We start from the raw sequence: 56,055 nt of genomic DNA, 5'->3' as shown, positions 1-56,055 counted from the left end.
CCCTTTTGTTGCATTTTGTTCATTACTTCACTTGCCAATTTTGTAGAATCTAACACCTAAAGCTCCATATATGAAATGTCTTAACCTTTGAGTTCATATACAATCTTAGCTTTTTTAAGATACGAGAGTTTTTTTGATATTTTGAATGTTTTTTGCCTTAAAAACCCTTATAAAATGCCTATAATCAGTGTTTTTAAAATTGTTGTTTGAGATTTAAATTATAGATTCTATATGAATATGAAATGACTATTTTTTCTTTAAAAATCTCCAAAAACCGCAGTCGGCAACCGCGAGGGGAGGATTTGTGAAGTAAGGACCCAATAATTTAGAGAAATAAGATAAAAGCATAAACAAGATAGACATATAGATAAAATAGAAGCATAAATAAGATAAACATATAAACAAGATAAAAGCATAAGAAGAGAATATGTTGATTTTAAATCAATGCATTAGCTTAAAACTTATAATAAAGACAAGATAAGAATCTTTGAAGGTTCTCCAATGATTGAGTTCATATTGCAAGCTAAATATTGTCTTAAACCTTATGAGATTCTATAAGGAGAGTAAGAGGATAGAATCTACAATTAAGAGAGCAGGTAAGCACAACTTACTTTCTTAAAAAACTACTTTTACTTTTTTATGTGGCTTTAGTTGTATGCCTTACGCTTAGGCTTATGGAGCGTGTGGCATTGATGTGTATTTGTCGGAAACATAAGCTCATTGCAAAAGTGATATTTGTCGGAAAGTGTTTTTACTTTTCTTACAAATTAATCGGAATTTTAACTTTGGATTCTTAGAAAATCTAGGGGGATTATATAGAGCAGATTAATCGGAAATTCAGTTTGATTATACGAGGGTCGTTGGGCTTAAAAATGTGATTTTGCAATAGTTGATTTTTGCGAGGGTGGCTTAATACGCTCTAATCACACCTCTAAGAATCCCTACTATTACAAGAGATTCTAAGTCTGTGCCTTTGACTTCAAAGCTTGGGTATTCTTTGTTGCTTGAGATAAAAGATATTGATTTGTTTTGTGGGTTTTTTTGAATCTGCTTGACATACAAGTCGCCTTGATAGTTAGCAATGACTATATCGCCATTTTTAGCCTCACTGCTTCGCTCTATGAGTGCAAAATCGCCATTTTGGATATATGGGTGCATAGAATCCCCTTGCACTTGTATCATATCAAGCTTTTTATGAGGCATTTTGATAGCACTTAAGAGATTGGTATCTATTTCTATGCTCTCTTCATTTTCGTTGATAATGCCATATCCAGCGGAAGCTTTAATATTGGGGTAGTAGGTGATTTTTTGGGTTTTTACATCGTTCTTGTATTTTTTACTTCTTTTTTCTAATAGTGTCAATATAAGCTTTTCGTGATAGTCTCGCACATCAGCTTCGCCTGTTTCTATACGAGATATTTGTCTTATATTAATACCTATCTCTTTACTCAATGTATCTTGAGTCATTCCTAATTTTTCTCTAATTTCTCTAAATTCTACACCTGTCATAAGTAACCTTTCTGCATTTTGTCTTAATTATATCTTATTTTTGTCATATTTTTTATGCCTAACCTTAAGCTTTAAATTAAGACTATTGTCTTATAATAAAGCCAAAGGAGTTTTTATGACATTTGCTAGTTTTGTAGCGTTTTTGGTATTTATGTTTGTTGCTGGTGGTTCGTTGGTGCTTGTATATGCTTGGTTTATCAGTGATTTTGTCTTTAAGAGGCTCTATCTTAAAACCTTGTTTCATAAATTCCTCGAAAATAGCATACAGACAAAGACACGCACCAAGAATACACAAACTCCATCCAAGGGCAAAGAGTATTTTAAAATCATCAAGGAGTAAAAAATGACATATACAAAACTGCGCTTAGTGCGTGAAATAAGCAAAGACTTAATAACTATGATAGAGGCTTATGAGAGAATAAATCCCAATCTAGCAACTCTTCTGAAAGAAAAAAGAGCTCATCATTGCTTAGAGAATCTATCTCCTTTGGAAGTTTGCCAAGAACAAAGCACAAATAATATTTCAGAGCAGGAAGTCCTTTTAAAACTTTATAGCCTTGAATCCTGCTTAAAATATCTCCACGATACACTAATAGAGTTTCGGTCGATTGACTCTTGATAGCCTCTAGGGCTTGTTTTTCTAATTCGAATTTAGACTTTTTCATATCTACACTCCTTACAAATCTCTTTCAAGATTCTAACATAAGTAAATATTATTTTTTATAGTCATTTGTCTTGACATATTAAGACTATTGTCTTATAATTTCTACAAAATCATCAAGGAGTAAAAAAATGACAAAGACAAAAGAAGCTTGGCAAAGCTATTGCAAAGAGAGAGAAATGGAATACAGGGCAGTGTTAGCAGAGTGGTTGCGTGATAGGCACAAAGTCGCACAAGGCTTTGTAATAAGGGCATACAACTATTGCTATGAAGTCATTGCAAACATTAGGGCTTATGGAGAAGGGGCTCAAGGTTTGGAGATAAATTGGCAAAAATGGACAAAGAAATGGTTAGCAAGGAAGTTTAGAGGCATAGCCACTAAAGCCATAACAAATGGAGGTAAGCAATGAGTTTATTTACATTAAATATGAAAAAGGTATCTCAAGATTTTGGGAGCTTGAGAAAGATGGCTGATAAGCTTAACATCAAGAAATCGACAATAGACCATATCCTCTATAATAGAAAGACTCTTAGCTTTCGCAAGGATAGTGTGCGAGAGGTAGTCAATGAGCTTATCTCTAAGGGCTATCTCCTCTATGCTGATGAAGTGGGTGAAGAGGCAAGAGCACAAACAAACCAAAAAGCGTGTGCGTTAGGAGGCAATAGCCCCTCATCACAAGTAAAAGATGTTGGAGCGTGTGTAAATTGTGGTGGAGGTATGCGATGAGAGCGTTATTTTTAATAGAGTCTGTGAAAATGGGGGCAAAGGCAGTTAATGCTATTAATGCTAGAGAATTACACGAGAGATTGCACTCTAAACAAGACTTTAGCACTTGGATAAAAAAACGCTTAGAAGTCTGTGGTGCAAGGGAAGGAGCGGATTATCTTTTGATTCCATTTGATGTGGCACAAAAGGAAGTCAAAGATTTGCAAGTCGCTCCACAAAAAAATGGAGCGAAAGTGAAAGGGCAAGAGCTTAGGCTTTTTGAGAGTTTGGCTCATCTGTATGGGTTTAAACAAGACAAAGTCGTGCATAATAAAAAAGAATACATTATTAGTCTAGAGATTGCAAAGCATATTGCTATGCTAGAAAAGAATGATATTGGCAGAGAGGTAAGGCAGTATTTTATCGACTATGAGCAAAGCCATAGTGATAATTCTATTATAGAAGTGCGCTCTCTCATTGAAATTGCTAAGAGGCAAACACAAGCCTTAGAGGGTATGCAAACAAATGTAGAGATTATCGCAAAGAAAGTGCATCTTTTAGAATCTACAAAGCGTTTAGAATCGTGGCAAGAGAGGGCAATAAGCGATGAAGTGAAATCAAAGGTGGCTTATTTTATCAAAGGGCGAGAGGTAGGGCAAAAGGTCGTATCTGCCTACTATCGTGCTATTTATAGGAAGCTAAAGAGTAAGTATTATGTGCCTCGATATAGTGAAATTCCAAGTGTGAAATTTGAGGAGGCTTTAAGCTTTGTGCGTGAATTGAGCAATGATGATTTAATTTCTTAAAGGAGTGAAAATGACTTATAAAAACTTAGGAGGTGAAAAATGAATCTTAACTATCATCAAAGCCTTATTATCGCATTGAGCCAAAGTATTGTTACGCGATATGGAGCGGTGCTTAGTGAAAGAGATTTGGGCGAGATATTTGGGCTAAGTGAGGTAACAATACGCAATAAATTTACTCAAGGTGCTAAGGATTTGCCTACATACACGCAATTAAAGGGTAAAAGAGTTGTTATGGCGCAGGATTTGGCAGAGTTTATGGTGCATAATGAGTTGAGGTTTTATAATCTATGAAAGAGGCAAAGAAAATACTCTCTTACCTCAAAAAATGCTATCCACAAGAAATAAGTGTGTTTGAGGATATGAATGCGCGGGATAGGAAAGGGTATGCGGGGTATGTTTTGCGTAAGATAGAGGATTTTATTTCACCTATGCAATGGCTAGAGAGGAAATATAGTGTGGGAATGAGCTTTAACCAAATCGCACATAAGCTTGGTATATCGCATAGTGAAGTTATACAGGCGTATGAGAGTGGTATGGCAAAAATAAAGGAGATATTGATGGATATTGATTATGTTGATTTTGTAAAAAACAAGAGGCAAGAGCACTTAGAAGTTGGATTTGAAGCAAAGCTTGAATGGCTTAATCCCAATCTTTTTGAATATCAAAGAGAAATTGTGAAAAGAGCGTGTAAAAAGGGGCGATATGCACTCTTTATGGATACTGGACTTGGCAAATCTATCACGCAAATAAACTTCGCTCATTGTGTGCATAGCTATACAAATGCCCCTGTGCTTCTCCTTGCCCCTTTGGCAGTGGTATTTCAAATGCTAAAAGAAGCGCAGAGATTTGGCTTTGCTCTTCACAAAGTAGAAAATGGAGTGTTGAAAAATGGGCTAAATATCACAAACTATGAGCAATTAGAAAATATGCAAGGTTTAGAAACACTCGCTGGGATTGTGCTTGATGAAAGCAGTATTTTAAAGAGTTTTACAGGTAGCACAAAGAGAGCTTTATGTGAAAAGTTTAAAAACACTCCCTATAAACTTGCTTGTTCAGCTACTCCTAGTCCAAATGACTACTTAGAGCTAGGCAATCATAGTGAATTTTTGGGTGTTATGCCTAGCTATGAGATGATTATGCGATTTTTTATCAATGATACAATGAATGCTGGGGGATATAGGCTTAAAAAACACGCAGAGAGGGTCTTTTGGGAGTGGGTGGCGAGTTGGGCAGAGTGTATAAGCTCTCCTGCGGATTTAGGTTATGATGCAAGTGCATTTATACTACCGCCTTTAAGGGAGATTATCCATCGTGTGCGTTTTGATAATGTGCAATATGATGCAAAAGATGCTTTATTTGCACTACCAAAATCTAATGCTACTACTTTGAGCAAAGATAAAAAATCATCACTTCCTTTTAGGATAGAAAAACTCAAAGAGATTTTAAGGCAAGAAAATAGCACACCTCATCTTATATGGGTAGATACAAACTTAGAAGCTAATGAGCTAAAAAAGGCACTGCTTGATGAGTTTAGTGGTATCGTAGAGGTAAGAGGGAATGATAGTGCGGAATATAAGGCAAGGAATCTCATCGCCTTTGCTAATGGTGAGATTCCTATTCTTATCACAAAAGCAAGTATAGCAGGTTTTGGACTAAATTTTCAAAATGCCTCAAATATGACATTCTTAGGATTGAACTATTCTTATGAAAGCTATTACCAAGCTATAAGGCGTATGTATCGCTTCGGGCAAAAGAGCGAAGTGATTGTGAATGTGATTTTAGCAGATAGTGAAGTGGAGATTTTAGGTATTTTGCATAAGAAAAAAGCTCAACACGACTTAATGAAGCAAGAAATGACTAAGGCTATTTGCAAAAGTAGAAGTGCCAAAGATTTAAAAGATTCTTGGAATACTACTCTTAGAATCCCCTCATTTTTACAATCTTATTCAAGGAGCTAAATATGAAGCGTTATGCAATGGTGCAAGGACATAAGGCAAGGTATAGCTTGAAGTATTATTTTGTATGGGAAGGACTTATATACCTCAAATACAATGATATAGAGAGATTTATTGATAATAATCTCAAGTGCAAATGTGTAGATATTGTTGCGTATTGACATTAAAATAAAAGGAGTGCGTATGGAATATATCAATGAAAAAGAAAAAATCGCAATCTATAATACTGATTGTGTAGAGTTAGCAAAGAGCTTACCTGAAAATAGTATTGATTTTAGCGTGTATTCTCCACCTTTTGCCAATCTTTATACTTACAGCGATAATGTAGCAGATATGGGGAATTGTGCTAATGATGAGGAATTTTTTGAGCAATATAAATACCTCATCAAAGAAAAATTTAGAATCACTCGCAATGGTAGGCTTACTGCCATTCATTGTAAAGACTTGCCAAAATATAAGAATCGTGATGGAGCTGGAGGGCTAGTCGATTTTGCAGGGGCAATTATCAAGGCGCACGAAGAATGTGGCTGGACATATCATTCACGCATTACCATTTGGAAAGACCCTGTTATAGAAATGCAAAGGACAAAGAATCAAGGGCTTTTGTATAAGCAAGTGTGTAAGGATTCGGCTTATTCTAGGCAGGGAATGGCAGATTATATTATCGTTATGCGTAAATGTGTGTATGAAGAGAATGTGCCTGTATGTAGGGAGAGCAAGGAGAGATTTTATGATTATATTGGAAGCTCTTATTTTGCCCCAAAGATAGATAAAACCTCACTTACTCGTGATGAGGAGGAGGCAAAGAGGCTTTATAGTATTGAAGTGTGGCAAAGATACGCCTCTCCTGTATGGTTTGATATAGCGCAATGCAATGTGTTAAATACTGCTTTAGCTAAAGATTCCAAAGATGAAAAGCATATTTGCCCTCTGCAACTTGATGTCATAGAGCGGTGCATTGAGCTATGGAGCAATGAAAGGGAGATAGTGTTCTCTCCTTTTATGGGTATAGGGAGTGAGGGCTATCAAGCAATTTTACAAAATAGAGGATTTGTGGGCAGTGAGCTTAAAGAGGGTTATTTCAATATCGCATTACAAAACATAAAAAAGGCAGTGGATACAAAGCGAAATTTATTTGATATGCCTTTTTAAGAGTGTAAATGTTTAATCTAGGATAAAAGAGTAAAAAGTGGGCAAAGAGTGTCAATATAGCACAGGGATAGATTCTTATCGCTTCTGTATTCCAAAGACTATGGCTTTGAAATTCTTAAAAAAGCTAGAGTTGTATGCAAAGCTAAGGGCTACTACACGCAATAAACAAGTGCAAAGCTATTGTAAAGATAAGTTTAAGAGCCAAAAGAGTGAGAGTAGTAAATATCCCTTTAAGGTGCGTTATATCAATCTTAAAAGAGGAGTAAAGTCTTTGAGTAATACGATTTTATTCCTAGAAAATAGCAAAGAACTTCACGCCATAGCAAGGCAAAATAAAAAGAGGCTTGATTACTATGTGATGATAGTTTTTGCAGGACTTCATCAGCCGAGTAAGGATATAGAATCGAGTGTCTTTAAGATTTTAGCGCAGTTTGTAAGGAGATTTAAGACATATAGCTTTGATTTGGCTTATGATTTTGATAGTGCAATGAATATAGATTATAAGCTTAAGGATTGGTTTGGAAGTAATAGCTTAAAGTGGAGCGGAGGTAAGATTATAAGTGTAGGTAAAAGTCTCTATGGCAATGCTATCATTGATAAATCCAAATACTTTAATCTTAGTAGAATCTTGCTCTATGATAAGTATCACAAACAAAAGTATTATCACAAAGAAAAGATTCCTGATAAATTCTCACAATGGAAGCGGTTAGAGCTTACCTTTGAGCTAAGGGGTAAGTTTTTGCAAGTCATTGAAAATGAGAGTATTAATGAAGCCATAGAAGTGCTTGATGATATGGCAAAGAGCATTGGCGCGGTGGGGCTAATTGGCGTAGATATAGATATTTTAGCCAAACAAATCCAAATGCTAAGAGATTTAAGACATAGATATGTCTTTAAGGCGTGGATTAAAGAAGCAAGTTGAAAATGAAAGGAGTGGCTTAATGAGATTTTTTGTCGAAGTAAATCTAGATGATGAATATCCTTACCATATTGTAAATTTTAAAAGCGGTAAGCAGTTTTGTGCAAGTAGAGATATGTATTTTGTAAAAGGTATATGCGAAATGCTCAATTATAACACAGCAAAAACAAAAAAAGATTACATCATTATCTTAGTTGCTGGTGGATTCTTGCATATAGAGTTTTTGAAGCCTTCAAATATCAAAAAGGTTAGAAAAGAGTGGCTTAAGCAAAAATATAATCAAGCATTACAAAAGATAGAGGAGGTAGAGAATGGCATTCATTGAGAAAAAACTCTCCATTCATCTCAAAAAAGAATGGTTTGATGCTATTAAAAATGGCTCAAAATTATACGAAATAAGACCTTGCACTCCTTATTGGGCAAAGAGATTAAGTAAAGAATATGATATTATAGTATTTGCTTTGGGGTATCCTAAGAAAGGAGATTGGGAAAAGATTATTCATAAAACATTTGAGAGTAGCAGCAAGGTGTCTAAGCAAGAGATTTTTAAGTTGATAACAAGTGAGGAGAAAGTGTTTATTCAAAAAGTATTCCCTGATACACAGCACTTCTACTTGATAGCCTTTAGATGAAAGATTTTTTGTAAGCGGATTAAGGCATTTTGGGTAGAATCCATATCATAAAGGAGAGAAAATGAGTGAAAAAAGTGAGAATCTTATCAAAAAAACCTGCAAGGAGCTAGGGCTTACTTATAGAGAGCTTGGGGAGTGCATAGGGTATAGCGAGAGTGCGATTAATAATGCCTCAAGACAAGAGAATCTTAGCGAACCACTAAAAAAAGCCATAGAACTTTACCTTGAAAATTTAAAACTTAAAGAACAATTACAAGACTTCTATACACTTAAAGCAATTCTTACCAAATAACACTTTAAAAGTGTTATTTTCTTATCAAAAAACATAAATAAAACGCAAAAAATCTTGATTTTATACTTTTAATGTGTTATAATTATACCATCAAACACAAATAAAGTGTTTGAAATCCAAAGAAGGGAGATACACAAATGAAATGGTTAGATTTGTTGATTAAGTTCCTACGCTTAGTCGCCATTATCCTTTGGATTATGAAAATCCTAAGTGGATAAGGTTAAGGCGGGGTAACCCGCCAATCTACCATATTTGTGTATTCCTAATATTACCATAAAGGAGTAAAAAATGCTAGAAAATTTATTATTTGGTGTAATTATTGTTTGGCTATGTGCCTTAAGTTATAAAGTTTTTAAAATAGATAAAAAGGATTAAAAATGAGCACTACACATCAGTTAAAAGACTTACAAGAGCTTGGCATAGATTCTAGGTTTCTTATCGATGAGCTGACAAATTTTCAACAACGAAATGAGGAGATTCATTTCTTACTCTCTTTAGTAATCAATGAATATGAAGAGAATATGCCTGAAGATAGCTTTAGCTATGTCCCTCATCTTGAGGGCATAGCCACGCTTTTAGATGCACAGAGGTTTATTATGCGTAGCTTTCAAAAATACATAGAGAGTGGCGATATAAAGGATATGCAAAGCTTATAAGATATTTTTGGAAAAAATAATGATATAATTTTAGAAAATTTCTAAAAGGGAAACAATGGACAAGGTAAAAAAAGTTTGTGCAGAGCTAGGCATCACGCAAAATGAATTGGCAGAAATGATGGGGTTGCATTACACGGCTTTTTCAAAATGGAAAGAGAAAATCCCTAAGAATGCTGAAGTTTGCCTTGACTTAATCCTCGAAAATCACCGCTTAAGAGCACAAATGAGCGAAATAAAAAAAGCTCTTTTAACGCTCAAAAATTTAGAAAATTTCTAAAAAACTTCATTAATTTTTTATAATATTTCTATATAATCCTTGACTTTATTAGAAAATTTCTATATAATATGTGTATATTTTTAGAAAGGAGGTCAAGATATGGAAACCCTTACCGCACTCATTAGCTTGGTAACCGCTTTAATCCAGCTTTTGCTAGTCCTATGGGACGCAAAAAAGAAGCGAAAATAAGGATTGGGGGGTTTAAGCCCCCACCATAAAATGACCGACTGAATTTTAGCACAAAGGAGTTAAGAAATGATTGATTTAGTGCAAAGCTTGATTGTTTTAGTGTTGGTGTTGCAAGTGGTGCGATTGAGCCTTAAAATTAAAGATTTAGAATCTAAGGAGGATTAAATGGAATTGTAAATATTAGTGAATTTAATACGCTTTAAAAGTATTTTTGTAGTATAATATTGGTTTTAAGGAGATATTTTGGAAAATATAATTAAGCAGATTTGTAAAACTTACAATCTTACCTATAGGGAGCTAGGCGAGAGTTTAGGCTATGGTGAAGAAGCTATCTCTAAAGCCGCACGAACTGATAAAATCTCTACTCCTATGGCTAAAGCGTGTGAAATGTTTTTACATATCAAAGAGTTAGAATCCAAAATTTCAATCCTTGATGAACTCTCTATCATACTACAAAAACTCACATTAAAAGCGTAAAAAATACGCTAATTTTTATACAAAAATAGTATTAAATTAGTTTAAATACTTGACTTATTAGGATAATATTTGTTATAATTCTTTTGTAGGCAGTAAATAATACGGCTTATGAAAGGAGACAAGATGAAAACTTTAGATTTTATGATTAAGCTCGCAGTTTTAATCTACATCATCTCTAAGATAATCCAAACTTGGATAACCTAAGAGTAAGGGGCGAAAGCCCCCTATCGTTTTCATCTTGACGCTATTTTACCATAAAAGGAGTAAAAATGAGTGAGATTTTAGAGGTCTTGGAAGTGGTATTGTTGGCATATATTGCCATTATGGTTACAAAGCAAAGAAAGGAGGATTAAATGGAATTACAAATGTTTCATCAAAATGGCTTTGAAATTAGAGGTGGGCTTCTCAAAGATGAGCCTTATTTTGTCGCTATGGATATTGCTAAGGCATTGGAATATAGCGAAACTGCTATGATGTTGCGTAGGCTTGATGATGACGAGATTATGGAACTATCTGCCGATTTGGCAGGTGGTTTCTCAAAACACGCTTCAAGCATTAAAATTATCAACGAAAGCGGTTTATACAATGCGATTTTAGGTAGTAAAAAGCCCCAAGCTAAAGCTTTCAAAAAGTGGGTAACCTCTGAAGTCCTGCCAAGTATCCGCAAAAATGGGAGTTATGGAAGCACAAATACAGATTTACTCGCGGAACATAATCTCTTGGAATCTTGTGCGATTATGGCAGATTTTGCGCAAAATGCACATTTTTTAGCAAAAGTGCTTAGGAAGCTTGCACAAAAATATGAGGCAAATGCGCAGTTTGCAGAATCTCGCCTTAAATCAGCTCTCAAACATCGTCCCGATGTTTTGAAAAAAGCAAGGAATATAAGCAAAGATAATGAATCAAGTCGGATAGAGTTGAAGTTTTTCTTGCATTGAATAGTGCGGGGCTACTCCCATAGCTTCTCTACCCATTCACGCCCACTATTAGGGAGGAGGTGGGCGTATCGCATTGTCATTTGTATGTCTTTGTGATTTAAGAGCTTTTGGATTATTTGAATCGGCGTGCCTTTGATAGCGAGATGTGAGGCAAAAGTGTGTCTTGTGGTATGAATCACCACCCTATGTTTTCTATCCTTAGGGTCTAATTCTTTGTTAAAAAGTTCATTAAGTATCGTTTGCATAGCTCTAGTGATGGTGCGTTCTGGAGTTTTGAAAATAATATTTTCTGTATGCTCTTGCAACACTCGCTTCGCTAAAGGTGTAAGAAATGCTGTGTATTTAGAGTTATTCTTAAAATCTTGTATTTTAATAGTGTCATTCTTAAAGTCAATATCTTCTAACTTGATATTGAGAATGCTATTAAGCCTTGCTCCTGTGCTAAAAGCAAGGACAAAGAAATAATATACTTCTTTATTCTTATGCTCTTTTGCCACATGTAAAAGTTTTTCTATCTCATCTTTATACAAAAATCGCTCTCTTGCATTATCGAGCTTTAGCTTTTTGATGAGTTTTAGTGGATTTTGCATAGGGATTTTGTATTCTGTTATGGCAAATTCCATAATGGAGTGTAATCGTTCAAGGAGCTTATTGATTGTTTTATTGCTTTTGCCCTCAAGAGATAGCATAAAATCAGTAATATGCTTTGTTTGGATATTTTGCGGGGCAAATGCACCAAAAAATGGAGTGATGTGCAAAAGGCATTGTCCTTTGTAATCTATAAAAGTTTGATGTTTTAGTCTTATTTTTTGGATTTCAAGATAGCGTGTGATGATAGATTCTAAAGTAAGATTTGTGGGCGTGTGTGGCTCATTGATAATGTCCATTCTTTTTAAGTGTGCCTTTTTCTCACTCCAGCCACTAGCCTTTGTGCCAACCTTACGCTCAAATCTATTGCCATTTGTATCAGTCCATCGCACATAGTAAGCAATATCACCATTATTAAGCTCTTTGCTTCTTACTCCTTCATATTTTTGACTTGTTTTAAGTGTAGCATTGCGCTTATGATTTGTTTTATGTATCCCCATTTTACTTTTTTGAGTGCTATTTTCTATTGCTATTGTAGAGTTTCTCATAGTTTTTCTATCCCCAATCTATCCCCACTAAAAAAATATTTTGCGGTATTTTTTAGATTTTCTACAAGATTATGTGTGATTATTGCTTATAATCAAAAGAAGCGTATAATACCATAAAATAGAGTATTTAGAGATTATTTTATAATATAAAATATTGTAAGTGATAATTTAAGGTTTGAAAGTTAAATCTATGGCAGAGAGGAAGGGATTCGAACCCTCGAAAGCTTGCACTTTACACGCGTTCCAGGCGTGCTCCTTCAACCACTCGGACACCTCTCTATATTTGATGAATTATGCAAATACGGAGAGGGGATATTATCTAAAACTTGCTTAAAGATTGCTCCATCAATACCAAGTTGCGCAATTTTGGGAAGTTGGGTGGTTAATTTCACTACACAGAGTAATTTACAATCAAGCAAATAATGGTCTATAACACGCTGGAATGCCTTTGCCTTGCTTTGTACGGCTTTAGCGATAATGAGATATCGCGGGGAAAGCGCAGCATAGAGGAGCAACTCCTCAAGATTGCGAATCATCACCGCATAAGGCACTTGATTGTTATGGCAATGTGCGGCGATGTCAAAGCCTAGTGGAGGTTTAATAGCAGCACTATCAAACCACACAATGCACGATTGATGCGTATGGGCAATCTCTTGTAAGGCACTAATTTTCACAAAAGGCGTGTAGGCAATGGCAGAATGTCCTATGATAATCATTGCTTAGCCCCCTTTTCTAGGCATTTTTTAGAGCAAAAATATAACCCATCAGCAAGGAAAGATTCTCTCACAGAGGCATAAACCCCACAATGGGTGCATTGGCACATTTCTTCAATATCATCTTGTGTCTTTTTGGGCTTTTTAGCACTTTTACCACTCCCTTTTAGCAGAGGGCGAACCATCATAAAGGCAAATAATGCTAAAGCAAAAAGTATGATAAGAAATTTCATCAGAATCCTCCTTTAATCTTAAATAATCTTATAGTTTTACAAATCGCGGCTGTGCTTGTAATAATAAATGCGATTTTCCCGCACGAAGCACTCCTCTACGCTCATACTTGGCATTTCTTGGCGGAATCGCGAGCCCTTATAAAGCAAAAAATATCCATCACTTTTAAGGAACTTGCGACAAAGGGCAATAAGCGTCTTAGCGTCCATAAGGGCGCGAGAAGTGATGAGCGATAAATTATTCACTTCAGCAATAGGCACATCTTGAATCGATGTCGCCCTCACCTGCACATTTCCTAAGCCCAATTCAAGCGCGATATTTTGCAAAAAACAAGCCCGTTTTTGTCGCGGCTCTACGAGGATAAAATACACCTCCGGCTTGGCAATGGCTAAAGGAATAGCAGGAAATCCACCTCCCGAGCCCACATCCATACAACTTTTAAACTCATCAACAAATTTTAGCGGATAGAGGGAATCAAAAATATTTTCCGCCACAGATTCCATACTGCTAGCACCCGTAAGATTGTGAATCTTATTCCATTTAAGGAGTTCCTCGCCAAAGATATTAAATTGCTTGTAGCACACATCGGGCAGCATAATGTGCTGCTTAATGAGTCTCTCTTGTAAATGTATCATAGGATGAACATTCCATCGCCATAGGAGTAGAATTTATAGCCATTTTGCAAGGCGATTTGATAGAGTTCTAGGCATTTTTCCCTCCCTACCATCGCGCTTACAAGCATAAGTAAAGTGCTTTTAGGGAGATGAAAATTTGTAAGTAAATAATTCACTCGCTGAAATTCCACACTTGGATATAAAAATATATTACATTCCCCGCTTAATTGTCTGTATCGCATATAATGCTCCACACAACGAGCCGCTGTCGTGCCAATACACAGCACTTTGTGCGCTTTTTGAATCTTATTAGCACTCTCTTGTGTGAGTGAGTAAGATTCTGTATGTATATGATGATGGCGAATGTCCGCACTCTCCACACCCATAAATGTCCCCGCGCCAATGTGAAGCGTGATAAAGCACATTGCAAAACGTAGGCGCATAGATTCTAAGCTCTTTTCACTAAAATGCAAAGAAGCCGTAGGCGCAGCAACAGAGCCTAAATGAGTGGCAAACACACTTTGATAAAAAAGCCCATCATTAGGAGAATCATTGCGTTTGATATAAGGTGGAAGCGGGATATGCCCGTATTTTTGGAGCATAGCAAGCACTTGAGTGGGGCTTAAAGATTCATTATTCTGTGTGAATTGCACCACTCGCATCCCATTTTCACAGCATTGCAGCACGTGAGCGATGATAGGCGAAGTAAGAATAGAATCTATAAGCACAAGCTTATCTCCATTTTTCACACGACCTTTAATTTGTGTGAGGCAAAGTGCGGAGGGTTGTGTAGATTCTAAAAATTTGTGAAAAAAGATTTCATATTGCTTGGAGGTTTGCGTATGGGAATTATGCTTATAGGCATAGATTCTTGCCTTAAGCACCTTTGTGTCATTTAACACAAGTAGTGTCTCTTGTGGCACAAAATCACAAAAATGATAAAAATCACTATGGGTAATGCGCCCACTCTGCCTTTCATACACGAGGAGTTTAGCACTCTCTCTAGGATTAGCAGGGCTTTGGGCTATCGCACTTTGGGGCAAAATATAATCATAACTTGAAAGCATAAAGTCTGTATTGAAATCATAATGGCTCATTAAGATTACTCTTTGCTAGGGGGTTGATTTGATTCTTCATCTTCTTCTACAATGATGGTGGCAGGATTGACCCATTTAAGCACAAGGATAGAAATACCATAAAGCCCTGTGAGAGGAATGGCTAAGAGAATCTGTGAAATCACATCAGGCGGGGCAATAATGGCAGCAATGATGAAAATCAACACAACAGCATATTTGAAAAAGCCCTTTAAACTCTCATCAGTAATTAGCCCAACTTTACCCAAGAAAAAGCATAACACAGGCAGCTCAAAGGCAATGCCAAAGCCAATAACCAAGCGGATAAAAAAGGTAAAATAATTTTCCGCTGTGATATAGGCTTCAAACTGATCATTACCAAATAACAGAACATTTTTGATAATAAAGGGCAGCACTCCATAATAGGAGAAAGCCACACCAATAGCAAACATCATCGTGCCAAAAAACACAAAGGGGACAACCACCTTTTTTTCGTGTTTATACAAGCCCGGCGCGACAAAAATCCACGTCTGCCAAAAAATTACAGGCATAGCAAGGACAAGTGCAGCAAAAAGCGCAGACTTCATAGCGATAAAAATGCCCTCTATCATACCCGAAGCAATAAATTTCCCCCGAACCTCACTTCCTAGCACATCGACCAAAGGCGCTTTGATAAAGGCAAAAATAATTTCCCAAAAGCCAAAGCACACAATAAAAGCGGCAAAAAACACACAAACGCTAATGATAAGCCGCTTGCGTAAATCTTGTATATGGGGCTTTAAATCTTCTAGCATTATACTTCCTTATGTATGCTACTATGTGGTGGTGAATTGTCTTTATTTGAGCTATCTAGTGTGGAAGCTAGATTCTGCGTAGATGGAGCGATATTTTGAGAATCTTGGACTACTTCAGCGGGGCTTTGAGGGGTGGTATAGCTGATTTCTGTATTGAGTGTTTGTAGTGTGCCTTGCAAGGCATTTGCCTCTTCATTAATGGTTTTCTTAGCCTCATCTAATGGTTTGAGGGTATCTACACTGATTTGGCGTAATTCATCAAGCTGCATATCTTTGGTGAGTTTATCAACTTCCTCTGTGAGCGTATTTTTGTATTTGAGGGCTTCTTGCTTGATTTCTGAAAGTTGAATTTCTTTGTCAAAGCTTTCCTTTGCTTCTACCATTGTTTTGCGCACAGCACGAAAGAATTTGACAATATCAACAATGGTTTGTGGTAGTTTCTCAGGTCCTAGGGCAATCACTGCCACAATCAAAATCACTAAAAGTTCAAAAATGCCAATACCAAACATAAAATCATATCCTTAAGAATTGAACCCATAACATAATCTCTACACTATTATACCAAGATGGAAAGAATCCTATACGCCCTTGCATTGCCATTTTCTGCAAAGCTTTCCTTAAAGCGAATTTTTAGGACAACTATACAAGAATTATTACAACTAATGTTTTACAAGAACTTTCCCGCACTTGTTTGTCTATCGACCAAGTATGTTTTTAAGTTTAAATCGTATTGTTTCTTTAAATGAAGTATGTCCTCGAATGGGATAGAAATACAGAATCCATATAACGTGTAAGGGGCTGGAATAATGCCCAAAAAGGCCGCAGCAAAGACATATTTAGACCTAAACGCCTTGTTTGCTTAAAGACACAAATGAGATTCTCAAATAACACGCCTAAATAAGCATTTGCATTTTAGCTATTTTTTTTGCACTTTGTCAATCTTTTTTGCAAATCTCACCTTTTAAGTGTGTTGGGGTTATTTCAACCCCTTATTTTGCTTAAATAAACATTGTTCTTACCTCTGTTTGATGATTATACGCTCTTTTAGGGTGAGACATACCACCACAAATGCTCGATCAAGATTTGTGTTATTGCTTTATTTCTTTATCATCGCGATACATTACTTCTCGTATAACTTTGCCTTGCTCATCAAACTCTTTAGCAATACCTTCTTTTTTGCCATCTTTATATTGCAAACTATGCCAAGGCAACCCTGATGTATCATATATTTTCATCTCTCCATCTTGCAAGCCATCAACAAAATTCATCTCACTTTTTAGATTTCCATTTGTTATATCAAAAAGTCGGCATAATCCGTGCAAAACTCCTGCACTATAATGAGCTTCATAAATCAGCACTCCTTTTTGAGAAAAAATTTGATATAGCCCTTCTTTTTTACCATCAACATAAAATGCTATCTGTGCTACACCCCCATCAAGATAATAAAGCGTCTCCTTGCCGTGTTTGATTTTTGTCCCCGGTTTGTAGGTGATAACCGCCCTATAAGCGCGTCCATCTTCTTCCACCTCTTCATTGCTTTGCTCTCCACTGATTTCTTCAAGTATATTTTGTGTATAAGGGGTGTCTTTAGAACCTAGTGTATCTTCTGCATTTTGCTGTGACATATCTTTTTGACGTATTGCAGGAGCAATACGAGGAGTTACCTTATTAGGAACCGCACGCGATGAGGAAGATACTCTAGGCTTGGTAGTTTTGGTTTTAGACGTATGCGAGTTGGCAGGATATGCTACTTGTGGCTGAACTTCATTGCCTTGTGCAATACTAGGCTCTTGCTCCATACAACCATATAAAACACAAAGTGCTATACTTCCTACAATAATCTTTGTCCATTGTATAATATACTTTTTCAATTTCCCCTCCTTTGGTATCAATAACAAGCCTGCCAACGGCAATTTTTGCTCTCAATTACTTCTCCTTGTGTATTGTATTGCTTCATAGATTGCTTTTTGCCATCTTTATAGAGCGTTTCATAAATAAGGATACCTTTTTTATCAAACTCTTTTCTTACACCATCAAGCCTATCATTTTTAAAAGTAAAATGCGCTTGCAATACCCCATCTTCATAATATTTCTTACCCTGTCCCTCGCGTTTATTCAAGCTATACATTTGTTCGCTTTGAATCTTGCCATTACGATGGTATGTTACACGTTTGCCTATTTCCTTACCCTCAATATACACACGGCTTTCGTGCAATGTGCCATTAGGATAATATGATAGCACCTCCCCATCATACTCTCCATTTTTATAATACGCCTTAAAAAGCAAAACGCCATTATGCGAAATTTTGATTTGCTTACCGCATTTTGTCGTTGTGCCTTTACAATATTGCGTTTTAATCGTAGTGGGTGCATTTTTATCGCCTGTATAGGAGATTCGCAAATCATACTCTAAAGATTCTTGTGCCCATAATGCCGCCGCTATCAAACACCCAATATATCGCACAATCCGCATTTTATCCCCTTTTTATTCATCTTAGCTCTGTAAGCGTATAATCTGCACACCCAAGTTGCGCAACTTATGCTCGATTTGCTCATAGCCCCTATCAAGGTGGTAAATTCTATGAATATTTGTGCTACCATTACTCACAAGTGCGGCTAAGATAAGCGCAGAACTCGCACGTAAATCTGTCGCCATTACATCAGCCCCACGCAATGGCGTTACACCCTTAATCGTAGCGTGATTGCCTTTGAGTGAAATATCCGCTCCTAGCCGCTGCAATTCGCTCACGTGCATAAAGCGATTTTCAAAAAGCCGCTCTTCAATCACACTTGTGCCTTCACATTGTGTCGCTAATGCCATAAACTGCGCCTGCATATCTGTGGGGAATCCGGGATATTCAGTAGTGATAATCTCAAAAGGATTCAAATGCTTTGCCGGGAGCAAAGTAAGGCTATGAGATGTTTTTTCAAAGCTAAAGCCAATTTCCTCTAGTTTATCCGTAATGGCTACAAGATGTGTGTTTTGGACATTTTGCAATGTGATAGATGAATTGGTAATCGCCCCAGCACAGAGATATGTCCCTGCTTCGATTCTATCGGGTATCACACTAATAGGCATAAAATTAAGCAGTTCTCCTCCGCTACCCTCTATGCTTAATTCATTACTCCCAATGCCCGTAATCTTTATGCCACTTGCAGATAGAATCTCGCATAATTGCACGACCTCAGGCTCTTTAGCAGCATTAATAATACGTGTCGTGCCGTGTGCAAGGGCAGCTGCCATAATCACATTTTCACTACCTGTAACGGTGATTTTATCAAAGAAAATATCCGCTCCTTTTAATCCACCCTTTGCCTCTGCAATGATGTATCCGCCCTCAATTCGAATGCTTGCACCAAGATTCTGCATAGCCTTGATATGTAAATCCACCGGACGCGCTCCAATAGCACAGCCACCGGGCAAACTTACTTCACAATAGCCAAAACGCGCCAAAAGTGGTCCTAGCACAAGGATAGAGGCACGCATTTTGCGCACAATATCATAAATGGCACGGGTATGGACGATTTGCTCCGCGTGGCAAGTGAGGGTATTACTATTTTCCCACATAATATTTACGCCCAAATGCTCTAAAAGTTTCGCTAAGGTTTTCACATCAGCCACATCAGGCAAATTGCTAATTTTTACTTCATTGCTAGAGAGCAAAGTAGCTGCGAGAATGGGGAGGGCAGAATTTTTCGCCCCAGAGATAGATACACTACCTTGAAGATTTAAACTTTTATGTATTTGTAAATAATCCATATTATAATCCTTTAGTTACCTTGTCGCTTTTGCAAAGCCTTTCCTATAGCTTCTTTAATACTTGCTTTTTCATTAGGATTTGCACTCTCTAAGCTATTTTGAAAATTCACCACTTCTTCAACTTCCATAAGATTCATATTTGCAGCAAAACGTGAAATAAGATCAAGCCATAGATTGCATTCATCTCCTGCCTTAGGATAATTTTTTAAACTGCGCATAAACTCTTCAAGCAAAACTCTAAGCTTTGTGTTGTCATTTACATATTTATTAAATTCACGTGAAATACCCTTTAAACGACTTTCAGTAACTACTGCCCTTTCTATTTCAAGTGCAATAGCTAAAAGTCCTGCAAAAATAATGGGTAAGCATAGCAGCAAAAACAACAACCAACAAATAACATAAAAACTAAGACCAAACATTGATTACTGAAATTGCTCATAAAATGCCATAGTCGCTTTGACATAGCCATCGACACTGCCACAATCATAACGACTACCTTGAAATTTGTAAGCCAATACACGTCCTTGTTTTGCTTGTTCTAAAAGAGCATCCGTGATTTGTATCTCGCCTTTTTTGCCCGGCTTAGTAACACGCAAAATATCAAAAATATCAGGTGTTAAAATATAGCGTCCAATAATCGCTAAATTACTTGGAGCTTTGTCAATATGGGGCTTTTCCACCATATCACTTACACGATACACATTCGATTCTATCTCTTCGCCTTTTATGATACCATATTTATCCACTTCATTTGCTTTGACTTCTTCAATAGCCACAATGGAGCAATGATATTTTTTATATAAAGTTACCATTTGGCTAAGCACACTCTTTCCATTTGGGTTAATGCATAAGTCATCAGCGAGTATCACGCCAAAGGCTTCATTACCAATGAGTGTTTCACCTGTAAGTATAGCATGTCCTAAGCCTTTCATTTTATTTTGTCTTGTATAAGAAAATATGCAAGATTGCGTTACTTGTCTAATACTCTTTAAAAGCTCTTCTTTGTCAGTGCCAGATATTTGATGTTCTAGTTCATAATTTATATCAAAATGATCTTCTATGCTTCTTTTTCCTCTTCCTGTTACAATGCCTATATTGCAACACCCTGCCTCCATTGCTTCTTCTACACCATATTGAATGAGTGGTTTAGTAAGCACAGGAAGCATTTCTTTGGGCATTGCCTTGGTCGCAGGTAAAAATCGTGTGCCATACCCTGCAGCAGGAAATAAGCATTTAAGTATCATAAAAACTCCTTTAATTTACCAATGTTTGCTTAAGATAATCTTCAAGATTAATATGATTCCCAAAGGTTGCTTGATAAACAATATAATTTGCTATAACTCTTAAGCCATAATCACGAGATTCTCTATAGGGAATAAGCTCCATTGATAGCCAAGGCTCATAATTGCGATTTTTCAAAAAAAGCATTTTGCTTTTTAATACACGTCTCAAGAAGCTCGGTCCGCCATTATATGCATAAGATACAAAAAGTTGATGTTTAAACTCTCTGCTTAAGTCATCAAGATAGAATGTGCCAAATTCAAGTGCAGTGATAGGATCAAACATATCTTCTAAAGTAATGTTATCACGTTTTAGGCTTTTCGCAAAGGGTTGGACATTAAAAGGCATAATTTGCATCATACCAAGCGCATAAGAAGTTGAAACAAGTGCGGGCAAAAGAGTGCTTTCCTGCTTAGCAATAGCATAGGTAAAAGCCTTTTGGCTATCATCCTTCCATTTTAGCTTATCGCTAAAGGGTGTGATAAAATAGTGAACCTTAAAATTATTCATTTGATTAAGCACATACGCTAAATGCGGACTTGTATCTTTATAGGCAAAATGTTTACTAAGCTCTTCTAAATCTTTTTGACTTTTTACTTGCGTGAGGCTATCTTTTAAGAGTTGCCATTGGAAGGGATCTTTGATGTCGAATTTAGGTTTTCTTGATGAGAGTTTGCCCAAATCTGTAACAACCTGATATTTTGGCTCTACCTTAAGCTTTTGGGTAGCATAAATCGTATATACATCAACATTTGTACTACTAGAGAGACTTTCAAGCATACTTTTATCATTGCTTAAAAAATACTGCCAGAGTAATGTGCGATTTTTTTGCATAGGGGTAGTGGCTTTTGTGCTTGAGTGTTTGAAATATGTAAGTGCTTTTTGGGGCTGATTATGCAATATCTCATTAAGCCCTAGCATAAAAAGCGTATAAGAATCTGCTCCGGTAATATTAGCACCAACAAGCGATTTTTTAAACTTATCATATGTCTTATCTTGACTTACAATAATGCGCTCAAGCATAGCATTAAAGGCTTTATTATTCTCATCAGCAAGCTTTTTTAGGGCTTGGGGCTTAATATTTTGATCAAGAATATGGAGGCGATTACTCGCTCTTAATACTTCATAAATACTTGCAAAAGTCTGTGCATCGCTTTTAAGCATACTGGTGAGTATTTGCGGAGAGCTTAGAATTTCAATACGTTTTCTAAAAACTACATCATCTTTAAAGGTATTAAGCAAAAAATCTTTATTTTTTTGAGGCATAAAGGGGATACTTGCTAGATTCAAACCTACTTTAATACAAGCCTTATCCTGCTTTTTGAGTTTATCAAAATTAAGACTTTGGCAGTATAGCTCACGTGGCATTTCACTTGCTTTGCCTTTTGCATTCATTAAACTATCAAGTTTAGAAGTTTTACGATATATTAAATCATAAGCCTTGAGGGCATCTTGCAGAGATGTGTGCTCATCGCCCAAGAATTGCCAAATATAAAAATCCCTCGCTAGACCCTTTGGCTTAGATTCTAAAAACTCAAGCGTGATTTTCGCATTAGCAAAAGCCATAGCAAAAGCCATCAACCATAAAATACATATTTTCATCATCACAATCTCATATCGTCAAAGTTTGCGCGACATTACGCAAAAGCTGCACAAAAGACAGATCAATAAACTTTAATGCCACTGCGACAATTAAAGGCGAAAAGTCAATGCCATTAATGGTCGTGGGCATAAACTTGCGCAATCTTACATAAAGAGGCTGAGTGAGGCGATTAAGCAGCTGCACGATAGGATTAAAGGGGTCAGGGCGCACCCAGCTCACAAGTGTGGCAATCACAATGATCCACACATACAAATTAAGAAGCATACTCAATATAACCGCTATAGCGTCTAAAAAAGTGCCTAAAACCATTCTAGCCTCCCTTTTTACTTATGGAAGCATAGAATAATCTTGTCAATCTAGGGTAACAATATCTGCCAAAAAGAAGCGTAAATATGGATAAATCTCACTTAATTCCAAGCCATGAGTAGCCCCTGTAAGCAAGATTCTTAAAGGCTTAAAAAATTTCTTTCCTTTGAGACTACTGCGCTGCATTAGCTCTTTTTTTAAACTTTCATAATCTTTCAAAGATTCACTATGGCTCTCTATCATCTCGCGCAAATATTGATAGAGTATCTTGCATTCTGCTTCAAAAGATTCATTATTCTCCATTTGTGTAATACATTTTGGAGCAAAAATCATATCTATTTTTGTTCTAATCTCATTTAGTGTGCTTGCTTCTTGCAAATGTAACTTTGCTAAAGCCCCAATACTCGCATCTTCGCTATTAAGCAAAAGGGCGAACTCCTGCTCGTTTAGCATTTTTAAATGCTCCCGATTCAAAAATCGCAATCTCGGCATATCAAACTTCACGGGCGATTTTGCAATATACTTTATATCAAACCACTCATAGCAATCCTGCAGTTTAAATACTTCCATAGGCGTGCGATTCCCCATAGAGACAAGATAATTCACAATCGCTTGAGGTAAGAATCCCTCCTCAAGGAGCCACGCTACTGATGAAGCACTATCGCGCTTACTCATTTTACTGCCACTCTCGCCAAGTATAATGGGCAAATGTGCATATCCTAACACCTTATCATAGCCCAAATAGCGATGAATAAGAATCTGCTTGGGTGTATTACTTACGTGGTCCTCTCCTCGCACTACAAAGCTCACATCATAGAGCATATCATCAACCGCACAGGCAAAGTTATACGTGGGGATTCCATCTTCTTTTAGAATCACAAAGCTATCAATTTCGTGCGGCTCAAATGTTACTTTGCCTTTAATACTATCCTCAAAGCTAATGGGGCCACTTGCAGCGCGGATACGCACGACAGGGTGGGGATTACTCTGCTTTTCTAGCTCCGCCCATTCTGGGTTGTAACGAAATGGCTTTTTTTGCTCCTTAGCTAAGGCGCGTTTGCCCTCTAAAAAATCTTTTGAGCAGTAGCAATAAAAGGCTAAATTCTTGCTGATTAAATATTCTGCAAATTGGCGATGACGGGTGAAATTATCGCTTTGATACACAAGATTATCCCACAAAAGCCCAAAAAGATTAAGGATACTTAGAATCTCCTTATCCTTCCCCTCAATATTTCGTGTAATATCTGTATCTTCAATACGGATAAGAAACTTCTCTCCGCTTTGTTTGGCTATAATATAATTAAATATAGCCGCCCTCAAATTACCTATGTGCATATCGCCTGTGGGGGAAGGAGCAAATCGTAGCATTTATTTATGCCTTAAACATTTGTGTAAATTGTGAGGGGCTAAAGTCCTCAAAATTATATTCCTCCCTACTCGCAGGTGTGCTAGGTGCTACAAGGGCTTCACTAATCTCTACGAGTATATGGCTAATCTCTTGTAGTTTATCCTCTGTATATGCGATAAGCGCATTCATAGGTTCTTGCGCCTCCTGAGAATCTAACTCTATGGCAGTATCATTGGGGCAGAGCAGTAGAGGGTTTTCAATAACACATAAATAAGATTTTGAATTAAAGGTCATATTAAATTCTGTATCAAATAAAGACATGCCCATAAAAGAAGCATTATCGATAACATCTTTTATGTTTGCCTTTTTGATATACAAATCCTGTATTGAGGCACTTTGAGCGATTTTTAGAATCTTCTTTAATGTAAGCGAGGCACTTTGTAATGTGCCAATGAACTCATTTGCCCCCTTAATATCCTCCCCAAACTTATGAATACTGCTTGGAGTATAAATATTAGCCTCTTGGTCTTGTGGGTTAAATTGTGCGCCTATATGCTTTTGAAATGTGGAGAGTATATCTTGCATATCAAACCTCGTCATAATGGAGTTTTGCTTTAATCTAAGCACCTTTTATTCCATTATCTCTTAATATGAAATGTTTTGTTTAAAGGGTTTAAATAGAAAGACTACAAAGTCTTAAAACCTCGTAGTCTCTTGTATCAATGAGAGAAAATGACAGAATCTGCCATCTCCTCACCAAAAATAGGGGCGAGTGTTTTGTCATAAGCCTCTTTAATAAAGCCATTGTGTGTGAGTGCATCAATTTCATTATCAAGCCAATTTTTAAGCTCCACATTTCCCTTTTTGACAGCAGGAGCAATAACATCTTCCTCACCCAAATGAGGGATTCCCACACCAAAGCCCTCATTCTCCTTAGCCCACGCAAGCACAAGGGTATTATCGTGTACTAAGGCATCGCCTCTTTTGTCCTTGAGAGCAAGGAATGCTTCGGTATTTTGCTCATATTTAAGCAATGTAATGTCAGGGTAGTTTTTTGTGAAAAACACATCAGCCGTAGTGCCTTTATTGACAATGAGCTTTTTATCCTTTAAATCATCAATACTTTGAATCTTGCCATCAGGAGAGACAACGCCAAGTGAAACTTTCATATAAGGTTTAGCAAAATCTACTACTCTTTCTCGTTCGGGGGTTTTGGTGAAATTCGCCATAATAATATCAACCTTATTAGCGCGCAAAAACTCTACACGTGAGGCAGCTTCTGTAAGGATAAACTCAACTTTGTTCTCATCTCCTAATAAATCCTTTGCAATACGTTTTGCGATATACACATCAAAACCATCGTTTTTTCCATCTTTATTAACAAATCCAAAAGGAGGCTTATCTCCAAATACACCTATGCGCACAACGCCTCTTTGCTTGATTTGTTCTATTGTATCTTGTACTTGCTCCTGTGTTGTGCTTTCACCACAGCTACTTAGTCCTACAATGAATATTACGCTTATTGCTGCCAAAAGCCATTTTTTCATTACCACTCCTTTTGAAATATAGTTTTAACATATATTGATTGTGCCATAAAAAAATATGCAAGGAGTAAATATACTAGGGGGTCTTAAGCTGATAAATCTCGCCCTAAATCACATATTGGCCATAGCGTTGCAACCTTGATATGTAAATGTTTCCATATTCTATAAATATGAGAACGGCAAGAGGAGCTGCCCTTACAGGATTACTTTAAGGTTTGCTCTCACAAATAAGAGAACTCTTATAATAGAGTTTTATTCTCCAAAAGCTCCATAACTCACAAGTTTTTGATAACGTCTATTAAGATAATTGCCATCTTGTGAGATGTCTTCAAGGGCTTTAAGAAAATAAGATTCTATAGCTTTAGCAGCATTTTGTTTGTCTCTATGAGCTCCAATAAGCGGTTCATCAATTACATCATCAATTAACCCACATTTTTTTAGCTCATCGGGAGTAATTTTAAGCGCTTTAGTTGCGGATTCTATTTTTGATGGGTCATTCCATAATATTGCCGCACAGCCCTCCGGAGAGATAACACTAAATACAGAATATTGCATCATAGCGAGTCTATCTGCTACAGCAATGGCCAAAGCTCCACCGCTGCCGCCCTCACCAATTACAACGGCAATGGTAGGTGTTTTGAGTTTAGCAAATTCTTGCAAATTCTTAGCAATAGCCTCACTTTGCCCTCTCTCTTCTGCACCTAATCCCGGATAAGCACCTTGAGTATCCACAAGCATAAGGATAGGTATATGAAATTTTTCGGCAAGCTTTGCAGCGCGCAATGCCTTGCGATAGCCTTCAGGACTTGGCATACCAAAGTTCCGTGCAAGCTTATTTTTCGTGCCTCTACCTTTTTCTTCGCCAATAACCATAGCTGTTTGCCCACCTATCTTGCCAAGAAAACATACTATCGCCTTATCATCTTTAAAATGCCTATCACCATTGATTTCATAGGCATCTTTGCAAATAAGTTCGATATAGTCCATAGCATATGGGCGGTCAGGGTGGCGTGCGAGCTGTAATCTTTGATAATCGCTTATATTGGCATAGACATTAGCTACTTCTTTTTCAAGCTCTTTTTCAAGGATGTGTTTTGCATCATCATCACCACGCATAAGGGCAGATTCTATATCATCTTGAAGGTTTCTAATCTTTTGCTCAAAATCAAGATAGGTAGCCATTCTTTACCTTAAGATTAGATTCTACTAAATACAACAACGCCATTTGTGCCACCAAAGCCAAATGAATTGCTCATTACAACATCAATTTTTGCTTCACGTGCAGTATTAGGGATATAATCAAGATCGCATTCAGGATCTGGGGTTTCTTGATTAATCGTTGGTGGAAGTATGCCCTCACACATTGCCATAATAGAAACAACTGCTTCAATCGTGCCAGCAGCACCCAAACAATGCCCAATTTGCCCCTTGGTAGAGCTTACAGGTGGAACAGAATCTTTTCCACCAAAGGCAGCCTTTAATGCCATTGTTTCATACAAATCATTGTATGCTGTGCTTGTGCCGTGCGCATTAACATAATTTACAGGTTTATTTGCCATTTTAAGGGCGGCTTTCATTGCACGTAACGCACCTTCTCCCTGTGGGGCAGGTGTTGTGATATGATTAGCATCACCACTTTCGCCAAAGCCTATGAGCTCTGCATAAATTTTCGCGCCACGCTTTTTAGCACTTTCATATTCTTCAAGTACTAATGCTCCAGCACCTTCACCCATTACAAAACCATCTCGCTCTTTATCAAATGGGCGTGAAGCTTTGAGTGGCTCATCATTTCTATCACTAAGTGCTTTCATCGCTGCAAATCCACCAATACCAACAGGACAAATAGCAGATTCTGAACCAACAACAAGCATAGCGTCTGCCCCATTAAGCATAATCGTTTTTGCGGCTTCGCTAATAGCGTGAGTACCTGCTGTACACGCTGTAACACTCGCTAGATTTGGACCTTTGAGAGCATATTCAATAGAAATAAAGCCTCCAAGCATATTAACAAGAGCAGAAGGAATAAAAAAGGGATTGATACGTCTAGGACCCCTTTGCTCACAAGCAATAGAGTTCTTTTCAATATTACCAAGCCCACCAATCCCTGCAGCAGAGCTTATACCAAATCTCTCACTAAGAGCAGCATTGACAATATCTCCCTCTAATAATCCACTCTCATTCATAGCTTCTTTTGCTGCTTTTAATCCAAGCTGTATGAAACGATCAGCCTTTTTAACTTCGCGTGGATCAAGCACTTCCTCTGGATTAAAATCGATGATTTCGCCAGCAATTTTTACAGGAAAATTTTCCACATCAAAACAAGAAATACGTTTAATGCCACATTTTCCATCGATAATAGCCTTGAAAGATTCTTTCTTATTCAAACCCAATGCGTTAATCATTCCCAAACCGGTTACTACCACTCGACGCATTTATTATTCCTTTGTGATTTATAGAGGTGAAGTTAAGAACCCCGAGTTTTTATTTAACGGGTTCTTGATTAAAGTGTTATTTTGTTGCTTTTTCGATATAAGTGACAACATCATTCACTGTTTTAATTTTTTCCGCATCTTCATCGGGAATTTCAATAGAGAATTTTTCTTCCAACGCCATAACAAGCTCTACCACATCAAGAGAATCTGCATTCAAATCTTCAATAAAACGAGATTCTGGTTTTACTTCATTAGCATCAACGTTTAATTGCCCTACAACTACTGCCTTTACGCTTTCAAATGTATCCATTGTGTTCTCCTTGATTTAGACTTAAAAGCTACCATTATAACAAAAATTTATTAAATGGCAAGATTCTCTACATATACAATCCGCCATTTACCTTAAGCACTTCACCTGTGATATAGTTTGAAGCATTTGAGAGTAAAAACGCCACTGCTTCAGCCACATCATTTGCCTCACCAAAACGTCCAAGCGGAATGTTTTTCATATAGCTTTCTACGACTTCAGGCTTTAGCTCATCTGTCATATCGCTTTTTATGAATCCAGGCGTAACGCAATTAAAGCGGATATTGCGCGGTGCGCCCTCATAAGCAAAAGATTTGCTCATCGCAATCATACCACCCTTGCTCGCAGCATAGTTTGTCTGCCCCATATTACCACGTTCGCCGATAATAGAGGCGATATTAACCACACTCCCAAATCGCTGCTTACTCATAATCTTGAGGGCTTCCCTACAACCAATAAAGCAGGATTTGAGATTAGCATTAATCACTTCTTCAAAATCCTCTACGCTCATACGCAAAGCAAGTTTATCATTAGTAATCCCTGCATTATTAACCAAATAGCCCAAAGCCCCATCACTCTCTACAATCGCCTTCAATGCAGTGATAAATTCCTCCTCAATACTCGCATCAAACCTAATCACCGCCGCCTTGCCACCATTAGATTCTATCTCTTTTTTAAGCTCATCTGCCAATTCTGGCTTTGAGCGGTAGTTTATCCACACCTTTAGCCCATAACTTGCCAATGTTTTAGCAATCTGCGCCCCGATGCCCTTACTCGCACCGGTAATAAGCACATTATTTCCTTGAAATGTCATTACATACTCCTTATATTTTTAGATTCTATACCCTTAAACTCATTTTACATTTGCCAAATCCTGTAAAAATAAGCCTAGCAAATAGAGAATCTATGTTTTATATCTTTAATACAAAGGTTAGAAGTATATCAACGAGTGGCTTAAATTTGCAAGTGTGGATTCATATTCTACATCTGCAAAGCAGGGTGTATTTAGAAATCGCGCGAAATGATAGATTAAAGAATCTATGTCTTAGAAAATGAGTTTGCAAGTGTGAATAAGCACGTTATGCGTATGATGAATAAAACAATGTCTTAGTCACAAGTTAATAGCTTTAGACGTTTTGTAGAGCTTTGCCCTGTAAAACAAGACTTTGTGCTGATCATATCACAATAGCAAAGGAATATATAGCTTTTAGAATATAATCACTATCTATACTAAATCTCACGCTATCTATGCTGCTATCTTACACTTTCCACGATGGGAGTATTAAAGAGAATGCAAAAACTCCTGCAGTGTGGTAGAAATCTGCTCATCATAAGAGTCCAAAACACCATTATTCAAACAAGCATTAATAAAAAATACAAATAATGCGCCCAAAGTAGAAATAAAATGCCCTTATGATAGTAGTCATACCCCGCCTTGCAATGAAATTTATAACGAAACGTAGCACATTAATCAAAAAAAAAAAAAAAAGATATTCAAGGCTAAGGCTTAAAATATGCTGCAAAATGTGGCATAAAATCAAAGCAAAAATGGCTTGTAAAAGTATAATCCTGCCCTTTGAAGTGAAATTGGAGATTATGAGCATTCAAGCAAAGATAGGGCGCACCAAAGTATTGTGTATATTGCGGGAGTTCATTGTTTTGCAAATATTCCCTGCTATGTGCTTCATTGGCACCATAGAGTGGGTCTCCCAAGATTCTATGTCCTATAAAGGCGCAATGCACGCGGATTTGATGTGTCCTACCGGTGAGGGCTAAGGCAGACACGAGGCTAGAATTTGTGGGATTGTGGTAAGCTATGGGACGCAAGAGTGTGCGACTTTTTTTGCCATTTTCGCACACAATGCTTTTGATACATAAATCCCCGCCTTTATGCCTTTGTGTGCTAAGTGGCTCATCTATAAGGATTTCTTTTTCTACTTTGCCCTTTACAATGGCATAGTAGCTTTTTATAACCGCACCTTTTTGCATAAGGACCTTTAGCGCCCTCTCACTTTGTGGGTTAATCGTGCAGAGCAATAAGCCGCTTGTCTCTTTATCAAGGCGATGAAGGGCTTTAGCGTGAGTGCCAAAGCGCGATTTGAGGGCATCATTGAGCGAATAGTGATAGAATCTCCCCTTGGGGTGGGTGAGGAGATTGTGCGGTTTGTCATACACGCAAAAATCCGCATTATAAAAAAGCGGCTCTAAGGGCATATCTTGAGGGATAAATTCATTAAGCTCTACATCGCCGCAAATGATTTCATTTTTTCTAATGATATGCCCATTTTGCGTGAGATACGCCTTGTCTATGGCTCTTTGAGCTTCTTTAATGCTATATCTCCTATGCCGCATAAGGAATAAAAATGCAGCTATGGGTTCTTCGATCTTATAACAGCGCGTAACAAAAGGCATATACGTCCTTTTAAAAGCTATATTATGACAGATAAAACAAAACCATCATCTTTATTTAATGCTTTTTTAATAAACATTGCTTGGTTGCAATTTTAAAGTTTCTTTAATCTATGTATGCCTTGAGCAAAAAGCTTAAATGTGCAAGGTTAAGTTAGCACTAAAGCATAAATACAAAACTAATTTGAATATACGCCCCTCTTCCTCTTATATATCCGTTTGTTGAATTTCCTCTCACACTTACAACGCTTTTAAAGGTTTTTGTGGGTATGCACTTCGTGCAATCTAACTTTATGCGAGTTAATGTTATACTTTACCTGCAAGCGAGTAAAGCCAGATCATAATTTATCATTTTTTCTACTCAAGACTATCTTAATATCAAAAGCTTATTTTGGGATACAAAGTTTGGCTTGGCTTGTTTCTACAAGTATTTCCGCCATCTTATCCATAAAGAATCCGTGCTTTGCCTTATGCTCTAATGCCATAAAAATATCCATTATCTTGCTTTTTTCCGCCTCAAATGCAATCTCAAAACGCGCAAAAGATGTATAAAAAGATGTGCCAACCTTAGCATTAATCACGAGTTTATGTCTATCACTAATGACCTCAAGCATTTTTAAATCATCATTAATTTTACGATAGTTAATCACCAGCGGAATACCCACAACCTCCCTTGAAGAGACAAGTTTAATAGTGTGTGTATATTCATATTTTTCAAGTACTTCATCGGAGAGGGCATCTAATATTTTCATTTTGATATTATAAAAATCTTCCATTGATTTATCGCTGTGCTTAGGAGCTTTCGATCGCCATTCTCGATATTCTTCTCGATAGCGCAAATCATTATTTCTAGGTATAGGGCGAGTGTCTCTATGACCTGTTCTCTCATCTTCAATTTTTTTAAAAAGCTCAAATTCTTCTTGTGTAAGAATCTTTTTACCTATTTCAATCATACGAAGCTTGTTATCCATCTCCGTTACCACCACCATTTTCCCTCCTTGATGGGCTCCTTGCAGCTCCCATACCTGAGATATATTATTATAGCAAACGCTTGGATATTTAAGATAAATGCCGCCTTTTATTTAAAAAATAATACTTTATTTAACCATAAAAAAAATTGAAAAAATGGTTAATCAACTCACCCTTATTTATTTTTGTTTCCATAATGCAATGTTATGCTCATCGTATAAATTTTGTTTGGCTTTTTTAAATCTTTACTGATCCCTTGCAATGTCTTCACCGCTGCATTGTCAATCTCCGCATACCCGCTGCTTGAAATCACTTGTATATCAAAGACAACCCCCGACATATCAATCTTAAAAGCAAGCTTCACTTCACCTTTTTTATACCCTTTTAGTCTCTGCGTAAGAGCATAATGCTTAGCTATAACTTCATATACGTGCTTCATATATGCGTCCATTTCACCCGCACTACTTGCCTGTGAAGCAATACTTTGCTGCGATTGAGCGTTTTGCTCCTGCCGTGTTAAAATACTTTCCTCTATAATGTCCCCCTCCTGCGTCCTTATCTGCTCTGGCTTTGCTATGCTTTTGTTATCAATCCGCTTATGCTGCTTTTGAGGCTTTTGCTTAGGGGGTAGGGCTTGGGCTGCTTTGGGGGAATCTTGCCCTGTGGTCGTAAAATGCGATAAAGAAAGATGGGTAATAGATGCCTCACTTGCTGGTATCACCCTATGAGTATTCCAAAAATAACCTATCAATCCTACCACATACACCGCACCTGCAAGACAAAAAGCAAATATAGTGGAAAATTGCTCTTTTCTCTCCAGCGCTTTTTTACTCATCACTTCTTTGCACAAAAATACACTCCACCATTAGGCAAAACCACGCTTTGTGTGTCTATACCATAAAGCTGCTTGATATGAGATTCACAAAGTGTCTCTTTAGGTGTGCCATAATGCAGTAATCTCCCATCTTTTATCATTGCTATTTTATGCGCGATGAAGCACTGCTCAGGGTGGTGAGAAGTAATGATAATACTTTTATCTGTGAGTTGAGATAGAATCTCCAAAAGTCTAAAAGAATGCGAAATATCTAGCGCACTCACAGGCTCATCAAGCACGATAATGGGCGTATCTTGGGCTAAGGAGCGCGCTATTAGCACGAGCTGCTTTTGCCCACCGGAGAGCCTAGAGTATGTCTGCACAGATAAATGCGCTATACCAAGCATTTCTAAAGATTCTATTGCCTTTTGCTTATCGCCGCTATGATACATCAAAGCACTATGGCTAAAGTGCCCCATAAGCACGACTTCAAGCACATTATAAGGGAAGTTAATATGATGGCTTTGTGGCACATAGCTTACAATCCTTGCCCTCTCTTTAATACTAAGTTTATGCGCGCATTCGCCATTTAAAGCCATACCCCCACTATAAGCCAAATGCCCCAAAATCGCCTTAAGCAAAGTGCTTTTGCCACTGCCATTTGCACCTAAAATTGCACAAATCTCCCCCTTATTCACTGCCAAACTCACATCGCATAAAATCTGCTTTTTGCCAATACTCACGTTTATATGTGAGAGCTTTAATGCCTCATTCATTGAACGCTCGTTTGTTGATATAAATCGTTATTACAAAAATAGGGATTCCCACCATCGCCGTGATGATGCCCAATGGAATCTCTGTGGCTAAGGCACTTCTAGCAAATGTATCACAAATAAGTAAAAACAACGCCCCAAATAACGCACAAAAAGGCAGCATAAAGCGGTGATTCGCCCCCATAATAAAACGCGCAATATGCGGAATGACTAAGCCCACCCAGCCTATTACTCCAGCCAATGCCACGCTGCAGCTTGCAAGCAAAGTCGCTATGCAAATACACATTATACGCATAAACCTTACATTCACGCCCAAACTCTGCGCGCTCTGCTCATCGAGATTGAGTATATCAATAGAGCGGGAGAGAATCACGCTAAAAGCCATACTTAGCGCAAAGACAGCACAGGCAATATACAGAGGGAAATCCGCCTTTGCATTACTCAAGCTCCCCATCAACCAAAACACAATGCTAGGCAGAGTGTTATAAGGGTCGGCGAGGATTTTTAAGATATACATTCCCGCACCAAAAAACGCCGAGACAATCATACCTCCAAGTATCAACATTAATATGCTCCTACCATTATCAAACACCCAGCTTAAAGCAAGGGCTAGGAGCATAGCCACAATACCAAAGACAAAGCACAACGCCTCTATGCCAAAGATATTCAAGCCCAAGAGTATCCCAAGCCCCGCGCCAAAACTCGCGCCATTAAGCACCCCTAAAATCGTAGGTGAAACGAGAGGATTCCCTACTATCCCTTGATACAAGCCCCCGCTTAACGCCAGAGAACCACCCACAACGATAGCGGCTAATACACGCGGGATTCTTATCTCAAATATCACAAAATGCGACAAGGTGTTTTCCTCGCTCATATCTGCGCCCACAAAGGCAAGAATAGAGGCAAAATCAATATGAAAATTCCCCAAAGTAACCACATAGAATCCGCACGCACAAAGTAAAATACCAAGTAAGATAATCAACCCTATTTTGCGCTTATTTGACATCATATTATCACTTAGGAATAAAGGTAATGCCTATCTCGCGGCTATGTGTATAGCTAATCTCACCATTTACTTCATTTTCACACACATATTGGGTAATGAGCCTCTCATCAGGTGTACCATCGTGGATACGAATATGCCATTTAATATCCTCTATCGCCTTAAGACTAGGAGATTTATAGACAAAATCTGCCTTTTTGTATAGAAACTGCGGCTCTTTATAGCCCTCCTCTTTGAGCCATTGCAGCACATTAGGCAGCCCCACAGGAAGCAAAAGCCCTAAATGATGCAAATGCAGAATCTTATCTAAAAACGCACATTTACGCTCTCTCCCCCAGCCCACATAGCACAAGCCCTCTTTGCCAAGATTCAAAGCCTTTAAAAAAGCTGCTTTATTATTAAGTGCGGGAGTCATAGAGGCAAAGCCTAAGTCAATTTCATCGCTTAATGTGCTTATATCATATTCTAACCAAGCGCTATGGAGTGTTTGAATATTATACAGCTGATGAGATTTCGCGTCTGTCTCTAAATGACCTAGCATTTGTGAGGAAATATCACTCGCATAAATCTTTTTTGCCATAAAAGCAAGTTGCAAGGCGAATCGTCCATTCCCACAGCCTATATCAAAAATCACCTTGTTTGCAAACTCCACTCCCTGTGATAGAAAAAAATCTAAAATCTCTAAAGTATCCTGTGTATCTTTGATAAATCGCGGGAAGCTCTGTGCCTTTTTGTCCCAATTCTCCGCTTGTGTTTGCATATCTTTCCTTTTATCTTTTTGCCCTACTCTCTCAAGCCTTGAATCCGCTCATACTCCTCATCACTCAAATCCCGCAAAAATGTATGAAAGAAATATTGCGCCCTTTCTTTGACTTCTTTTTGACTTATAAGCGTAGGCTGCACTTTCTCAAAGGCCCATAAAAAGCCTAGAGATTGCATTACACTAGGAGGGCGCATAAGCCAATTTGATGGTGTGGAGGGAGCGTAGTAGATTCTATGATTTTTAAACGCGCTAAGATTCTTCCACTGCAATGGGGCATTACTCATTAGCTCCCTATAAAAGGGCAATTCCCGCACGAATATCACCTCCGGATTTATACTCGCTAGAATCTCAAAGTTAATACTTGATTGCATAGAGGGATTATCTAGCATAGAGCAATCAAGGGCATTCTCACCGCCAATATAATAGGCTAAATCCTTCTGCCCCACACTCGCGCATTGGCTTTTTAGCCCATCAAAGCCCTGTGCGAAATACACCTTTGGACGCTCTGTAATGGCATTTTGCAAAGATTCAAGCCTCTTTCCTTGCTCCTCTACAAATGCAAGGAGTATATCCGCCTTTTCGCTCACCCTCTTATCAGCGGCAAATGCCTCCTTATAAGCCTTAATAGCTAAGGGTATGTCCTCAAAATGATAGCCCGGGACGATAAATGTCTTGATACCTACCTTTTGGTAAGGCTCTAGCATATCTTCACTGCTCCCCTCGCTGAAAAACACCACATCAGGCTTTAAAGCCACAAGGCTTTCAAACGATACGCTTCTATTCCCCATATGTCCCAAAACGGGCAAAGTAGAGATATTTGGCGGCATAAAGGCTATATCCTCCTCGTATGGCTTGTAGTTTAGCCCAACCATACCTTGAGGATTGAGGATTTCTAACAGCACACTCAAAGGGGGATTCATACCAAATGCCCTAATGACTTGCTCTTGGGCTGATTGTGTAGATTCTATAGAATCTACCGCCTGTGGCTGCCCTGCTGCTTTTGCTCCCTCATCGCTTTTGTCTCCACAGGCGATAAGAATTAATGCTATTAAAACAATATATAATGCTCTCATACACACTCCTCTTATTGATTTCCTTGGCTATTGCGATTACATCGCAATAGCCACCACTTACATATTCTCTCGTCATTACGAGGCTTTACAAGTTAAAGCCGTGGCATTCGCACGAAGTGCAAACCTCTTAAAGCGTCGTAGGGGGTGAAGGGTATATCCCTGAACGATATATAAGGGGGAGCGAGGCATATATTGCCGAGCCGACTTCGCATTTGTGTGAAACACTAATCCACACTTGCACATTTAAGCCCCTCCCCTTTATAAAAAGAAAAAAAATAAGAAAATTAAATCTTTAAAAACTCATCGTTTTTATATTCCCTAAGATTCCCTCCCGCGCCATTAGCTTAAAATATTCTTAAAATTTATATTCCACACCTGCTAAGATTCTACGTCCGGGTTGATAGTAACCACTGCCATAGTAGTAATTTCTATCCAGCAAATTATACGCTCCTACTGAAAATTGCAAGGCTTCAATAGGGCGATAATTAAGCTTCACATCAAGCAAGAAAATATCGTTATTTTGCGCATAACCTGTTGGGTTTCTAGTGCTACCCAAAAGATACCACTGCTTACTTTGGAAAGTCGCTAAACCTATCAAATCAAGTTGCTTGAGAGGAGCAATAAGCAATGAGGCATTACCGATATGGTTAGGATAGTCTAAGATTCTACTTCCATCGACACCATAGCTAGAGCCGCTAGCATTTGTCGCTTTTCTCTCTGTATAGGTATAGTTTGCACTAAAGACAATCTTTTCATCTAGGAATCCTTGCTTGAGGCTTACCTCTGCCCCATAGGCATAGCCCTCTTTAGCGTTAATAAGCTTTGAACATTGGCTTCCATTCAAGCAACTATTGGTAGGGTCACTTACAGAAATAAGAATATCGTTTATATCATTATAAAATGCCGCAATGCTAAAATGGGTGCTTTCATAGTCAAACTTCGCTCCCAATTCATAATTTATTGCAGATTCAGGAGAAATGTCAGGGCTAGGAGTGCGATTACCCCAAGTAGTCGAGTATCTATCTTTTAATGTAGGAAGCTTAGATTTTTTACCTACATTGACATAAATTGTGCTCCAATCCGTAGGCGAGAGATAGACAATCCCTTGCAATGTCCAGCCCTGCAAATGCTTAATGCTTGTTAAATCCTTATTATTTGTGCTACTCCCTTTAAGGAAGTCGTTCCTATCATAGCTTCCATTGAGTGCAAAGCGCAATATATCATTGATGCTTTGTGCATATTCTGCAAAAATAGAGGTAGAGAGGTCGCTAATCTTGTTATTATCATTTGTACCTGTTGCACCCGGAAGTGGTTTATCAGTGTGATTGATGTTATCATTTTTTAGATTCACACCTATTTTGAGATTCTTATTTTCATCAAAATCTATATTAAGGGTCTCGATGATGCCCAACGCATAATCATCATAAATAGAAATACCCATAGCATTTGAATTGCCAATATTTTCATAATTTGCTTGTAAAGAACCAAGCATTTCAAGCTCATTATAGAATCTATCATAATAAATTCTGCTATTAAGGCTTAGCATATCATTAAACCTTGAATTGCCCAGAATATAGGCAGTAATCTTATCATAATGAGGCCATTTCCAAAAGTTCCCTCCTGTGTTGGCATTAAACATACCGCCCTTATCGCCTTTTTGATAAATAAGATTCAAAGAATATTCGTGATTTTCATTTGGTTCAAATCCTGCCTTAACTCGCAATGTGTGGTTTGTGTAATAGGAATTAAGCTTTTCGGCCTTAGGCTGATAGGCTGTGGGCGTGAATTTTGAAGAGAGATTATACGAATCTCGTCCATCATAGGCATAGCCAAGCTGGAAATAGTATTTCCCCATATTTGTGCCTACTTGTGCAAATGCACGATCTTCATTATTGCTTACAGAGGTATAACCCGCATTAAGCTCTAGGGCGTCTTTTGGCTTAGAAGTAACGATATTAACTGCCCCACCTAGCGTATTCATACCATAAATAGGGCTTGTATAGCCCTTAGACACATTGATTTCAGCTATCCCAAAGGTGCTAAACTGCGCCCAATCCGTCTGTCTATCATATATGCTATGCACGGGGATTCCATCGATGAATAGCCCGATGTGTGTCGTGCTGTATCCTCTAATGCCTATGCTTGGCTCACCTCTCTGCCCTGTAGCTGGCTGGAAAAACACACCGGGCATATAGCGCAGTGCTTCGGCGACATTTTGTGAGCTTGTATTGGCAATATCTTGTGCAGTAATATTTGTCAAGGTGCTATTAGTATCCACAGGCTTATGTTCGCCCTTTGCCATAACCTCTATCCGCCCAAGGTCATATACCTCTTCGGTGAATCCTACCCCAAGGAGCAATGAAGCCAATGCCCCCCCCCCTAAACATTTGTGCCAAATTTTTGTTTCCATATATGCCTCCCGTTGTATAAAATTTTATGCGACGATATATTATAAATTCTGTTCTTAAGTTTTAATAAATAATGAGAGAAAGAGCGTATTTTGATACCTTAAGGCAATATCGCGCATTCAAATTAAAATAACAAGATTACACAATCTGTGTGGGCTACTATCCAAATCGCATAATAATGTTTATCCTAGAGAATCCACTTTAAAACTCACTCTACAAATGTGAATTAGCACAAGGGCAAATACGGCAGCTTGAGCTACAATAGCAAAGGCATAGATAGACTGGAGAATATTAATTCCACAAGCGAAAACCTATGCCTATGCGTTGAGCATATTGATTATATTCAAACATATTATCCCCATATCCATTCACATATTGGCAATAAATACCTACATTATCACTCACACGTAATGTATAGCCTAACTCAAAATAAGGATAATATACCCTTGCAATAGGTGGGCGCACATAGGCTTCAAGCAAATGCCTCTTGCTTTTATAATATAAACGTAAATCACTATAACCCCGATAGAGTGGCAAATCAGGATTATCGTGCATAAAACCATCTAAATGTGTCCCTGTGTATATCCAAGTGCCAAGATTCAAGCCAAATGTCCCATAACTCAAGGTATCATACTCCCAACGTATATTTAAAAGAAGGCGATTTTGAGTGCGTGAGCGTAAGAGTCTCTCACCATTGCTTGTATGATTAATACCAAGAGAAATACCCTTCAATACCCCACCTAAAAACTTAATAGGCTTTTCATAGCTATAAAATATTTCAGGCTGATAGTCTAAATCCCTAAATGGACGAGAATCAGGTTTATTGTAATTTTGGAACCAAGCCGTTTGTGTGTATGCAAAATACAGCTTCCCATAAGGTGAAAAAAGTTTTTTTGTAACAGCAAGTTTAAAACTAAACTGAAATTTAGTTTCTCTATTAAGATTCCCCGGGGCTGGCTCACTGAAACTATAATAATAAGGCAAGATATATATGGCTTTATGCGGATAGAGTGCTAGATACGATTGATCTGTGCTAGGTATTGATAGTGGGGGAGAGAATACAGAATCTACATTAACATACATATTTTGTTTTTGCTGCTCCTGCTGCTTTTGCTCTTCTTGTGCTAAGGCAAATACACTGCATAGCCACATTATGCATACTCTACCCCATCGCTTCATTGTTTATCCTTTCTCTTAAACATAGCCTTTATTTGAGCTTGTCCAAAGTAAATATTCATACAATCCAAGCTTAAACAAAACTAGAGCAAGGCTACACTTGCTCTTTAAATGAAGCCAATATATGAACTATCCTAGCAATAATTTTAAGAAGCGTTTGTGAATATACCACCTACTTTCCATATACAATCTCGAGCGCTATTATACTACATTCTCACCCTGACCAAAATAAAAGGAAATTTTGTTTTTATTTATCGCAATATAGCTTGTTGAAGGACATTGTATGCTTTTATTACACTCCTTTATTATTTTGATTTGATTCTTTAATTTAAACATTGCTTTATTGAAGTTTTAGATTCTCTAATTTATTATACCCTTGCTGTTGCGATGTAATCGCCGCATTCGCACAAAGTGCTAATCCACACTTGCAAAAAACCTTACCCCCCCCCCCCCCCCATAAAACCACACACTATCTTAAAGATAACGCAGCAAAAAACACTCTCTCTTGCAAAATTCCCATCCTATGGCTCCATTGTTATCATTCGTAATAGTCTCTAATGTGGCGGTATTTTCATTACTTAAAGTAGTGATTGTGCCCATATTATCTACTTTGGTAAATGTAAAAAATTTCTTTGAGATTTAACAACGAAAATAAGAGCAATGGGTGTAATGCACCTATCAATAATTACAAGATACTAGATAGTGTCCGCCAAATAGGTTTTAGCGATTAATAGAACGAGAAATGCTTGTGCCAATCATTAGAGATAATGCTAACAAAAAGCCTCAAAAGAAGCGGGGGTTATCCACTTAAGCCAAGATAAACATTCCTTGAAATTGAGTTTGTAGCCAAGCATAACACCTTATGCCTAAATCTTAAACATAATCTTATCTTTGCCAAACACAAGTGAATCTACAATACTCGTAAATATATTTTGCTAGTGGATAGTAAAAATCAGCTTCTATTTATTATGACAATGAATATAATTTACCTCAAACTAGAGCGAGTGGCTAATGGAGTAAATGCTTAGTATGCACTTGATTTAAGTCTATATAAGCGAGGATATGTTTTGCTTGTAAAAGATAGATAAGAATCTTGCCTGTTGTTTTGCCAAAAGAGATAATTTGTTGAATCTAGATTCTATAAATAACCCTCTTTTTTGAAATGTCCTAAAACTTGTTTATAGACTTCTTTTTTGAAATGTATAACACGCTCAAACAACTCCTGTGTGCTGACAAAATCATATTTGTCAAACTCAGGGATAGGGGTGCAAAGATTAATCTCTGCATTATTCTTTAATCGCACGAGAAAATATTTTTGAATCTGCCCTGCAAAGCCTACATACATTTTTTTTGCCATACTTTTGGGGAAGTCATATTGTATCCAATGGGGGCATTCGCTAATGATTTCTACTGCGTTTGTGCCTATTTCTTCTTTTAACTCGCGCAAAAGTGCTTCTTTGGGGCTTTCACCCTCATCAATTCCCCCTTGTGGAAACTGCCACGCTCCCTTAACATCAAGGCGATGCGCGATGAAAAATAAGCATTCTTTAGGATATGCACTTGAGAGAATCACAGCAGCGACATTGGGGCGGTATTTTTTGATTATGTTTTCACTAGGATTCATACTCTGCCTTTGGGTTGTATCATTTTGCTGTGCATTATAAGCTATAATATACAATAATCTTTTAAGAAGCCACCAAGGGATTATTATTTATGCTGCTTTACATTCACATACCTTTTTGCACGAGCAAATGCGGATATTGCGCCTTTACTTCTTTTGTGGGGGAGGAGGCATATTTTAATAACTATATTGAAACTTTGTGTGTAGATTTAGCCCATACTTTGCAGGATAAGCATTATTGCCTTAGCTCTATTTTTATCGGTGGAGGCACTCCTAATATTTTAAGCGCGAGGCATTATGAGACTATTTTCACGCTTGTGCATAAATATGCTAATCTTGCCCCGCATTGTGAGATTACCCTAGAGGCAAATGTAAATCTCTTAAGTGCGCAATGGTGCAGGGATTTATGCACTTTGGGGGCAAATAGGCTAAGTGTAGGGGTGCAGAGCTTTGATAACGCAAAGTTACAATATCTAGAACGCGAACATAGCGCAAAAGACATTACTCATCGTATGGAAAGTGCGTATAATGCGGGATTTGGGAATTTGAGCTGTGATTTAATCATCAATACCCCACTTGATAATAAGCCCCTTATCGCATTTGAGCTTACCTCCGCACTCAAACTACCCATCAATCATATATCTGTATATGCCTTGAGTATCGATGAAGGCTCACATTTTGCCTCAAAATCAAGTAATAAGCAGTGTCGCACAGATGAAGAGTTGATTTTCTACACACGTGAGATACTGCAAGATAGGGGATTTATGCAATATGAAGTGTCTAATTATGCAAGGGAAAATAGGCAATGCAAACACAATCTAGGCTATTGGCAGGGGGAAGAATATCTAGGCTGCGGGGCAGGAGCTGTGGGAAGAGTGGGTAAGATTCGCTCAAGGACTTGCTCTCATCTTAAAGAATATTTACAAAATCCTACTAAACGGCATAAAGAGCATTTGAGCGAGGCAGATTTGCAAACAGAGGCAATAATGCTAGGGCTTAGATGTACTAAGGGCGTGGATATAAGCTCTTTTAGTCATATTTTGCACTCACAGGCTTTGAGCGATTTGCTTGAGGGTGGGAAATGTGAGCTATATATGTGCGGCGATAGGCAGTTCTTACGCGCTAAGGAGCTATTTTTAAGCGATGAGATTGCCTTATGGATAGAATCTAGACTTTAAGCCTTAGAAATCCATTTCTCACTGAATAAATCTTAAAAATTTAATATATCCCTTTGTTTTTGGAGGATTTTGCAAGTATAAATTGGCACTTTTTGCAATGCGGCGATACATAAAACAGCTTGGGCTACAGAATCTTATTACGATAGAGAGTGCAAAATTCGTGCGCTATGCGGGGATTACACGAGCCTTTGAGTGTGCTAAACTGCAATGCTTTGAGCTTTAAATTCTCATCAAGAGGCGTTTGTAGCATTGTTTCTAAAAGTGCCATAAACTCCGTGCGACTTAGGGTATAAAATCCTAGCACAAGCCCAAATCTATCGCTTAAGGAGAGAATCTCATCTTGTGCATCATTGAGATGGAGTGTGTCTTGAGGGTAAGATTCGCTAATGAGGTGGCGTTGGTTAGATGTCGTGTAAAATAACACATTCTCCGCTTTATTCTCAAAAGAACCTTCAAGTATGCTTTTAAGGGATTTGTAGCCTTGCTCATTTGGCTCAAAGGATAAGTCATCACACATAATAATGAATTTATAGGGCAATTCCCGCACACAATCTTGCACCATAGGCAAAATACCTAAAGATTCTTTGCTTAACTCTATGATACGCAAAAGTGAATCTAGAGCTAATACATCACTTAATACCTGCTGCAAACACGAGCTTTTCCCACAGCCTCTAGCCCCCCAAAGCAAAGCGTGAGAAGCCCTCTCTCCTCGCATAAAAGCCTGTGTATTGTGTGTGAGAGCAGCAATCTCTTTATCCAAGCCAATGAGGTGATAGGCTCTTTTAAAATCGCTTATAGGTTTAAAATAGCCGCTAAAACCCTCAAATGAGGAGCGATAGACACAAGCGGAATACTCCTCCCACGAGAAATTAAAGCACTTTGGCAACATCTTTTTTATTGTTTTCTATGCTTTTGTGAATCTTATTGCAAACAAGCGCGATATGTGGCGTGGGGGATTGTTTGAGAGTGATTTTTACATTGCCCCCCTTTTTTAGTGCACCAAAGAGGATTTCATCACTTAAGGCGAGTTTGATTTGACTATCGATAATCTTTTTTATCTCTCGCGCACCAAGGGCTTTATCCATACTTTGTGTGGCAAGATAATGCAGCGCCTTAGTATCTATGCTTACATTAATATACCGCTCCTTAAGCGAGGTAGCAAGATCGCTAATGTATTTTTTAGCAATCAATGTATATTCTTTAAGCCCTAGCGGATTAAAATGTATCACACTATCGATTCGACTACGCAATTCAGGGGAGAAAAGCATTTTGATAGCGCTATCATTTTTGCTTTGTATATCCGCTCTAAAGCCCAATGTGTTTGCCTCCTTACTCCCAGCATTGCTTGTCATAATGACAATTACATTCTTAAAATCCGCCTTATTCCCAGCATTGTCTGTGAGACTTGCAGAATCAAGAATCTGCAACAAAATATTATAAATATCGATATGCGCCTTTTCAATTTCATCAAGCAGTAATACACAATGGGGATTCTTACGGATAGAATCTACAAGTAATCCCCCCTGCTCAAAGCCCACATATCCCGCAGGTGCACCAATAAGCCGCGAAATAGAATGTGCCTCCATATATTCGCTCATATCAAATTTAACAAACCCAATGCCTAAAATACGCGCTAATTCTTTAGCAAGTTCAGTTTTCCCCACGCCGCTAGGTCCAGCAAAGACAAAACTACCAATAGGCTTATTCCCCTCACTTAGCCCGGCTTTGTTTGTCTTAATCACTTTGCTTAGCTCATCAATGGCTTTATCCTGCGAGAAAATACGCTCTTTAAGCTTGCTAGCAAGGGTAAGCAGGGCTTTTCCCTCATCTTTACTCATAGAGCTTTTAGGGATATGCACACTTTTGCTAAGGATAGATTCTATATCTTTAATAGTAATAAGAGGCATAGAATCTTTGTCCGTGCGGTAGATTCTAGTATTTGCCCCCACTTCATCAAGCAAATCAATCGCCTTATCGGGTAAAAATTTATCGCTGATATATCGATTAGATAAATCCACACAGGCTTTGAGGGCTTTTTTTGTATATTTGATGTGATGATAAGATTCATAAATGGGTGCTAAACCCTCTATGATTTTATAGCAATCCTCCAAACTTGGCTCTTTGACTTCTACCTTGCTAAATCGCCTCACAAGGGCTTTATCCTTATCAAAATGCGTTTTAAACTCACTAAAGGTAGTCGCCCCAATGCAACGTAATGTACCATTAGCAAGGGCGGGCTTAAGGAGATTAGAGGCATCAAGATTTGATCCAGAAGTTGCTCCAGCGCCTACAATCGTGTGAATCTCATCGATAAATAGCACACTATGGGGAATTTGCGCGATTTCTTTTAGCACACCTTTTAATCGCTTTTCAAAATCGCCGCGATATTTGCTCCCTGAAATCATACTGCCCACATCAAGGGCGAAAATTTGCGCATTGTGTAAAGCCTTTGGCAATCGCTTATGATAAATCTCTAGTGCTAATCCTTCAGCAATGGCAGTTTTCCCCACACCGGGCTCACCTACAAGTATAGGGTTGTTTTTTTTACGTCTGCAGAGTATCTCACTCACACGCCAAATCTCTGCCTCGCGCCCAATAACAGGGTCGATTTTGTCCTCTTTAGCAAGTGCAGAGAGGTTCCTTGTGTATTTTTCAAGATAACTTTCTGCAGATTGTGTGCTTTCATTTATTACATCTTCGTGCTCTTGTTGCGTGATGACTTCTAGCACACTTAGTCTATCAATACCTTGAGATTTGAGTATCTGTGTGCTAAAGCTTTGATTTTCTTCCATAATAGAGGCAAGGAGATCTCCTACATCTACACTTTGACGATTACTATTTTGAGCGTGCTTTACCATTGTTTCGATAATTCTATCAAGGGCTGGTGTTTGCCTAGGGTTTTGTATGAGATGATGAGAAAATGGCACATATTTTTGCAAATAGAGATTTGTCATACGGCGCATTTCCTGTATATTACCCCCACATTTTTGCAAAATAGAAATACCTTGAGTATTATTCAGCGTGGCTAAAAATAGATGTTCTGTTGTGAGGATATTATGTCGCATTTCTCGTGCAATATCGATAGATTCATTAAAAATAAGCGTAAGATTCTGTCCTATCATATACCCTCCTTAAGAAAGCATTTCCTCGGTGATAACACGAAGGGGATATTTATGTGCCTTTGCCTTTTGGGTAACAATTTGGCTCTTGAGTTCAGCAATATCATAGGTATAAATCCCGCATACTCCCCTGCCCTCGTTGTGAATCTTTAGCATAATAGCCGTAGCTTCATCAGAAGTCTTATCAAACACCTCCATAAGAATCTGCGTTACAAAATCCATCGCTGTATAATCATCATTTAAAAGCAAAACGCGATAAAGTCTTGGCTCCTCAAGTAATGTATCTGTGCTTGTCTCAAATCCCGTATGCGCCAAATTATCCCCTTTAGAATTGATTAAAAAGTGCTATTTTATCAAAGTTTGGTAAAACGAATATATTTTTTAGAATTTTGTTTTTTATGCTACTTTTCAAAGATATAATACTTCTGGTTTGTGAATCTGCGAAGGAATACTTAATGATTTATTTTTACACACTCATTGCGCAATCTACATTGAAAAATCGCATTCCTAAATCCTTTTCTCACGCATTAGCCCAACTGCAAGATATGGATGCACTTGAATCCAAAGGAAAGCATATCGCGCTTAAATCTACCCTTGTTATAGGCATTATAGATATTGCCCAATCAGGCAAAGTTTTTGTAAAAGACCTTCGCTCTCCTCATACTAAAGATGCCTTTCTTGATGGTATAAAGGGTATGGGGTTTAGAAAGGGCGATATCATCTTAGCAAAGATTAAAAGTAGAGAGAGGCTGCATTTTATCACCCTTTTGTATCGTGCTAAGCCATATTGTTTTGCTGTGCTTGTACTACAAAAAGGTATGATAAAAGCTGTGGAATTGGGGGTCAAGTCTCATAAAGCCGCATTTATCACCCTTAAAGCCTCGCAAAAGTCCCTCCGTACCTTGCCTCCCTATTGTGTAGTGAGAGTAGAAATCGCCACGGGTAAAATTACTGAAGTGCTGGGGATTCTAAAAGATGCTCATATTGATGAAAAACTCGCCCTCAATGGTATGGCAAAAGACTTTAGCCCCATTGCAATCCAAAACGCTAAAGCCTTTGATGATACGCTCTGTAAAGAGATGTATACTCATCGTGTGGATTTAAGCCATCTGCCTTTTTGTGTGATTGACCCAAAAGATGCAAAAGACCACGATGATGCCATTTATTTTGACACAAAGGAGCAAACGCTCTATGTGGCTATTGCCGATGTGAGTGAATATGTCAGTATGGAGAGTGAGCTTGATAAAAATACAAGACAAAGAGGCTTTAGCATATATTTTCCGCATAAAGTAATCCCTATGCTCCCCAATGAGCTAAGCAGTGGAATCTGCTCACTTAAGGCGCAAAAGCTTTCTTTAGCAATGGTGTGGAAGATTTGCTTAAATAAACAAGCCCATATCTTACAAAGCGAGCTTTTAGAAGCGATGATTATGCCACAGGCTAATGTGAGCTATGAAGAAGTAGAAGCCTTTTTACACAATCAGCCAAATCCTCTGCCTAAGGCAATCCAAAAATGGCTCAAAGCCTATGTGCCCTATGTGAAAAAGGCAAAAGCACATCGCTTAAAGCAAGGCTATGAATTTTGCAGTGAGGAAATAACCCTAGAGCTTAATGTGGAGGGTAAAATATCCCATTGGCAGCGACATCAGCAAGGCTTAGCCCATAGCATTATTGAAGAATCAATGCTCTTAGCTAATGTGGAGAGTGCAAAAATGCTCGAAAATACTGCTCCTCAAGGTATTTATAGAATCCACCCCACCCCAAAAAAAGATCGTATCGGCTTTCTTTTGTGGCAGCTTGAAAATATGGGCTTTGAAATCCCGCAGACCAAAGATATTCACAAACTCATTCACACACTTCAGGCACAAAGCGCATATATGTATACCCATAATGTAGAAGCCCACACACTTAAAATGCGTGATATCCTAGATAGTATGATTATTCAATCCTTTGCCAAAGCCACATATAGCACACATAACATAGGGCATTTTGGCTTAGGTTTTGATGTCTATACACATTTTACCTCGCCTATTCGCCGATATAGCGATTTGGTAGTGCATAGAATTTTAAAGGCTATTTTGCACAAACACAAAAGTATTGATTTTTTAACACATACTCTCAATGGGATCGCTGAAGAGCTGAATGTCAAAGAAAGGCAAATCAGCCATATTGAGCAAGCATTCTATCGTCTTAAAATGCTTCGCTATGCAGCAGAACTTTTAGATTCACATAAACAAGTGATGTGTCCCGCCATTGTCATAGATGAATCCTCCCATTGTATAGCTTTAGATGTGATACCACAGATGAAAATTACACTTTCACACTCACTTGAGAAATACACAATCATCAATGTTCGCCTTGAAAGCGTAGATTTGATACAAGGAGCTATCTATGGGACATATTTGGAGTAAGGTTTTTACTCAATTTTATGGCAAATAGAAGATTCTAGAAGCTTCAAAGCCCCCTTAGAATCTCCGTATTCTCTACCACCACATTCTACTGCATTAAGAGTATGAGCTACGCATAAAACAATCCTTTTGCTTTTGTCTGTGTTAAAAATATAATATTGTTTCAAAAATTTTTTTGTGGTTTTCAAGGAATGAGTATATTTCAGTGAAATACTTCACTTGCATAAAAATTAAATTACACGAAGATTTGCATACATACGCGGTGTTTGCTAGATACCCTCTCGCCCCACACTTGCAAAATGCACCCCTCAACCTTGATAAATCCCCTGAACATTTTCTACCTTCCGCAAGAAAAATATTTTTATTTTATAATGAGCAAACCCTATTTTCCTAGATTTATAGAATGCTCCACACTAAGCAAAAATTTTCAATACTTAAACTTTACTATATATGATGTAAGAGCTGCATTCACACGAAGTACTAATCCACATTTACAAACTCATTTTCTAAGGTAGAGATTCTCTAATCTATTATGCCCTTGCTGTTGCGATGTAATCGCCGCATTCGCACAACGTGCTAATCCACACTTGCAAAAGATCTTGCTTTGCAGATATAAAATCTGCTTCGCGCCTGAAGGACGCGCTTCACTTATCAAGTGCAATTCTAAGATTGAGGATCACTATTCTATTTTGCAAACTCAACTGCCCTCATTTCACGTATCACGCTAACCTTAATCTCACCGGGATACTGCAAAGTAGATTCTATCTCTTTAGCAATATCCCGTGCTAAGATGACACTCTTTTCATCATTTATCAAATCCGCACGTACAATCACCCGCACTTCACGCCCAGCATTAATCGCATAGGCTTGTTTCACGCCGATTTTATCCATCGCAATACGCTCAATATCCTGCATTCTTTTTAAGAAATTCTCTAATGCCTCACGTCTAGCACCCGGACGTGCCGCAGAGAGTGTATCAGCTGCACATACTGCCGCGCACTCAATGCTTTGAATCTCCTCATAGCCGTGATGTGCCTTAATAGCGTTAATCACCACAGGGTGTTCTTTATAACGGATGCAAACCTCCACACCCAAATCCACGTGGCTACCGCCTAACTCTTGAGTAAGAGACTTACCAATATCGTGCAAGATTCCCGCTCTGCGTGCGAGTTTTTCATCGCCTCCAAGCTCCCCAGCAATAATAGCTGCCAAATTAGCCACCTCAATAGAATGCCCGAGTGCATTTTGCCCAAATGACGCACGATAGCGCATTTTGCCAAGCAAATATGTAAGCTCGGGGTGCATATAGCCTAAATTCATATCAAGCACGATATTTTCTCCATCTTGCCGCACCTGCTCGTCCATCTCATTTTTGACACGTTCATACATCTCTTCAATTCTTGCAGGTTGAATCCGTCCATCTTCTACAAGATTTTCAATCGTCTTTGTCGCAATCGCACGGCGGTAGAGATTAAAACTACTTAAAATAATGCTACCGGGTGTATCATCAATAATCACATCAACACCACTAATAAGCTCTAACGTCTTAATATTGCGCCCTTCTTTGCCTATGATTCGCCCCTTTAGCTCATCATTTGGGAGATTAACCACATTAATTAATCGCTCATTGGCAAAATCCCCCGCATAACGTGTAGTGGCTTGGGCAAGGATATAATTTGCCTTTTTCTTTGCCTCCTGCTGTGCCTCCCTCTCATAACGGCGAATAAGCATAGCCTTTTCCTCATAAAGTTCCTCTTCAAGATGGGAAAGCAGAATGTTTGTCGCCTCCTCTCTACTCATTTGCAAATGTTTTGAAAGGGTGCAGAGCATTTCTTTTTTAATATCCTGATTCTCATTTTTGAGCTTATCAAGCTCGGTTTGTGAGCGCAAGACCTTTGCCTTAAGCTCGGCTACTTCTTGCCTATCTTTGTCAATCTGTGCCTTTTGATACTCAAGCTGCTGATACTTGATACGCTCTTCTTTGTCAAGTTTAGCCACTTTAGCATCATATTCTTTAGACAACTTCGCACATTCCTCATCATAGGAACGTTCTAAATGAAGCTGCTCCTCTTTAAGTTTAAGCTGGTGCTCTTTAAGCAGTCTCTCTGCTTCATATTCAATCGCCTTTGCTTTTGCTTTTGCCTGCTCTATAATGATATGAGAGTGAGAGTAAAATATCCTTCTAGCGATAAAATACACGCTCACACCGACCAATAACCCAAAGATTATACTTCCTATTACATACCATACTTCCATTGTGCTTCCTTACGCATAAAGCCGATGGTGTTAAAAAACAATCTCCCTGCACGTCATAATCTTGTGTAATAACATCTGGCACATAGTTTGGACTTCGTGCTACAAAAATAATATGAACCTTATTTTTAAGAGTAGGCATAAACCTATCATACATACCCCTCCCAAACCCTATTCGCCTAAAATGCTTATCAATGCCCAAAACAGGAATAATTACCGCATCAACTTTGATTAATTTAAATATAGAATTATTTGACTCATAAATGCCAAATGCGTTTTTATGCAATGGCATTCGCAATGGTATCATTTTGAAACTGAGTCCTTGTATAAAAGGAATAAAAACGCGATATTTTTTTTTGCGTAGTGTGGCAATAAGGGGCATAATATACACCTCATTGCCAAAAGGCATATACACGAGCACTTTGCTACATTTTTGCCTCTCTAAATAGGTAAGCAAATCTTTATTAAGTGCCTTATCTGCCAAGCGATTATGCTTAAAGCAATGCTCCAATCGTGCCTTCGCATAGAATCTAAAGTCCTGTTTAGTAATCGTTAATCCTTTTTTTAGATATAATGATATAAACATAGCATAAATGGAGACAATATAAGATGAAAATGGCGCAGATTCTAAAGAGATGGCAAAGTTTCACGAAGCTTTTTATCCTAGCTGTAATGATATGTTGGGCATTTCAAGCCTGTAGCGATGATGTAGATAAGGACAAAGATATCTTTGGCTTTGAGGGCGGGAGCAAAGATAAGATTCTAAGTATTGAAGTGATGAATACACAAAATGAATCTTTACGTTTCAAGACAAACGAATCTCAAAGCATATTTCAAACCGACACGCAGCGCCCTACACTACTTTTCTTCCTCTCCAAAAGCTGCCAAGAGTGCCAAGATGAGCTTTTACATATCCTTGATTTATATAACAAATATCAAGAATTTATCTCCATTATCGCCATTAGCCCAAGGGACGAGTTGGAACATCTGCAAAAAGAAATTGACCTTATCAATCCTCGATTTAAACTTTATGCCCCAACGGATAATAAAAATCTCCTTAATTTCCTTAGTAAAGATGAGAAGCAAAGCTATATCGCCCTCTATGATAGGCAAGGCGAAAAAGTGATAGACTATGTAGGGCTCGTGCCTGAAGAGATGGTAGAGCTTGATATACAATACCAAATCCAAGATCAGCTTGATGCTAAAGCACAATATGAAATGCAATCTCTCACACCAGAGGAGCAAGAAGAACTAGAAAATGCCAATACAGGACAAGAGGCGCAATGATTGCTACCCTCAGCAAAACACTACAAAAAACCACCCAAAACATTGCCTCACTCCTTAGCTCAAAAAAGGACAAATACACCAAAGACGAGCTAGAGGAGATTCTCATCGAATGCGACATTGCCTATGAACTTATAGAATCTATATTAAATGATCTCCCACCCTATATCTCTCGCGAAGCCCTCCAAAAACCACTTTTAGCAAAACTTAAGTTAGAATCTAGCCCCCAAAATTTTACTCATATCAAACCCCTTGCCACGCTCATTGTGGGCGTAAATGGCGCGGGAAAAACAACGACTATTGCCAAACTCGCTTATCTCGCCCAAAATCAAGGCAAAAAAGTAATGTTAGCCGCAGGAGATACATTTCGCGCAGCAGCGATTGAGCAAATCAAGCTATGGGGAGAGAGGCTCAATATCCCTGTGATTAGCACACAGCATATGCACGACCCAAGCGCAGTAGCCTTTGATAGCATTAATGCTGCTCGTGCGCGGGGGATTGATGAACTGTATATCGACACGGCAGGGAGACTTCATAATCACACAAATCTCAACAATGAGCTTTTAAAAATTGTCCGCGTGAGTAAAAAGGCTCTAGGGGATTTGCCCCTACGCTCTTATCTCGTGCTTGATGGCACACAGGGTAGCTCGGCTATCAATCAAGCACGAGCATTTGCAGAACTCATTGCCTTTGATGGCATTATTATCACTAAGCTTGATGGCACAAGCAAGGGCGGGGCGATTTTTAGTATTGTAAGTGAGCTGCAAATCCCTATTTGCTACATCGGCGTGGGTGAAAAGGCAGATGATTTGCTTCCTTTTAAGCCACAAGAATATGTCAAAATAATGCTTGATAGCCTATTTGAAGGATATTAATTGGCAAAAAAACGCACACTTTTTGAATGTCAATTTTGCGGGTGGCAAAGCCCTAAATGGCTTGGTAAGTGCAGTAGCTGCGGGAGCTGGGAGGGTTTAGTTGAGCTTAAAGAAAGCCAAATCAAGCACATAGAAACACAAAAGCACGCTACTACCTCTTCAAATGCCATTCCCATCACGCAAGTGCATACCGAAAATATCACGCATTTTAGCTCTTATGAAGAGGAATTTGACATCGTGCTAGGTGGAGGCATTGTACCCGGTGGGCTATATCTCATCGGGGGAAGTCCGGGAGTGGGTAAATCCACGCTTTTGCTTAAAATCGCTGCAGACATCGCCACCAAATCGCATAAAAAGATTCTATATGTGAGTGGTGAAGAGAGTGCGGGTCAAATCAAACTCCGCGCTTCAAGGCTCTCTGCCCTAAGTGAGAATCTCTATTTACTTAATGAAATTGATTTAAACATCATCACAAATGCCCTCCACGCGCAAGAATATACCCTATGTGTGATAGATTCTATACAGACAATCTATGCGCCCGAGCTTGCCTCCGCACCCGGCTCTGTCTCACAAGTGCGCGAGGTTACCTTTGCCCTTATGCGTTTGGCTAAGGAGCGGCATATCAGCATTTTTATCATCGGGCATATTACCAAAGATGGCGCGATTGCTGGACCGAGAATCTTAGAGCATATGGTGGATTGTGTGCTATATTTTGAGGGAGACCCAAGCAAAGAGCTAAGAATGCTAAGGGGATTTAAAAATCGCTTTGGGACTACAAGCGAGATTGGTATCTTTGAAATGAAAGCAGAGGGATTAGTGAGCGCAAAAAACGCTTCAAAACTCTTTTTCACGCAAAAAAGTGCACAAGCAGGAAGCGCTATCGCTGTGGTGCTAGAGGGAAGTCGTGCACTTGTGATTGAGATACAAGCGCTTGTGAGTGAATCAGGCTATCCTAAACGCTCCTGCACGGGCTTTGATAGCAATCGCCTGAATATGCTCCTAGCCCTACTAGAGCGCAAACTTGAGATTCCACTCGGGCATTATGATGTGTTTGTGAATGTTGCTGGCGGGATTAAGATTAATGAGCCAAGTGCGGATTTAGCGGTGATTGCTAGCATTATCTCAAGTTTTCGCAATCGCCCTTTAAATGCCAAAACCGCTTTCATCGGTGAGGTATCGCTCGTAGGGGATATACGCGAGGTTAGCAACATCGATGTGCGCTTAAAAGAGCTTGAAAGCTATGGGTTTGAAAAAGTCATTCTCGCACAAAAACCAGCCAATCCCCCAGCTACTATCAAATGCTTCGAGGCAAATGAGGTAAGCAAGATTCTAGAATGGATGTAGGCAGCTTATTACGGCATAAACCTACATTTGCAAATGTGTAGCATAAAGGCTATTCGCCTATCTTAATATTTATAAGCTTTCACTATGGACTTTCATAACAATCCCATCAACACACATATTCTCCGCCCGCTTCGAGCTAAGATTAAAGCCTTTAAGTAGTCTCACATAAGTGATGAGGACACTTCCTCAAACATCATCAAAACATCTTTGGCTACACGCCTGATTTTACCAAGCTCCAAACATTTAATGAAAAAATTATCCATCGTATGCTTTATGATAGAAATCTCCATCTACACAGCTCTTACAGATAAGCTCAGAGCCAGAATCTACATCACCCACAAGCATAAAAATATAGCATTGCCAGAAAACTGCGGGGGCAAACAATGATTGCCGCCCTTACGTATTTCTCGATGATGTCCCACACATTCTAGATTCTATCTCTCCACTTTTACTCCCATTGCCTCACCTTATGATACGCTTTTTGATACCAATATCCGCCCTTTCTTGCCTAAACTCTATGACATTGGGAGCAGTGTTACTAAAGTAGATCTTGACAAACTGCCACAATCTTTTGTGCTAAAGACTAATCACAATTGCGGTGGAGTTGTGCTCGTGCCTGATAAAAAGGCATTTTTATCAGATTCTAAAACATTTCATAAATCTATGCAAAATGAATATGAAAGCAAATTGTTATCACTCGCATTATATAATATTCTAAGATACTAAAAACACAAAGGAGAGAGTATGAGTTCTATTTTAGCAACGGGGGGGGGGGTATAGTTCATATCCTACATCACAATTTAAAGACCTCATAACCAATCACGAGGGCAATACACTTTTTTCTATTCTTGCAAATCTTATACATCAATACAACACAAACCATTCTAGCCCTACACACGATAAACCTCACCTATGGATTGTTAGCGCATTTTTCAATGCTAAAGCCTTTGAGGCATTTTCTGCCCTAGCACCCTATCTGCAGTCTTTGTCCCTCATCGTTGGCGAAAGCACTCCAAGCGATAATTACAGCCCTATTATCTCCTTTAATTTGCATAATGATCCCTTTGATATGAGGGTTAAAGACTTTCATATTCAATTAGAATCCATCTCCACTGCTAAAATTGCCCATAACTTCATCAATGCGCATAGCATAAAGATTCAAAAGCTGCAGCAAGAAAATGTTTTGCTCCATTCAAAACTCTACCTTATACACAATCAAGGCATAGGCGATGTAATCATAGGTAGTTCAAACTTCACAGGAAGCGGACTTGGGCTTTATGGAGATAAAAGCAATAAAGAGCTTAATGTCCTATGCGATAGCAAGAGAGCCTCAAAAGAAGCCTTTACATATTTCAAAACCCTTAAAAAGGAATGCAAAGACTGCACCAAAGAAGTGCTAGATTCGCTACAGACAAGCTTTTTCTACCACTCGCCCAAAGATATTTTTGCTAAAATTTGCTCCTGTGTAGAATCTGCACAAAAGCCTACGTTAAGTGAGAGTGAGCGATTAACTCAAGGTGTAAAAGCCTTTGGACTATATGATTTTCAGCAAGATGCCGCCCTAGAGCTACTTTCACGCCTCAAACGCTATGCCCTCGCCCTATTAGCAAGTCCCGTAGGTTCAGGAAAGACCCTAACCGCCCTAGCTGTCGCAAGTGTATATAATAATGTCATTATCATTTCTCCTAAAAACCTCACAACCCAATGGGCGAGTTATTTTAATGTAAATGAGCAAAGCCCATATTATAATTTTATCAACGATATGGGCTTTAGAGTGCGGATTCTAAGCTATTATGAAGCACAAAATCCCAAAGACCAAGACAAAATCGCCCTCAAATCCGCCCAGCTTATCATCATTGATGAATCTCATAACTTTAGAAATGGTATCCCCCGCACAAGAAGTCTTAAGCAAAATGGCTACCAAAAACTCCAAAACAACCTCAACACCAACTCCCACCTCCTGCTTTTAAGCGCAACACCTATTAACAATAGCTTTCTTGACCTTAGCAATCAGCTCTGCCTCCTCTCATCTCATATCACAGATTCGATCACACAAAACCACCTTGAACCTAAAGAAATTTGCACCAAAGCACAAGCTAATCTCCAAAATGCCCTAAAAAGCGGCGATGATGTAGAGCTAGATGAGGATTATTATGCCATTACACATATTATTTTCTCCCATAGTAGTGAGCAGATTATCGCTCATCTTAAAGCCCTGAATAAAGATATGCCAAAGCAGCATATACGCACGATTCCAAGCTCGAGTATTCCTGT

The 56,055-nt window shown here is 38.3% G+C and carries 66 protein-coding genes and 1 tRNA gene (2 of these 67 cut by a window edge); 24 read left to right on the top strand and 43 right to left on the bottom strand.

Translation table 11 applies throughout. The annotated features are described in order from the left end of the window. Positions 1-56, bottom strand: partial view of a hypothetical protein gene (locus tag V3I05_RS07815; protein ID WP_300450405.1) — the 5' portion only. 130 nt of this gene lie to the left of the window's left edge; only the first 56 of its 186 coding nucleotides appear in the window; its start codon is at positions 54-56; the stop codon falls past the left edge of the window. Between the two features lie 853 nt (positions 57-909). Continuing rightward, on the bottom strand, positions 910-1,509 hold the full coding sequence (locus tag V3I05_RS07810) for a S24 family peptidase (protein WP_343353237.1): 600 nt from the start codon (positions 1,507-1,509) through the stop codon (positions 910-912). A 115-nt stretch (positions 1,510-1,624) separates the two neighbouring features. On the opposite strand from V3I05_RS07810, the gene V3I05_RS07805 reads away from it, so the two are divergent. Then, positions 1,625-1,849 carry a hypothetical protein gene (locus tag V3I05_RS07805; RefSeq protein ID WP_343353235.1) on the top strand — a complete coding sequence of 75 codons (225 nt, stop codon included), beginning with the start codon at positions 1,625-1,627 and terminating at the stop codon, positions 1,847-1,849. Positions 1,850-1,904: 55 nt separating this feature from the next. On the opposite strand, the gene V3I05_RS07800 is transcribed toward V3I05_RS07805, so the two are convergent. Next, positions 1,905-2,174, bottom strand: coding sequence for a hypothetical protein (locus tag V3I05_RS07800; protein WP_343353234.1), 270 nt, complete (start codon positions 2,172-2,174; stop codon positions 1,905-1,907). Between the two features lie 127 nt (positions 2,175-2,301). On the opposite strand from V3I05_RS07800, the gene V3I05_RS07795 reads away from it, so the two are divergent. The 15 genes from V3I05_RS07795 (at position 2,302) to V3I05_RS07725 (ending at position 11,169) form a co-directional block, all read left to right on the top strand. Next, on the top strand, positions 2,302-2,580 hold the full coding sequence (locus V3I05_RS07795; protein WP_343353232.1) for a hypothetical protein: 279 nt from the start codon (positions 2,302-2,304) through the stop codon (positions 2,578-2,580). Further along, on the top strand, positions 2,577-2,897 hold the full coding sequence (locus V3I05_RS07790; RefSeq protein WP_343353231.1) for a hypothetical protein: 321 nt from the start codon (positions 2,577-2,579) through the stop codon (positions 2,895-2,897). The genes V3I05_RS07795 and V3I05_RS07790 overlap by 4 nt, the downstream gene beginning before the upstream one ends. Next, the gene (locus V3I05_RS07785) at positions 2,894-3,682 is read left to right on the top strand and encodes an antA/AntB antirepressor family protein (protein WP_343353230.1); all 789 of its coding nucleotides are present in this window, start codon (positions 2,894-2,896) and stop codon (positions 3,680-3,682) included. Before V3I05_RS07790 ends, V3I05_RS07785 begins: the two co-directional genes overlap by 4 nt. A 39-nt stretch (positions 3,683-3,721) precedes the next feature. Next, positions 3,722-3,973 (top strand): hypothetical protein, encoded by a 252-nt coding sequence (locus tag V3I05_RS07780; protein WP_343353229.1) that lies wholly within the window; start codon positions 3,722-3,724, stop codon positions 3,971-3,973. Continuing rightward, the gene (locus V3I05_RS07775) at positions 3,970-5,640 is read left to right on the top strand and encodes a helicase-related protein (RefSeq protein WP_343353227.1); all 1,671 of its coding nucleotides are present in this window, start codon (positions 3,970-3,972) and stop codon (positions 5,638-5,640) included. Before V3I05_RS07780 ends, V3I05_RS07775 begins: the two co-directional genes overlap by 4 nt. Before the next feature lie 2 nt (positions 5,641-5,642). Then, the gene (locus V3I05_RS07770) at positions 5,643-5,798 is read left to right on the top strand and encodes a hypothetical protein (RefSeq protein ID WP_300450380.1); all 156 of its coding nucleotides are present in this window, start codon (positions 5,643-5,645) and stop codon (positions 5,796-5,798) included. A gap of 22 nt (positions 5,799-5,820) precedes the next feature. Then, positions 5,821-6,789 carry a DNA-methyltransferase gene (locus V3I05_RS07765; RefSeq protein ID WP_343353226.1) on the top strand — a complete coding sequence of 323 codons (969 nt, stop codon included), beginning with the start codon at positions 5,821-5,823 and terminating at the stop codon, positions 6,787-6,789. A gap of 37 nt (positions 6,790-6,826) precedes the next feature. Then, a complete protein-coding gene (locus V3I05_RS07760) occupies positions 6,827-7,711 on the top strand; it encodes a hypothetical protein (protein WP_343353224.1) in 885 nt (294 codons plus the stop codon). 19 nt (positions 7,712-7,730) lie between these two features. Continuing rightward, positions 7,731-8,033 carry a hypothetical protein gene (locus V3I05_RS07755; protein WP_343353223.1) on the top strand — a complete coding sequence of 101 codons (303 nt, stop codon included), beginning with the start codon at positions 7,731-7,733 and terminating at the stop codon, positions 8,031-8,033. Then, on the top strand, positions 8,020-8,340 hold the full coding sequence (locus tag V3I05_RS07750) for a hypothetical protein (protein ID WP_343353222.1): 321 nt from the start codon (positions 8,020-8,022) through the stop codon (positions 8,338-8,340). The genes V3I05_RS07755 and V3I05_RS07750 overlap by 14 nt, the downstream gene beginning before the upstream one ends. Before the next feature lie 61 nt (positions 8,341-8,401). After that, positions 8,402-8,632, top strand: a complete 231-nt coding sequence (locus V3I05_RS07745) for a transcriptional regulator (protein WP_343353221.1) — start codon at positions 8,402-8,404, stop codon at positions 8,630-8,632. Between the two features lie 377 nt (positions 8,633-9,009). Next, positions 9,010-9,288: a hypothetical protein gene (locus tag V3I05_RS07740; RefSeq protein WP_343353219.1), complete on the top strand. Its 279-nt coding sequence runs from the start codon at positions 9,010-9,012 to the stop codon at positions 9,286-9,288. Between the two features lie 55 nt (positions 9,289-9,343). Continuing rightward, positions 9,344-9,565, top strand: a complete 222-nt coding sequence (locus tag V3I05_RS07735; RefSeq protein ID WP_343353218.1) for a helix-turn-helix transcriptional regulator — start codon at positions 9,344-9,346, stop codon at positions 9,563-9,565. Between the two features lie 432 nt (positions 9,566-9,997). After that, positions 9,998-10,231 carry an XRE family transcriptional regulator gene (locus V3I05_RS07730; protein ID WP_343353217.1) on the top strand — a complete coding sequence of 78 codons (234 nt, stop codon included), beginning with the start codon at positions 9,998-10,000 and terminating at the stop codon, positions 10,229-10,231. A 353-nt stretch (positions 10,232-10,584) separates the two neighbouring features. Beyond that, entirely contained in the window at positions 10,585-11,169 is a 585-nt protein-coding gene (locus V3I05_RS07725) for a BRO-N domain-containing protein (protein ID WP_343353216.1), read from the top strand. An 11-nt stretch (positions 11,170-11,180) separates the two neighbouring features. On the opposite strand, the gene V3I05_RS07720 is transcribed toward V3I05_RS07725, so the two are convergent. From V3I05_RS07720 to fabG, 22 genes are all read right to left on the bottom strand, one after another. Next, complete coding sequence (locus V3I05_RS07720; protein ID WP_300450357.1) at positions 11,181-12,305, bottom strand: tyrosine-type recombinase/integrase; 1,125 nt, start codon at positions 12,303-12,305, stop codon at positions 11,181-11,183. 191 nt (positions 12,306-12,496) lie between these two features. Then, positions 12,497-12,584 (bottom strand) — tRNA-Ser (locus V3I05_RS07715). Beyond that, positions 12,563-13,021 carry a hypothetical protein gene (locus V3I05_RS07710; protein WP_343353215.1) on the bottom strand — a complete coding sequence of 153 codons (459 nt, stop codon included), beginning with the start codon at positions 13,019-13,021 and terminating at the stop codon, positions 12,563-12,565. Before V3I05_RS07710 ends, V3I05_RS07715 begins: the two co-directional genes overlap by 22 nt. Next, positions 13,018-13,251, bottom strand: coding sequence for a PP0621 family protein (locus tag V3I05_RS07705; protein WP_295700744.1), 234 nt, complete (start codon positions 13,249-13,251; stop codon positions 13,018-13,020). The genes V3I05_RS07710 and V3I05_RS07705 overlap by 4 nt, the downstream gene beginning before the upstream one ends. Before the next feature lie 36 nt (positions 13,252-13,287). Beyond that, positions 13,288-13,884: a 16S rRNA (guanine(527)-N(7))-methyltransferase RsmG gene (gene rsmG, locus V3I05_RS07700; protein ID WP_295700741.1), complete on the bottom strand. Its 597-nt coding sequence runs from the start codon at positions 13,882-13,884 to the stop codon at positions 13,288-13,290. Then, a complete protein-coding gene (gene queA / locus V3I05_RS07695) occupies positions 13,881-14,960 on the bottom strand; it encodes a tRNA preQ1(34) S-adenosylmethionine ribosyltransferase-isomerase QueA (protein WP_343353213.1) in 1,080 nt (359 codons plus the stop codon). The genes rsmG and queA overlap by 4 nt, the downstream gene beginning before the upstream one ends. A 5-nt stretch (positions 14,961-14,965) precedes the next feature. After that, on the bottom strand, positions 14,966-15,730 hold the full coding sequence (gene tatC / locus V3I05_RS07690) for a twin-arginine translocase subunit TatC (protein WP_295700737.1): 765 nt from the start codon (positions 15,728-15,730) through the stop codon (positions 14,966-14,968). Then, positions 15,730-16,239 carry a Sec-independent protein translocase protein TatB gene (gene tatB, locus V3I05_RS07685; RefSeq protein WP_300447348.1) on the bottom strand — a complete coding sequence of 170 codons (510 nt, stop codon included), beginning with the start codon at positions 16,237-16,239 and terminating at the stop codon, positions 15,730-15,732. The genes tatC and tatB overlap by 1 nt, the downstream gene beginning before the upstream one ends. Positions 16,240-16,818: 579 nt before the next feature. Further along, on the bottom strand, positions 16,819-17,601 hold the full coding sequence (locus tag V3I05_RS07680) for a toxin-antitoxin system YwqK family antitoxin (RefSeq protein WP_300447351.1): 783 nt from the start codon (positions 17,599-17,601) through the stop codon (positions 16,819-16,821). Between the two features lie 17 nt (positions 17,602-17,618). Beyond that, positions 17,619-18,203: a toxin-antitoxin system YwqK family antitoxin gene (locus tag V3I05_RS07675; protein WP_343353211.1), complete on the bottom strand. Its 585-nt coding sequence runs from the start codon at positions 18,201-18,203 to the stop codon at positions 17,619-17,621. A 21-nt stretch (positions 18,204-18,224) separates the two neighbouring features. Continuing rightward, positions 18,225-19,490 (bottom strand): UDP-N-acetylglucosamine 1-carboxyvinyltransferase, encoded by a 1,266-nt coding sequence (gene murA, locus V3I05_RS07670; RefSeq protein WP_295700725.1) that lies wholly within the window; start codon positions 19,488-19,490, stop codon positions 18,225-18,227. 11 nt (positions 19,491-19,501) lie between these two features. Further along, positions 19,502-19,909, bottom strand: a complete 408-nt coding sequence (locus tag V3I05_RS07665; protein WP_300717286.1) for a hypothetical protein — start codon at positions 19,907-19,909, stop codon at positions 19,502-19,504. A 3-nt stretch (positions 19,910-19,912) separates the two neighbouring features. Further along, positions 19,913-20,734 carry a UTP--glucose-1-phosphate uridylyltransferase GalU gene (gene galU, locus V3I05_RS07660; protein WP_343353207.1) on the bottom strand — a complete coding sequence of 274 codons (822 nt, stop codon included), beginning with the start codon at positions 20,732-20,734 and terminating at the stop codon, positions 19,913-19,915. A gap of 10 nt (positions 20,735-20,744) precedes the next feature. Next, complete coding sequence (locus V3I05_RS07655; protein WP_343353206.1) at positions 20,745-22,376, bottom strand: lytic transglycosylase domain-containing protein; 1,632 nt, start codon at positions 22,374-22,376, stop codon at positions 20,745-20,747. A gap of 7 nt (positions 22,377-22,383) precedes the next feature. After that, positions 22,384-22,683 carry a YggT family protein gene (locus tag V3I05_RS07650; RefSeq protein ID WP_295700713.1) on the bottom strand — a complete coding sequence of 100 codons (300 nt, stop codon included), beginning with the start codon at positions 22,681-22,683 and terminating at the stop codon, positions 22,384-22,386. Between the two features lie 42 nt (positions 22,684-22,725). Continuing rightward, complete coding sequence (gltX, locus tag V3I05_RS07645) at positions 22,726-24,048, bottom strand: glutamate--tRNA ligase (RefSeq protein ID WP_300447363.1); 1,323 nt, start codon at positions 24,046-24,048, stop codon at positions 22,726-22,728. A gap of 4 nt (positions 24,049-24,052) precedes the next feature. Continuing rightward, positions 24,053-24,655, bottom strand: a complete 603-nt coding sequence (locus V3I05_RS07640) for a flagellar FLiS export co-chaperone (protein ID WP_300447366.1) — start codon at positions 24,653-24,655, stop codon at positions 24,053-24,055. Between the two features lie 92 nt (positions 24,656-24,747). Next, entirely contained in the window at positions 24,748-25,575 is an 828-nt protein-coding gene (locus tag V3I05_RS07635) for a cysteine ABC transporter substrate-binding protein (protein WP_295700705.1), read from the bottom strand. A 249-nt stretch (positions 25,576-25,824) separates the two neighbouring features. Next, entirely contained in the window at positions 25,825-26,754 is a 930-nt protein-coding gene (accA, locus tag V3I05_RS07630; RefSeq protein WP_295700702.1) for an acetyl-CoA carboxylase carboxyl transferase subunit alpha, read from the bottom strand. A 14-nt stretch (positions 26,755-26,768) separates the two neighbouring features. Continuing rightward, positions 26,769-28,004: a beta-ketoacyl-ACP synthase II gene (locus tag V3I05_RS07625; protein WP_295700699.1), complete on the bottom strand. Its 1,236-nt coding sequence runs from the start codon at positions 28,002-28,004 to the stop codon at positions 26,769-26,771. Between the two features lie 76 nt (positions 28,005-28,080). Then, positions 28,081-28,314, bottom strand: coding sequence for an acyl carrier protein (gene acpP, locus V3I05_RS07620; RefSeq protein ID WP_300447371.1), 234 nt, complete (start codon positions 28,312-28,314; stop codon positions 28,081-28,083). Positions 28,315-28,381: 67 nt separating this feature from the next. After that, positions 28,382-29,125, bottom strand: coding sequence for a 3-oxoacyl-ACP reductase FabG (fabG, locus tag V3I05_RS07615; protein ID WP_295700693.1), 744 nt, complete (start codon positions 29,123-29,125; stop codon positions 28,382-28,384). On the opposite strand from fabG, the gene V3I05_RS07610 reads away from it, so the two are divergent. Beyond that, positions 29,119-29,367, top strand: a complete 249-nt coding sequence (locus tag V3I05_RS07610) for a hypothetical protein (RefSeq protein ID WP_300447374.1) — start codon at positions 29,119-29,121, stop codon at positions 29,365-29,367. The genes fabG and V3I05_RS07610 overlap by 7 nt on opposite strands. A gap of 444 nt (positions 29,368-29,811) precedes the next feature. Here the strand turns inward: V3I05_RS07610 and V3I05_RS07605 are convergent, their stop codons facing one another. From V3I05_RS07605 to V3I05_RS07555, 11 genes are all read right to left on the bottom strand, one after another. After that, complete coding sequence (locus V3I05_RS07605; protein ID WP_300447378.1) at positions 29,812-30,723, bottom strand: pseudouridine synthase family protein; 912 nt, start codon at positions 30,721-30,723, stop codon at positions 29,812-29,814. A 383-nt stretch (positions 30,724-31,106) separates the two neighbouring features. Further along, complete coding sequence (locus V3I05_RS07600; RefSeq protein WP_295700687.1) at positions 31,107-31,709, bottom strand: hypothetical protein; 603 nt, start codon at positions 31,707-31,709, stop codon at positions 31,107-31,109. Positions 31,710-31,864: 155 nt separating this feature from the next. After that, positions 31,865-32,524 carry a TonB family protein gene (locus V3I05_RS07595; protein ID WP_343353201.1) on the bottom strand — a complete coding sequence of 220 codons (660 nt, stop codon included), beginning with the start codon at positions 32,522-32,524 and terminating at the stop codon, positions 31,865-31,867. Next, on the bottom strand, positions 32,524-33,279 hold the full coding sequence (locus V3I05_RS07590) for an ABC transporter ATP-binding protein (RefSeq protein ID WP_343353200.1): 756 nt from the start codon (positions 33,277-33,279) through the stop codon (positions 32,524-32,526). Before V3I05_RS07590 ends, V3I05_RS07595 begins: the two co-directional genes overlap by 1 nt. After that, a complete protein-coding gene (locus V3I05_RS07585) occupies positions 33,272-34,285 on the bottom strand; it encodes an iron ABC transporter permease (protein ID WP_343353198.1) in 1,014 nt (337 codons plus the stop codon). Before V3I05_RS07585 ends, V3I05_RS07590 begins: the two co-directional genes overlap by 8 nt. Before the next feature lie 4 nt (positions 34,286-34,289). After that, a complete protein-coding gene (locus tag V3I05_RS07580; RefSeq protein ID WP_343353197.1) occupies positions 34,290-35,039 on the bottom strand; it encodes a class I SAM-dependent methyltransferase in 750 nt (249 codons plus the stop codon). A 23-nt stretch (positions 35,040-35,062) separates the two neighbouring features. Next, the gene (locus V3I05_RS07575; protein ID WP_343353196.1) at positions 35,063-36,115 is read right to left on the bottom strand and encodes an ABC transporter substrate-binding protein; all 1,053 of its coding nucleotides are present in this window, start codon (positions 36,113-36,115) and stop codon (positions 35,063-35,065) included. A gap of 355 nt (positions 36,116-36,470) precedes the next feature. Continuing rightward, positions 36,471-38,525, bottom strand: a complete 2,055-nt coding sequence (locus V3I05_RS07570) for a TonB-dependent receptor (protein ID WP_343353195.1) — start codon at positions 38,523-38,525, stop codon at positions 36,471-36,473. A 289-nt stretch (positions 38,526-38,814) separates the two neighbouring features. Further along, positions 38,815-39,702 carry a phospholipase A gene (locus V3I05_RS07565; RefSeq protein ID WP_343353193.1) on the bottom strand — a complete coding sequence of 296 codons (888 nt, stop codon included), beginning with the start codon at positions 39,700-39,702 and terminating at the stop codon, positions 38,815-38,817. Positions 39,703-40,173: 471 nt separating this feature from the next. Continuing rightward, positions 40,174-40,299 carry a hypothetical protein gene (locus tag V3I05_RS07560; protein ID WP_304474911.1) on the bottom strand — a complete coding sequence of 42 codons (126 nt, stop codon included), beginning with the start codon at positions 40,297-40,299 and terminating at the stop codon, positions 40,174-40,176. A gap of 538 nt (positions 40,300-40,837) precedes the next feature. Beyond that, complete coding sequence (locus V3I05_RS07555) at positions 40,838-41,323, bottom strand: RNA pyrophosphohydrolase (protein WP_295700664.1); 486 nt, start codon at positions 41,321-41,323, stop codon at positions 40,838-40,840. Positions 41,324-41,412: 89 nt separating this feature from the next. Between V3I05_RS07555 and hemW the strand changes: the two genes are divergently transcribed. After that, a complete protein-coding gene (gene hemW, locus V3I05_RS07550; protein WP_300447407.1) occupies positions 41,413-42,498 on the top strand; it encodes a radical SAM family heme chaperone HemW in 1,086 nt (361 codons plus the stop codon). A 124-nt stretch (positions 42,499-42,622) separates the two neighbouring features. Here the strand turns inward: hemW and V3I05_RS07545 are convergent, their stop codons facing one another. Genes V3I05_RS07545 through V3I05_RS07535 form a run of 3 tightly spaced genes read right to left on the bottom strand, consistent with a single transcriptional unit; the run spans position 42,623 to position 45,932 of the window. Further along, positions 42,623-43,387, bottom strand: coding sequence for a DUF815 domain-containing protein (locus V3I05_RS07545; protein WP_295700658.1), 765 nt, complete (start codon positions 43,385-43,387; stop codon positions 42,623-42,625). Next, positions 43,368-45,620: an AAA family ATPase gene (locus V3I05_RS07540; protein ID WP_343353191.1), complete on the bottom strand. Its 2,253-nt coding sequence runs from the start codon at positions 45,618-45,620 to the stop codon at positions 43,368-43,370. The genes V3I05_RS07545 and V3I05_RS07540 overlap by 20 nt, the downstream gene beginning before the upstream one ends. 9 nt (positions 45,621-45,629) lie before the next feature. Continuing rightward, positions 45,630-45,932 carry an ATP-dependent Clp protease adaptor ClpS gene (locus V3I05_RS07535; RefSeq protein ID WP_295700654.1) on the bottom strand — a complete coding sequence of 101 codons (303 nt, stop codon included), beginning with the start codon at positions 45,930-45,932 and terminating at the stop codon, positions 45,630-45,632. A gap of 140 nt (positions 45,933-46,072) precedes the next feature. Here V3I05_RS07535 and V3I05_RS07530 point away from each other — a divergent pair, with 140 nt between their 5' ends. Beyond that, on the top strand, positions 46,073-48,028 hold the full coding sequence (locus tag V3I05_RS07530) for a ribonuclease R (RefSeq protein ID WP_300447417.1): 1,956 nt from the start codon (positions 46,073-46,075) through the stop codon (positions 48,026-48,028). A 5-nt stretch (positions 48,029-48,033) separates the two neighbouring features. Here the strand turns inward: V3I05_RS07530 and V3I05_RS07525 are convergent, their stop codons facing one another. The 4 genes from V3I05_RS07525 to V3I05_RS07510 all read right to left on the bottom strand — a co-directional run bounded on the left by V3I05_RS07525 (position 48,034) and on the right by V3I05_RS07510 (position 50,864). Then, entirely contained in the window at positions 48,034-48,192 is a 159-nt protein-coding gene (locus V3I05_RS07525) for a hypothetical protein (protein WP_343353190.1), read from the bottom strand. 332 nt (positions 48,193-48,524) lie between these two features. Continuing rightward, positions 48,525-48,680, bottom strand: a complete 156-nt coding sequence (locus tag V3I05_RS07520; protein WP_295700648.1) for a hypothetical protein — start codon at positions 48,678-48,680, stop codon at positions 48,525-48,527. Positions 48,681-48,709: 29 nt separating this feature from the next. Next, a complete protein-coding gene (gene rny / locus V3I05_RS07515) occupies positions 48,710-50,281 on the bottom strand; it encodes a ribonuclease Y (protein ID WP_300450315.1) in 1,572 nt (523 codons plus the stop codon). Then, on the bottom strand, positions 50,208-50,864 hold the full coding sequence (locus V3I05_RS07510) for a 5-formyltetrahydrofolate cyclo-ligase (protein ID WP_299136067.1): 657 nt from the start codon (positions 50,862-50,864) through the stop codon (positions 50,208-50,210). The genes rny and V3I05_RS07510 overlap by 74 nt, the downstream gene beginning before the upstream one ends. A 23-nt stretch (positions 50,865-50,887) precedes the next feature. Here V3I05_RS07510 and V3I05_RS07505 point away from each other — a divergent pair, with 23 nt between their 5' ends. From V3I05_RS07505 to V3I05_RS07485, 5 genes are all read left to right on the top strand, one after another. Further along, entirely contained in the window at positions 50,888-51,565 is a 678-nt protein-coding gene (locus V3I05_RS07505) for a hypothetical protein (protein ID WP_343353187.1), read from the top strand. Continuing rightward, positions 51,562-52,437, top strand: a complete 876-nt coding sequence (gene ftsY / locus V3I05_RS07500; protein WP_343353185.1) for a signal recognition particle-docking protein FtsY — start codon at positions 51,562-51,564, stop codon at positions 52,435-52,437. Before V3I05_RS07505 ends, ftsY begins: the two co-directional genes overlap by 4 nt. Beyond that, entirely contained in the window at positions 52,438-53,781 is a 1,344-nt protein-coding gene (radA, locus tag V3I05_RS07495) for a DNA repair protein RadA (protein WP_300447426.1), read from the top strand. It begins immediately after the preceding gene. A 246-nt stretch (positions 53,782-54,027) separates the two neighbouring features. Next, entirely contained in the window at positions 54,028-54,168 is a 141-nt protein-coding gene (locus tag V3I05_RS07490; RefSeq protein WP_295700632.1) for a hypothetical protein, read from the top strand. 682 nt (positions 54,169-54,850) lie between these two features. After that, positions 54,851-56,055: the 5' portion of a helicase-related protein gene (locus V3I05_RS07485; protein WP_425531736.1), read on the top strand. The gene runs 1,651 nt beyond the window's last position; only the first 1,205 of its 2,856 coding nucleotides appear in the window; its start codon is at positions 54,851-54,853; the stop codon falls past the right edge of the window.

Source organism: Helicobacter mastomyrinus, assembly GCF_039555295.1.
Lineage (GTDB): Bacteria > Campylobacterota > Campylobacteria > Campylobacterales > Helicobacteraceae > Helicobacter_C > Helicobacter_C mastomyrinus.
Note: the sequence above shows the minus strand (reverse complement) of the source record. Positions and strands in the feature narration are given on the sequence as shown.

Excerpts from the sequence above, each read along its gene's own strand:
- V3I05_RS07810 (WP_343353237.1), bottom strand. The coding sequence starts at position 1,509 with ATGACAGGTGTAGAATTTAGAGAAATTAGAGAAAAATTAGGAATGACT.
- V3I05_RS07805 (WP_343353235.1), top strand. The coding sequence starts at position 1,625 with ATGACATTTGCTAGTTTTGTAGCGTTTTTGGTATTTATGTTTGTTGCT.
- V3I05_RS07800 (WP_343353234.1), bottom strand. The coding sequence starts at position 2,174 with ATGAAAAAGTCTAAATTCGAATTAGAAAAACAAGCCCTAGAGGCTATC.
- V3I05_RS07795 (WP_343353232.1), top strand. The coding sequence starts at position 2,302 with ATGACAAAGACAAAAGAAGCTTGGCAAAGCTATTGCAAAGAGAGAGAA.
- V3I05_RS07790 (WP_343353231.1), top strand. The coding sequence starts at position 2,577 with ATGAGTTTATTTACATTAAATATGAAAAAGGTATCTCAAGATTTTGGG.
- V3I05_RS07785 (WP_343353230.1), top strand. The coding sequence starts at position 2,894 with ATGAGAGCGTTATTTTTAATAGAGTCTGTGAAAATGGGGGCAAAGGCA.
- V3I05_RS07780 (WP_343353229.1), top strand. The coding sequence starts at position 3,722 with ATGAATCTTAACTATCATCAAAGCCTTATTATCGCATTGAGCCAAAGT.
- V3I05_RS07775 (WP_343353227.1), top strand. The coding sequence starts at position 3,970 with ATGAAAGAGGCAAAGAAAATACTCTCTTACCTCAAAAAATGCTATCCA.
- V3I05_RS07770 (WP_300450380.1), top strand. The coding sequence starts at position 5,643 with ATGAAGCGTTATGCAATGGTGCAAGGACATAAGGCAAGGTATAGCTTG.
- V3I05_RS07765 (WP_343353226.1), top strand. The coding sequence starts at position 5,821 with ATGGAATATATCAATGAAAAAGAAAAAATCGCAATCTATAATACTGAT.
- V3I05_RS07755 (WP_343353223.1), top strand. The coding sequence starts at position 7,731 with ATGAGATTTTTTGTCGAAGTAAATCTAGATGATGAATATCCTTACCAT.
- V3I05_RS07750 (WP_343353222.1), top strand. The coding sequence starts at position 8,020 with ATGGCATTCATTGAGAAAAAACTCTCCATTCATCTCAAAAAAGAATGG.
- V3I05_RS07745 (WP_343353221.1), top strand. The coding sequence starts at position 8,402 with ATGAGTGAAAAAAGTGAGAATCTTATCAAAAAAACCTGCAAGGAGCTA.
- V3I05_RS07740 (WP_343353219.1), top strand. The coding sequence starts at position 9,010 with ATGAGCACTACACATCAGTTAAAAGACTTACAAGAGCTTGGCATAGAT.
- V3I05_RS07735 (WP_343353218.1), top strand. The coding sequence starts at position 9,344 with ATGGACAAGGTAAAAAAAGTTTGTGCAGAGCTAGGCATCACGCAAAAT.
- V3I05_RS07725 (WP_343353216.1), top strand. The coding sequence starts at position 10,585 with ATGGAATTACAAATGTTTCATCAAAATGGCTTTGAAATTAGAGGTGGG.
- V3I05_RS07720 (WP_300450357.1), bottom strand. The coding sequence starts at position 12,305 with ATGAGAAACTCTACAATAGCAATAGAAAATAGCACTCAAAAAAGTAAA.
- V3I05_RS07710 (WP_343353215.1), bottom strand. The coding sequence starts at position 13,021 with ATGATTATCATAGGACATTCTGCCATTGCCTACACGCCTTTTGTGAAA.
- V3I05_RS07705 (WP_295700744.1), bottom strand. The coding sequence starts at position 13,251 with ATGAAATTTCTTATCATACTTTTTGCTTTAGCATTATTTGCCTTTATG.
- rsmG (WP_295700741.1), bottom strand. The coding sequence starts at position 13,884 with ATGATACATTTACAAGAGAGACTCATTAAGCAGCACATTATGCTGCCC.
- queA (WP_343353213.1), bottom strand. The coding sequence starts at position 14,960 with ATGAGCCATTATGATTTCAATACAGACTTTATGCTTTCAAGTTATGAT.
- tatC (WP_295700737.1), bottom strand. The coding sequence starts at position 15,730 with ATGCTAGAAGATTTAAAGCCCCATATACAAGATTTACGCAAGCGGCTT.
- tatB (WP_300447348.1), bottom strand. The coding sequence starts at position 16,239 with ATGTTTGGTATTGGCATTTTTGAACTTTTAGTGATTTTGATTGTGGCA.
- V3I05_RS07675 (WP_343353211.1), bottom strand. The coding sequence starts at position 18,203 with ATGCGGATTGTGCGATATATTGGGTGTTTGATAGCGGCGGCATTATGG.
- murA (WP_295700725.1), bottom strand. The coding sequence starts at position 19,490 with ATGGATTATTTACAAATACATAAAAGTTTAAATCTTCAAGGTAGTGTA.
- V3I05_RS07665 (WP_300717286.1), bottom strand. The coding sequence starts at position 19,909 with ATGTTTGGTCTTAGTTTTTATGTTATTTGTTGGTTGTTGTTTTTGCTG.
- galU (WP_343353207.1), bottom strand. The coding sequence starts at position 20,734 with ATGATACTTAAATGCTTATTTCCTGCTGCAGGGTATGGCACACGATTT.
- V3I05_RS07655 (WP_343353206.1), bottom strand. The coding sequence starts at position 22,376 with ATGATGAAAATATGTATTTTATGGTTGATGGCTTTTGCTATGGCTTTT.
- V3I05_RS07650 (WP_295700713.1), bottom strand. The coding sequence starts at position 22,683 with ATGGTTTTAGGCACTTTTTTAGACGCTATAGCGGTTATATTGAGTATG.
- gltX (WP_300447363.1), bottom strand. The coding sequence starts at position 24,048 with ATGCTACGATTTGCTCCTTCCCCCACAGGCGATATGCACATAGGTAAT.
- V3I05_RS07635 (WP_295700705.1), bottom strand. The coding sequence starts at position 25,575 with ATGAAAAAATGGCTTTTGGCAGCAATAAGCGTAATATTCATTGTAGGA.
- accA (WP_295700702.1), bottom strand. The coding sequence starts at position 26,754 with ATGGCTACCTATCTTGATTTTGAGCAAAAGATTAGAAACCTTCAAGAT.
- V3I05_RS07625 (WP_295700699.1), bottom strand. The coding sequence starts at position 28,004 with ATGCGTCGAGTGGTAGTAACCGGTTTGGGAATGATTAACGCATTGGGT.
- acpP (WP_300447371.1), bottom strand. The coding sequence starts at position 28,314 with ATGGATACATTTGAAAGCGTAAAGGCAGTAGTTGTAGGGCAATTAAAC.
- V3I05_RS07610 (WP_300447374.1), top strand. The coding sequence starts at position 29,119 with ATGTCATTACATACTCCTTATATTTTTAGATTCTATACCCTTAAACTC.
- fabG (WP_295700693.1), bottom strand. The coding sequence starts at position 29,125 with ATGACATTTCAAGGAAATAATGTGCTTATTACCGGTGCGAGTAAGGGC.
- V3I05_RS07605 (WP_300447378.1), bottom strand. The coding sequence starts at position 30,723 with ATGCCTTTTGTTACGCGCTGTTATAAGATCGAAGAACCCATAGCTGCA.
- V3I05_RS07600 (WP_295700687.1), bottom strand. The coding sequence starts at position 31,709 with ATGGTGGTGGTAACGGAGATGGATAACAAGCTTCGTATGATTGAAATA.
- V3I05_RS07595 (WP_343353201.1), bottom strand. The coding sequence starts at position 32,524 with ATGAGTAAAAAAGCGCTGGAGAGAAAAGAGCAATTTTCCACTATATTT.
- V3I05_RS07590 (WP_343353200.1), bottom strand. The coding sequence starts at position 33,279 with ATGAATGAGGCATTAAAGCTCTCACATATAAACGTGAGTATTGGCAAA.
- V3I05_RS07585 (WP_343353198.1), bottom strand. The coding sequence starts at position 34,285 with ATGATGTCAAATAAGCGCAAAATAGGGTTGATTATCTTACTTGGTATT.
- V3I05_RS07580 (WP_343353197.1), bottom strand. The coding sequence starts at position 35,039 with ATGCAAACACAAGCGGAGAATTGGGACAAAAAGGCACAGAGCTTCCCG.
- V3I05_RS07575 (WP_343353196.1), bottom strand. The coding sequence starts at position 36,115 with ATGAGAGCATTATATATTGTTTTAATAGCATTAATTCTTATCGCCTGT.
- V3I05_RS07570 (WP_343353195.1), bottom strand. The coding sequence starts at position 38,525 with ATGGAAACAAAAATTTGGCACAAATGTTTAGGGGGGGGGGCATTGGCT.
- V3I05_RS07565 (WP_343353193.1), bottom strand. The coding sequence starts at position 39,702 with ATGAAGCGATGGGGTAGAGTATGCATAATGTGGCTATGCAGTGTATTT.
- V3I05_RS07560 (WP_304474911.1), bottom strand. The coding sequence starts at position 40,299 with ATGGGCACAATCACTACTTTAAGTAATGAAAATACCGCCACATTAGAG.
- V3I05_RS07555 (WP_295700664.1), bottom strand. The coding sequence starts at position 41,323 with ATGAATCCTAGTGAAAACATAATCAAAAAATACCGCCCCAATGTCGCT.
- hemW (WP_300447407.1), top strand. The coding sequence starts at position 41,413 with ATGCTGCTTTACATTCACATACCTTTTTGCACGAGCAAATGCGGATAT.
- V3I05_RS07545 (WP_295700658.1), bottom strand. The coding sequence starts at position 43,387 with ATGTTGCCAAAGTGCTTTAATTTCTCGTGGGAGGAGTATTCCGCTTGT.
- V3I05_RS07540 (WP_343353191.1), bottom strand. The coding sequence starts at position 45,620 with ATGATAGGACAGAATCTTACGCTTATTTTTAATGAATCTATCGATATT.
- V3I05_RS07530 (WP_300447417.1), top strand. The coding sequence starts at position 46,073 with ATGATTTATTTTTACACACTCATTGCGCAATCTACATTGAAAAATCGC.
- rny (WP_300450315.1), bottom strand. The coding sequence starts at position 50,281 with ATGGAAGTATGGTATGTAATAGGAAGTATAATCTTTGGGTTATTGGTC.
- V3I05_RS07510 (WP_299136067.1), bottom strand. The coding sequence starts at position 50,864 with ATGTTTATATCATTATATCTAAAAAAAGGATTAACGATTACTAAACAG.
- V3I05_RS07505 (WP_343353187.1), top strand. The coding sequence starts at position 50,888 with ATGAAAATGGCGCAGATTCTAAAGAGATGGCAAAGTTTCACGAAGCTT.
- ftsY (WP_343353185.1), top strand. The coding sequence starts at position 51,562 with ATGATTGCTACCCTCAGCAAAACACTACAAAAAACCACCCAAAACATT.
- V3I05_RS07490 (WP_295700632.1), top strand. The coding sequence starts at position 54,028 with ATGAAAAAATTATCCATCGTATGCTTTATGATAGAAATCTCCATCTAC.